Origin of the sequence: Vibrio sp. Vb1026, assembly GCF_033338745.1 — a bacterium.
GTDB classification, from domain to species: domain Bacteria; phylum Pseudomonadota; class Gammaproteobacteria; order Enterobacterales; family Vibrionaceae; genus Vibrio; species Vibrio alginolyticus.
In genome coordinates this window covers 343,406-401,076 of record NZ_JAWOTH010000001.1, presented here as the reverse complement: position 1 = coordinate 401,076, position 57,671 = coordinate 343,406, and the positions used below count along the sequence as shown (strand labels likewise).

53 protein-coding genes (2 of these 53 running past the window's edge) are annotated in these 57,671 nt (G+C 44.9%); 13 read left to right on the top strand and 40 right to left on the bottom strand.

Annotated features, from left to right (window positions below):
• The 3 genes from R7E47_RS01830 to napG form a co-directional block, all read right to left on the bottom strand.
• Positions 1-548, bottom strand: the start of a protein-coding gene (locus R7E47_RS01830) for an MFS transporter (RefSeq protein WP_005375129.1). 634 nt of this gene lie to the left of the window's left edge; the window shows 548 of its 1,182 coding nt (coding positions 1-548); the start codon lies at positions 546-548; its stop codon lies beyond the left edge, outside the window.
• Positions 549-747: 199 nt separating this feature from the next.
• Entirely contained in the window at positions 748-1,602 is an 855-nt protein-coding gene (napH, locus tag R7E47_RS01825; RefSeq protein ID WP_318083637.1) for a quinol dehydrogenase ferredoxin subunit NapH, read from the bottom strand.
• Positions 1,602-2,372, bottom strand: a complete 771-nt coding sequence (gene napG, locus R7E47_RS01820; protein ID WP_064376387.1) for a ferredoxin-type protein NapG — start codon at positions 2,370-2,372, stop codon at positions 1,602-1,604. The genes napH and napG overlap by 1 nt, the downstream gene beginning before the upstream one ends.
• A gap of 395 nt (positions 2,373-2,767) precedes the next feature.
• Between napG and R7E47_RS01815 the strand changes: the two genes are divergently transcribed.
• Complete coding sequence (locus tag R7E47_RS01815; protein WP_017820512.1) at positions 2,768-3,268, top strand: GNAT family N-acetyltransferase; 501 nt, start codon at positions 2,768-2,770, stop codon at positions 3,266-3,268.
• Between the two features lie 46 nt (positions 3,269-3,314).
• On the opposite strand, the gene R7E47_RS01810 is transcribed toward R7E47_RS01815, so the two are convergent.
• The gene (locus R7E47_RS01810; protein WP_318083813.1) at positions 3,315-4,292 is read right to left on the bottom strand and encodes a phosphotransferase; all 978 of its coding nucleotides are present in this window, start codon (positions 4,290-4,292) and stop codon (positions 3,315-3,317) included.
• Complete coding sequence (locus R7E47_RS01805; RefSeq protein WP_054702574.1) at positions 4,289-4,564, bottom strand: GNAT family N-acetyltransferase; 276 nt, start codon at positions 4,562-4,564, stop codon at positions 4,289-4,291. Before R7E47_RS01805 ends, R7E47_RS01810 begins: the two co-directional genes overlap by 4 nt.
• A 127-nt stretch (positions 4,565-4,691) precedes the next feature.
• Here R7E47_RS01805 and R7E47_RS01800 point away from each other — a divergent pair, with 127 nt between their 5' ends.
• Positions 4,692-5,438, top strand: a complete 747-nt coding sequence (locus R7E47_RS01800) for a flagellar brake protein (RefSeq protein ID WP_054702577.1) — start codon at positions 4,692-4,694, stop codon at positions 5,436-5,438.
• A 124-nt stretch (positions 5,439-5,562) separates the two neighbouring features.
• On the opposite strand, the gene R7E47_RS01795 is transcribed toward R7E47_RS01800, so the two are convergent.
• The 3 genes from R7E47_RS01795 to R7E47_RS01785 all read right to left on the bottom strand — a co-directional run bounded on the left by R7E47_RS01795 (position 5,563) and on the right by R7E47_RS01785 (position 11,202).
• Positions 5,563-6,522, bottom strand: a complete 960-nt coding sequence (locus R7E47_RS01795; RefSeq protein WP_151515316.1) for a porin — start codon at positions 6,520-6,522, stop codon at positions 5,563-5,565.
• A gap of 397 nt (positions 6,523-6,919) precedes the next feature.
• A complete protein-coding gene (locus R7E47_RS01790) occupies positions 6,920-8,548 on the bottom strand; it encodes a methyl-accepting chemotaxis protein (RefSeq protein WP_017635484.1) in 1,629 nt (542 codons plus the stop codon).
• A 293-nt stretch (positions 8,549-8,841) separates the two neighbouring features.
• Positions 8,842-11,202, bottom strand: a complete 2,361-nt coding sequence (locus tag R7E47_RS01785; protein ID WP_318083636.1) for an ATP-binding protein — start codon at positions 11,200-11,202, stop codon at positions 8,842-8,844.
• A 187-nt stretch (positions 11,203-11,389) separates the two neighbouring features.
• On the opposite strand from R7E47_RS01785, the gene R7E47_RS01780 reads away from it, so the two are divergent.
• Positions 11,390-11,887 carry a hypothetical protein gene (locus R7E47_RS01780; RefSeq protein ID WP_005375116.1) on the top strand — a complete coding sequence of 166 codons (498 nt, stop codon included), beginning with the start codon at positions 11,390-11,392 and terminating at the stop codon, positions 11,885-11,887.
• A gap of 85 nt (positions 11,888-11,972) precedes the next feature.
• Entirely contained in the window at positions 11,973-13,604 is a 1,632-nt protein-coding gene (locus R7E47_RS01775) for an ABC transporter ATP-binding protein (protein WP_318083635.1), read from the top strand.
• Between the two features lie 242 nt (positions 13,605-13,846).
• Here the strand turns inward: R7E47_RS01775 and R7E47_RS01770 are convergent, their stop codons facing one another.
• Positions 13,847-15,880 (bottom strand): prolyl oligopeptidase family serine peptidase, encoded by a 2,034-nt coding sequence (locus R7E47_RS01770; RefSeq protein ID WP_318083634.1) that lies wholly within the window; start codon positions 15,878-15,880, stop codon positions 13,847-13,849.
• Between the two features lie 120 nt (positions 15,881-16,000).
• A complete protein-coding gene (locus R7E47_RS01765; RefSeq protein ID WP_005375112.1) occupies positions 16,001-16,900 on the bottom strand; it encodes a LysR family transcriptional regulator in 900 nt (299 codons plus the stop codon).
• 162 nt (positions 16,901-17,062) lie between these two features.
• On the opposite strand from R7E47_RS01765, the gene R7E47_RS01760 reads away from it, so the two are divergent.
• Together R7E47_RS01760 and lldD are read left to right on the top strand one after the other, a co-directional pair.
• Positions 17,063-18,754, top strand: coding sequence for an L-lactate permease (locus R7E47_RS01760; RefSeq protein WP_005375111.1), 1,692 nt, complete (start codon positions 17,063-17,065; stop codon positions 18,752-18,754).
• A gap of 315 nt (positions 18,755-19,069) precedes the next feature.
• Complete coding sequence (lldD, locus tag R7E47_RS01755; protein WP_005383962.1) at positions 19,070-20,209, top strand: FMN-dependent L-lactate dehydrogenase LldD; 1,140 nt, start codon at positions 19,070-19,072, stop codon at positions 20,207-20,209.
• Between the two features lie 90 nt (positions 20,210-20,299).
• Here lldD and R7E47_RS01750 read toward each other — a convergent pair whose 3' ends face one another.
• Positions 20,300-20,647, bottom strand: a complete 348-nt coding sequence (locus R7E47_RS01750) for a helix-turn-helix domain-containing protein (RefSeq protein WP_005375109.1) — start codon at positions 20,645-20,647, stop codon at positions 20,300-20,302.
• Between the two features lie 301 nt (positions 20,648-20,948).
• On the opposite strand from R7E47_RS01750, the gene R7E47_RS01745 reads away from it, so the two are divergent.
• Positions 20,949-22,052 carry a mechanosensitive ion channel family protein gene (locus tag R7E47_RS01745; protein WP_318083633.1) on the top strand — a complete coding sequence of 368 codons (1,104 nt, stop codon included), beginning with the start codon at positions 20,949-20,951 and terminating at the stop codon, positions 22,050-22,052.
• 72 nt (positions 22,053-22,124) lie between these two features.
• Here the strand turns inward: R7E47_RS01745 and R7E47_RS01740 are convergent, their stop codons facing one another.
• The 11 genes from R7E47_RS01740 to R7E47_RS01690 all read right to left on the bottom strand — a co-directional run bounded on the left by R7E47_RS01740 (position 22,125) and on the right by R7E47_RS01690 (position 35,838).
• The gene (locus R7E47_RS01740) at positions 22,125-22,844 is read right to left on the bottom strand and encodes a carbonic anhydrase (protein WP_042521660.1); all 720 of its coding nucleotides are present in this window, start codon (positions 22,842-22,844) and stop codon (positions 22,125-22,127) included.
• A gap of 141 nt (positions 22,845-22,985) precedes the next feature.
• Positions 22,986-23,954 carry a spore coat U domain-containing protein gene (locus tag R7E47_RS01735; RefSeq protein WP_205391362.1) on the bottom strand — a complete coding sequence of 323 codons (969 nt, stop codon included), beginning with the start codon at positions 23,952-23,954 and terminating at the stop codon, positions 22,986-22,988.
• Entirely contained in the window at positions 23,951-26,377 is a 2,427-nt protein-coding gene (locus R7E47_RS01730; RefSeq protein ID WP_411913448.1) for a fimbria/pilus outer membrane usher protein, read from the bottom strand. The genes R7E47_RS01735 and R7E47_RS01730 overlap by 4 nt, the downstream gene beginning before the upstream one ends.
• The gene (locus R7E47_RS01725; protein ID WP_025768578.1) at positions 26,377-27,132 is read right to left on the bottom strand and encodes a molecular chaperone; all 756 of its coding nucleotides are present in this window, start codon (positions 27,130-27,132) and stop codon (positions 26,377-26,379) included. Before R7E47_RS01725 ends, R7E47_RS01730 begins: the two co-directional genes overlap by 1 nt.
• A gap of 20 nt (positions 27,133-27,152) precedes the next feature.
• Complete coding sequence (locus tag R7E47_RS01720) at positions 27,153-27,650, bottom strand: spore coat U domain-containing protein (protein ID WP_017635493.1); 498 nt, start codon at positions 27,648-27,650, stop codon at positions 27,153-27,155.
• A 39-nt stretch (positions 27,651-27,689) separates the two neighbouring features.
• Positions 27,690-28,235 (bottom strand): spore coat U domain-containing protein, encoded by a 546-nt coding sequence (locus R7E47_RS01715; RefSeq protein ID WP_005375099.1) that lies wholly within the window; start codon positions 28,233-28,235, stop codon positions 27,690-27,692.
• Between the two features lie 389 nt (positions 28,236-28,624).
• A complete protein-coding gene (gene tdh, locus R7E47_RS01710) occupies positions 28,625-29,656 on the bottom strand; it encodes an L-threonine 3-dehydrogenase (RefSeq protein WP_005383983.1) in 1,032 nt (343 codons plus the stop codon).
• Between the two features lie 44 nt (positions 29,657-29,700).
• Entirely contained in the window at positions 29,701-30,894 is a 1,194-nt protein-coding gene (locus R7E47_RS01705) for a glycine C-acetyltransferase (RefSeq protein ID WP_205391361.1), read from the bottom strand.
• A gap of 212 nt (positions 30,895-31,106) precedes the next feature.
• Entirely contained in the window at positions 31,107-33,437 is a 2,331-nt protein-coding gene (locus tag R7E47_RS01700) for a putative bifunctional diguanylate cyclase/phosphodiesterase (protein ID WP_318083632.1), read from the bottom strand.
• Positions 33,434-34,366 carry a transporter substrate-binding domain-containing protein gene (locus R7E47_RS01695; protein ID WP_005375093.1) on the bottom strand — a complete coding sequence of 311 codons (933 nt, stop codon included), beginning with the start codon at positions 34,364-34,366 and terminating at the stop codon, positions 33,434-33,436. The genes R7E47_RS01700 and R7E47_RS01695 overlap by 4 nt, the downstream gene beginning before the upstream one ends.
• A 62-nt stretch (positions 34,367-34,428) precedes the next feature.
• On the bottom strand, positions 34,429-35,838 hold the full coding sequence (locus R7E47_RS01690) for an aminotransferase class V-fold PLP-dependent enzyme (protein WP_005375092.1): 1,410 nt from the start codon (positions 35,836-35,838) through the stop codon (positions 34,429-34,431).
• Between the two features lie 541 nt (positions 35,839-36,379).
• On the opposite strand from R7E47_RS01690, the gene R7E47_RS01685 reads away from it, so the two are divergent.
• Positions 36,380-36,895 (top strand): superoxide dismutase family protein, encoded by a 516-nt coding sequence (locus tag R7E47_RS01685; protein ID WP_005375091.1) that lies wholly within the window; start codon positions 36,380-36,382, stop codon positions 36,893-36,895.
• A 27-nt stretch (positions 36,896-36,922) separates the two neighbouring features.
• On the opposite strand, the gene R7E47_RS01680 is transcribed toward R7E47_RS01685, so the two are convergent.
• From R7E47_RS01680 to R7E47_RS01665, 4 genes are all read right to left on the bottom strand, one after another.
• Positions 36,923-38,296 carry a sensor histidine kinase gene (locus R7E47_RS01680; protein WP_085569382.1) on the bottom strand — a complete coding sequence of 458 codons (1,374 nt, stop codon included), beginning with the start codon at positions 38,294-38,296 and terminating at the stop codon, positions 36,923-36,925.
• Positions 38,297-38,411: 115 nt separating this feature from the next.
• A complete protein-coding gene (locus R7E47_RS01675; protein ID WP_215810085.1) occupies positions 38,412-39,143 on the bottom strand; it encodes a response regulator transcription factor in 732 nt (243 codons plus the stop codon).
• Positions 39,144-39,289: 146 nt separating this feature from the next.
• A complete protein-coding gene (locus R7E47_RS01670; RefSeq protein WP_215810084.1) occupies positions 39,290-39,985 on the bottom strand; it encodes a spondin domain-containing protein in 696 nt (231 codons plus the stop codon).
• Between the two features lie 9 nt (positions 39,986-39,994).
• Positions 39,995-40,678 (bottom strand): spondin domain-containing protein, encoded by a 684-nt coding sequence (locus tag R7E47_RS01665; RefSeq protein ID WP_005384002.1) that lies wholly within the window; start codon positions 40,676-40,678, stop codon positions 39,995-39,997.
• Between the two features lie 565 nt (positions 40,679-41,243).
• On the opposite strand from R7E47_RS01665, the gene R7E47_RS01660 reads away from it, so the two are divergent.
• From R7E47_RS01660 to R7E47_RS01650, 3 genes are all read left to right on the top strand, one after another.
• The gene (locus tag R7E47_RS01660) at positions 41,244-41,717 is read left to right on the top strand and encodes a hypothetical protein (RefSeq protein WP_064369621.1); all 474 of its coding nucleotides are present in this window, start codon (positions 41,244-41,246) and stop codon (positions 41,715-41,717) included.
• Between the two features lie 77 nt (positions 41,718-41,794).
• Positions 41,795-42,724 (top strand): LysR family transcriptional regulator, encoded by a 930-nt coding sequence (locus R7E47_RS01655; RefSeq protein ID WP_033906703.1) that lies wholly within the window; start codon positions 41,795-41,797, stop codon positions 42,722-42,724.
• Positions 42,725-42,735: 11 nt separating this feature from the next.
• Positions 42,736-43,119, top strand: a complete 384-nt coding sequence (locus R7E47_RS01650; protein ID WP_053303870.1) for a VOC family protein — start codon at positions 42,736-42,738, stop codon at positions 43,117-43,119.
• Between the two features lie 57 nt (positions 43,120-43,176).
• On the opposite strand, the gene R7E47_RS01645 is transcribed toward R7E47_RS01650, so the two are convergent.
• The 6 genes from R7E47_RS01645 to R7E47_RS01620 form a co-directional block, all read right to left on the bottom strand.
• A complete protein-coding gene (locus tag R7E47_RS01645; RefSeq protein WP_318083631.1) occupies positions 43,177-44,616 on the bottom strand; it encodes a PepSY domain-containing protein in 1,440 nt (479 codons plus the stop codon).
• A 415-nt stretch (positions 44,617-45,031) separates the two neighbouring features.
• On the bottom strand, positions 45,032-45,391 hold the full coding sequence (locus R7E47_RS01640; RefSeq protein ID WP_080276971.1) for a hypothetical protein: 360 nt from the start codon (positions 45,389-45,391) through the stop codon (positions 45,032-45,034).
• Positions 45,392-45,609: 218 nt separating this feature from the next.
• On the bottom strand, positions 45,610-45,999 hold the full coding sequence (locus R7E47_RS01635) for a cytochrome b562 (protein WP_021035869.1): 390 nt from the start codon (positions 45,997-45,999) through the stop codon (positions 45,610-45,612).
• A 156-nt stretch (positions 46,000-46,155) separates the two neighbouring features.
• Entirely contained in the window at positions 46,156-46,908 is a 753-nt protein-coding gene (locus R7E47_RS01630) for a phosphatase (protein WP_005375066.1), read from the bottom strand.
• Positions 46,909-46,991: 83 nt separating this feature from the next.
• Entirely contained in the window at positions 46,992-47,438 is a 447-nt protein-coding gene (locus R7E47_RS01625; RefSeq protein WP_005375065.1) for an SRPBCC family protein, read from the bottom strand.
• Positions 47,439-47,537: 99 nt separating this feature from the next.
• Positions 47,538-48,461 carry a DMT family transporter gene (locus R7E47_RS01620; RefSeq protein ID WP_033906700.1) on the bottom strand — a complete coding sequence of 308 codons (924 nt, stop codon included), beginning with the start codon at positions 48,459-48,461 and terminating at the stop codon, positions 47,538-47,540.
• A gap of 128 nt (positions 48,462-48,589) precedes the next feature.
• Between R7E47_RS01620 and R7E47_RS01615 the strand changes: the two genes are divergently transcribed.
• Together R7E47_RS01615 and R7E47_RS01610 are read left to right on the top strand one after the other, a co-directional pair.
• Positions 48,590-49,483 (top strand): LysR substrate-binding domain-containing protein, encoded by an 894-nt coding sequence (locus R7E47_RS01615; RefSeq protein WP_053307935.1) that lies wholly within the window; start codon positions 48,590-48,592, stop codon positions 49,481-49,483.
• 73 nt (positions 49,484-49,556) lie between these two features.
• Entirely contained in the window at positions 49,557-50,615 is a 1,059-nt protein-coding gene (locus tag R7E47_RS01610) for a S1 family peptidase (protein WP_025768593.1), read from the top strand.
• A 16-nt stretch (positions 50,616-50,631) separates the two neighbouring features.
• On the opposite strand, the gene fliJ is transcribed toward R7E47_RS01610, so the two are convergent.
• The 8 genes in view from fliJ to R7E47_RS01570 are tightly spaced (at most 24 nt apart) and all read right to left on the bottom strand, a layout consistent with a single transcriptional unit that may run on beyond the window.
• Complete coding sequence (fliJ, locus tag R7E47_RS01605; RefSeq protein WP_258493956.1) at positions 50,632-51,072, bottom strand: flagellar export protein FliJ; 441 nt, start codon at positions 51,070-51,072, stop codon at positions 50,632-50,634.
• A gap of 24 nt (positions 51,073-51,096) precedes the next feature.
• Positions 51,097-52,443, bottom strand: coding sequence for a flagellar protein export ATPase FliI (fliI, locus tag R7E47_RS01600; RefSeq protein ID WP_005375057.1), 1,347 nt, complete (start codon positions 52,441-52,443; stop codon positions 51,097-51,099).
• Positions 52,436-53,191 carry a flagellar assembly protein FliH gene (gene fliH / locus R7E47_RS01595; RefSeq protein WP_170893961.1) on the bottom strand — a complete coding sequence of 252 codons (756 nt, stop codon included), beginning with the start codon at positions 53,189-53,191 and terminating at the stop codon, positions 52,436-52,438. The genes fliI and fliH overlap by 8 nt, the downstream gene beginning before the upstream one ends.
• A gap of 4 nt (positions 53,192-53,195) precedes the next feature.
• On the bottom strand, positions 53,196-54,209 hold the full coding sequence (locus tag R7E47_RS01590; protein WP_005375048.1) for a flagellar motor switch protein FliG: 1,014 nt from the start codon (positions 54,207-54,209) through the stop codon (positions 53,196-53,198).
• Positions 54,178-55,929 (bottom strand): flagellar basal-body MS-ring/collar protein FliF, encoded by a 1,752-nt coding sequence (gene fliF, locus R7E47_RS01585; protein ID WP_005384024.1) that lies wholly within the window; start codon positions 55,927-55,929, stop codon positions 54,178-54,180. The genes R7E47_RS01590 and fliF overlap by 32 nt, the downstream gene beginning before the upstream one ends.
• A 3-nt stretch (positions 55,930-55,932) precedes the next feature.
• Complete coding sequence (gene fliE, locus R7E47_RS01580; RefSeq protein WP_005375045.1) at positions 55,933-56,289, bottom strand: flagellar hook-basal body complex protein FliE; 357 nt, start codon at positions 56,287-56,289, stop codon at positions 55,933-55,935.
• A 15-nt stretch (positions 56,290-56,304) separates the two neighbouring features.
• Positions 56,305-57,636 (bottom strand): sigma-54 interaction domain-containing protein, encoded by a 1,332-nt coding sequence (locus R7E47_RS01575; RefSeq protein ID WP_047102378.1) that lies wholly within the window; start codon positions 57,634-57,636, stop codon positions 56,305-56,307.
• Positions 57,636-57,671, bottom strand: the 3' end of a protein-coding gene (locus R7E47_RS01570) for an OmpA family protein (protein ID WP_170893960.1). Its footprint extends 984 nt past the window's final position; only the last 36 of its 1,020 coding nucleotides appear in the window; its start codon lies off the right edge, out of view; the stop codon is at positions 57,636-57,638. The genes R7E47_RS01575 and R7E47_RS01570 overlap by 1 nt, the downstream gene beginning before the upstream one ends.

Genomic DNA, 57,671 nt, shown 5'->3' with positions numbered 1-57,671 from the left:
ATCACCAAAATGAGCACAAAACCTAAACCACCAGCCATTAAATAGACCGTTTTAAAATCAAGTTTGAGCTGTTCGAGCGAAACCCAAATGGCGCCGTAGGTAAACAGAGAAGCCAAAGCTCCAACAGAAATAAACTTACCCAGCATTTCTGGCGCTTCTTCTTTAGATAGCCATTGTAAAGACAAAGACTGCTTGAGTGTTTCAAAGTAATGGAAGCCGGTGGACATTAACAAGGTTGTAAAAAGTAGACCGTACAAAGTGGGAAAATAACCTGTTAATGCCGTACCAAGCGTAAGCATCGCCAAAGAGACGAGCATAAAGCGTTGCTCTCGGATAAACAGCAATACAAACACGGCGGTAAAGGCCAAAAAACCCGGAATTTCGCGCACACTTTGCAATAGGCCTATGTCGGCACCATCAAAGTTTGCTTTCTCTATAACAAAGTTGTTCAACAACGCCATCCAGGTAGAAAAAGCAATGGGCACGATAATGGAAATTAACAGGAGGAAATTTTGCGGCGTTCTCCAGCCGTGCGATGAGGTAGTCATGATGTTTCCTTTAAATATGAAGGCATCATCATAGCTTTAAATGTAACAAATTCGCAATATCATTATTATTTTCAACCCAGAGCAAGCTGATATGGCTGAGGAATATTGTTATGAAGATAAACATCGCACTCAATTCCTTGGCTAAGCGCGATGTTCAAGTATCAAGAGAACTAAAGCATGAGTAAATGTGCTCAGTGGCTTAATCAATGACTTTTACTGATAGGCGATTTTTAAATTCAAACACATGTTCTGGACACACATCCAAACAACGGCCACAGCTAATGCAGTTTTGATTCATAACTCGACGATCTCCCTCTTTCAAAGGCTGCCGAAGCACTTCTGGTTCTGGGCAAACGTAAAAGCAATCCATGCATTTGGTGCAATCTTCGCGCCGAACAGCACTAACGCGCAACAGGCTTTTTCGGCCTATCACGCCATAGGTAGCCCCCAGTGGACATAAGTGCCCACACCACCCATGCTCAACCAAGAGTAAATCCAACACAAACACTAGGGCGATTAGCACCCAACCTGCGCCCATACCAAACACCAACCCGCGATGCAGTGCCGCAACTGGATCTAACCATGTCCAAAGAATCGCGCCAGATAGCGCACTGCCCAACATCAAAACAGGGATCAGCCAATAACGAATCACGGGAGACCAACGATAGCTCGCTTTAATGTTGAACTTTCGACGCAACCACGCCGCCAAGTCTGTCACGATGTTCAACGGGCACACCCAAGCACAAAATGCGCGCGGCGCCAAAATCGCGTAAAACACCACGACAATCACTACGCCTAACAACGCATTAAACTCCGGAACATGCCCTGTCGCCAAAGCTTGAAGCACGATTAACGGGTCACTTAACGGCACGGTATCGAGCAACATACTTGATGACAGATTACCAGTTAGAATTCCCAGCGTCGGCCCAGCCATAAATAGCGCAATGATGGTGAACTGACATAGCCGACGTAAAATCAAAAACCGATGCGCGCGCCACCAACCAAGCTTTTCAAGCGCTTCTTTGCCAGCATTTTGAGCTAAATTCTTTGCCATTACTTACCTCCTTTTAGCGATTCAAGCGCACCTTCCGGCACAGGCGTCTCACTAGGGAGGATATTTTCGAGTGGTTTGTCGAGCTCTTTCCAACCAAAATTGTAGTGGCTGCCCACTTTGCCTTTCGCCAAATCCGTCGGGACGACTTTAATAGCAGCGACATCCAACACGCACGCTTGTTCACACTTACCACATCCGGTACACACTTCGGAATTCACTGTAGGGATAAGTTTGGCGTGATAGCCAGTTCGATCGTTGTGAACCATCTCTAACGTGATGGCTTCATCAATCAGCGGACAAACGCGATAACAAACGTCGCATCGTAACCCTTGCCAGTTAAGGCAAGTTTCATGGTCAATAAGAACCGCTGTACCCATTCGAGCATCATCAATATCGGTTAGTTTCGGATCCAGCGCCCCACTCGGACAAGCGACAACACAAGGAATGTCTTCGCACATTTCGCAGGGAATATCGCGTGCAGTAAAGTAAGGTGAGCCAGTCGCGACGGGTGAAAGTAATGTCGCAAGTTTCAAGGTATCGTAAGGACATGCCTGAACACACAAGCCACATCGAATACAAGCTGATTCGAAATCGCCTTCCGGCAGTGCACCAGGCGGACGAATAGGCACACCTTTGGTTTCTCGAGCTTGGCTTTGTAGCGATTGTAAGCCCAATACACACGCAGCTGCGCCAACACCAGCCGCAGTCCGAGCTGTATCACGCAAAAATCGGCGCCGACTTTGCGATATTTTAGACTGAGAGGATTTCATGCTATTTCCTCAACAAAACTCCCTTATCAAGTTAAGCATAAATAGCCCTAAACGTGTCGTTTCCCTATACCTCATAGGAGGTAACTCCATCCTCTATTGATTCAAGTCAACTGACGCACAGTGCCGTCGTCACAGTTTGACTAAATGCGTTTATTTACTGCGACATGAAATTCACCACGATACTCTGCAGTACGCGCCATTCTCAGTACAATAATTCAACACCTTTGCAATCTACTCGTTCAATTCGATGACAAATCACTACTAAAAATTCAAAAAAACACATCATAACAAGCTAATTTAAAAGGCATTTATCCATTAAACATAAAAAAACACTATCCAAATAAGAAAACTGTGGTTAGATTAAAAATTAAAACTAAAAAGCGAAGGAGAGAGGCATGGAAATTATCGTACGTCCAACGACCGTCGAAGACGCAGCGGCACTCGTAGAAATCTATTCACAACCAAAAGCACAACGTGAAACCCTGCAACTCCCAAAGCCTTCGCTCGCGATGTGGGTGGAAAGGTTGTCAAACATACCTGATGGTGTTTATAGCTATGTCGCTGAAATTGATGGTAAAGTCGTCGGAAATATTGGCTTTCACCACTCTCTACGTCCAAGAACGATGCACACTGCATCGTTTGGCATCGGAGTACATGATAGTTTCCATGGACTCGGTATTGGTAGCAAATTGATAGAAACAGTCACTGAACTAGCAGATAACTGGTTAAATGTGAGAAGAATTCAGATAGAGGTCAATGCCGATAACGACGCCGCCATTGGGCTTTATAAAAAGCATGGATTTCAAATTGAAGGTGAAGCGATTGACGGTTCCTTCCGTGATGGTGAATTCATCAATACCTATTACATGGCGCGCATCAGACCAGGCCAAAGATAAAACAAAGCCTCCTACTAATTGGAGGCTTTTCTTTTTAAACTTCGACTCACTTTCGTAAGTAAGCCAACGCTCTGCGAGTCAATGCTTCTGTGTAGGGATTGATCTTCCAGTGGTCGGGACTCCAACCTTTCACAAATCGCTGAAAGTCTGCCCAAGCCACAGCAAACAAAGGACGCCATTCACGCTCGACTTCATTAGGGTCAAGATTCGGTTGATAGACCATTAGCGCGTGTTGCAACTGAGCAAAATACGTATCCAAAACCCAAACTTCCATCTCTGCACAACGTTCTGGCTTAACGGCGCTACTCATAAACAGTGCCACATCTTTCATTGCACACCCACATCCAACGTATTGAAAGTCAACCGCAACAACGCTTGATTCTTCTTCATCAAAACAGAAGTTCGCCAATTTGGCATCACCGTGTACTAGTGTTTTAAACTTAGCTTGCGAAAGCGTTTGATCAATCAATTGAGCCGCATTTTGTAGCTCAGTGTCTTGCAATGCTTCAAGCTCATCGGGTCTGGTTGCTAAGTGCCAGTATGTTCCGGTATGCCACAACTTATCCGAACGAACATCAATGTATCGCGCATGAAAGTTCGCCAACCAAGCGAGGCAGGCTTGTAGATGCTCTAGCTGTGCATCTGTGATGACTTTTGGAAAGCCCACCTCGGCGAGATCTTCCATCACAATGAGCCATTCATTCTCCGATTGGAACGTTTTTAGACCTTGTGGTACTCGGCAGCGAGTATCCACCCCTCCGGAAAAATACTCATACCAATTCACTTCCACCTGATAAGAATGCAACTTTCTTTGATGAGAACGGTCCGTATTCCAGCCTCTAGGATGCTCTGAAGGCTTAGGGAGTTTTACATGCTTAATGATCACCGAACGAGTAGAATAAGTAACTCGGACTAACTCTCCATAGCCTCCCCATAGCGATTGTATGACTTCTACAGAGCGGTAATTACCTAGATTGAGTTCCTGGCCAATAGTTTGGTAGCGTTGGTGGTTGTTACTCATCATGCGAGCAGATGTGACCACGTTTGGTTCTTCTCCATATAGTGAATAACATATGGGCAAACTGGTTTGATTTGATAACCGAGTGACTCAATTTCTGGCAACACCGCTTCCATCATCACTTTTCCGTACCCCTTACCTCGCAGTGCTTCAGGAACAACCGTTGATGTAATGTGCATGACATTACCCTCAAGCTGGTAAATCACCTTGGCTTTATAGCCCTGCTCTAAATCAACCCAGAATGTACTATTCGTGGCTTCATGAGTTACTTCATGCATATCTTGCTCTCTAATTTTTGTTACAGATTGATTGAATCAAACTATATCACTGAATAAAATCGATACCATGCGAGAGTGCTTCTTCGCCTCACGCGATTACCTTCTTACATCAGGTACGACAATTATAATGAGAAATATGAGCCCAATTGCCAGAGACGGCAAGCTACCTCTGCAAAACAAGAAGGCACCAGAACGTCAGGCAAGTACATTAAATAGCACCGATGCAATGGCAATGGTCGAACACGGCAGTGAAGTGAGCTTAAACGTCACCACCCCCGTTGGTACAAAGTTTATTACAACCAGCACATTTGTTGGCTGTCACTCAAATAATACTGCATTGATAGAGGTTCCGAACATCTCCGATGAAGACTTGAAGTTCTATTTTCAAGAAGGCTTTTGGATCAATGTAAAAGCCTACTCTCATCGAGGTGAAGGGGCCGTTATCCCATTTAGGGCCCAATTACAGCATCGACTAGGCGAACCGTACCCAATTTTGGTGCTAGACCTACCCAACACTATGCAGGTCTTTCAGCTTCGCAAAGAAGTACGTTACGAAGTAAATTTGAGAGCGCGTGTTTGTTTAGAAGCCTATCGAACTGAATGCGAAATAAGAGATTTATCTCGTAGTGGCTGTCGTTTTGTAACATCACCAATGAGCCGGCCACTTCAGGTTGGTGACCACGTTTCATTGGATCTAACGATGCCCGGAGAGAGTCGTATGCTAGCGCCATTGCGAGGTCGTATTTGTAATTTACAAAAATCAACGCACTATGCTCGCTACGGAATGGAGTTTGATGAGGTTGGTAAAAACAACGCTAAAAACCTCCTCAGTCACCTCAAATTTGATGGTACTAAGCTCACACTAAAAAGATAGATTTGATAACCCCTATCGCTTATCAAGAAGCTTTGAAGTGCTAGAAAACAAGAAACCCCTTACTTTTCAGTAAGGGGTTTTTATTTACTAAGAATAAGGCAGTATCTTAGATAAGAGTCATGACTTAGAAGTCGTAACGTAGACCTAGCGCTAGCTCATCTTTTTCATCAGCGCCTTCGTTATCCATTAGATCGAAGTTGTATGATGCGTAGCCACGGAAGTTAGGCTTGAAGTAGTAAGTTACATCAACAGCTAGGTTTTCTACAGTATCTGCGTCTTCTAGTTCACCTTTGTTGAACGTAGAAGTGAATACAGTTTGACCCATAGTGTAAGCAGCAGCTAGTTCGTAGCCTTTGTAATCAAGAGTCTTGCCTGCAACATCCATATCCGCGCCAGTGTAGTTACCAGCGAAGTAGAAGTCACCTACAGAGTATGCAGCTACCAGCATGAACTCATCGCTGTCGTTTTGATCTGCGTAACCAGCACCTAGTTCAAAACCAGTGTTAGCAAACGCGTAAACACCAGATAGAGAGAAGCCATCTTCCTCGTTGTCTGTAAAGCCTTGTGCATCTGTTGTGCGATCAGCAAAACGGTAGCTAGCACGTACAGCTAGTTGCTCGAATTGGCCTTTGTAAGACAGCATGTTATCTGTACGGTCAGAAACAGGCAGTTTAAGTGCTGCTGTGTTACCGTGGTAAGCCATAATGTCAGTAAAGTCAGTAAGAACCACTAGTGCGCCGTCGTTTTTACCGTAAGTTACTTCACCGTATTTGCCACCCAGACCCGCATAAGCGTAACGAGTTTCAAGATCACTATTGTTATCTACGGCACCTTCTTCTTTTGTTTTGAACTCACCTTCCCAAAAACCAACGCCGTATAGGTTTTCATTGATTTCCTGTTTGCCTAGGAAGTTAAGACGGATGCGAGTACGGTCTTCTGCCTTACCATCCATCATAGAAAGACGCGCTTCAGCGCGGCCGCCCATCTCAAGAGAAGTGCCATCTTGGTTGTATAGTTCTGAAGCGACAACTTGAGATCCTGATGCCATTAGCGCCACTGCTACAGCTAAAGTTTTTAATTTCATTGTTATTTTCCATATCATTGTTTTATATGTGTTTTCTCACCAGAAAAACAGGACTTTTCTGTACCAACGAGAAAACTGGCGGCATAGTAGCAGCTGTTATTTTTCACGCAACGTGTTGAATAAACAGCACTTATAGAAGAAAACACCACTTAAAATGACGATATGAATACCTCTCAACCATCAAGTTATCGGTTGAGTTAAAAAAAATGTTCGCGTCAAAAAAAAATTGACGAAAAAAATGTAAAAACAATATCACAAAACGTGATATTGCCCGCAAAAAAATCTTGTTAACTGACTGTTTTAGATAGACTTATTGATAATAAATCCGATTATTACAAACAAAAAAATCCCTGAGCATTCACTCAGGGATTTAGAGATTTGATAAGTAGATGATGAATTAAAGCTTAAAGAAACTTAATTGCTCTTTCTGCTTCTCTGCAAGTAATGAAAGCTCAGTACTCGCACTTGCACTCTGGCTGATGCCCGCTACATTTTGGTTTACAAGCTCCGACATGTTAACCACGTTGCGATTGATATCTTGAGTAACTTGAGACTGCTCTTCGGCTGCGGTTGCTACTTGCGTGTTTGAATCGTTGATGTTGGCGACCGACTCGGTAATTCCAACCAACGCTTCATTCGCTTGTTGCGTCAGCTCGTTGTTGCGGCTAAGCATATCAAGGCTGACTTGCATACTGTCATTCGCCAGCCCAGACTGCGCTTGAAGCTCTTCAATGATCGTTTGGATCTCTTGTGTCGAGTCTTGAGTACGCGCTGCTAGCATGCGTACTTCATCAGCTACTACCGCAAAACCACGACCAGATTCACCAGCTCGCGCCGCTTCAATCGCAGCATTCAATGCTAGCAAGTTGGTCTGCTCAGATACGCCGCGAATCACTTCAATAACATCGTTGATCTGTACAGATTGCTCTTTTAGACGCAAAACAACTTGCGCTGCATCGTTCAATGCTTGAGACATTTGCGCACTTGCTTCCGCACTTTCTTGGAAGATAGCCAAACCTGATTGAGCAAGTCCATCAGCTTCACGCGCAGTTGCGTCAGCAGAGGTCGCGTTATCACTCACATTATTCGCAGTGCTTGCAAGCTCGTTAACCGCAGATGCAACTTGCTCGATCTCCGCCAACTCTTGTTGAGCGTTCGCTTCCGCTTGCGTCATTACTGCAGCTAATTCGGTCGATGCAGATGCAACTTCCTCACTAATACGGGTTAACTGGTCCACAGTGTTGTATAACTGCTCTGCGGTTTGGTTTACATCTTTGCTCAGCTTAGAGATCTCATTGTCCCCATCGACATCTGCACGTACTGATAGATTACCCATTGCTAACTGACGCATCACTTCTTGCAGTTTTTGGATTGGTGTAACAATCATGCCAGATAGGAACCAAGCGCCTATCAGTGAGAAAGCAAATACCGCTAAAACCGTCAACATAGCGTTATTTTGCACACGTTCATTTTGCTGATGGCTTCTGATAGTAGATTGTTCAGCTTGCTCGTTTACATGCTTTGATAGCGTGTTAATTTGTTGGACCATTTCTCGGCCAACATTGCGATACTCTTTGACAAATGCACGGTACTCGCTATCCGATTTCAAACCTTGATCGTATTGGTTGAAGAAAGCAACTGAGCGCTCTGAATATCGCACATAGGATTCAATTGCTTGGCGAACTTTAATGGCATCGTCACGGAATAGGTTTCGGGCTTCAATTGCGCTTAAATCGGCATCAACTTGCTTTAAGCCTTCTTTCAATTCGGTTAGAAAATTCTCACGACGAGAAGCATCGTAAATAGCGTAAACCGCGCTTATGCGCAGAGGGTAAATTTGGTCGTCAATACTCGCCAATGTGTCTTTGTGAAAAACCAAAGATTCTTGGTTGGAAGCAATAACATCTTGCTCTGCTTGAAGATTGTTTTTAGTAATCCAAAGAGCAATAAACAAAACAATCGCGGTAAATAATACCGGAACCAAAATTTGCGTTCGTACTGACAAATTTTTCAGTGATAACTGCATGACAGGGCCTCAGTTGTATGCGTGATGTCTATATCCAAACAAACTCGAGCAGTGCCTATAACAACGTTACTTTTCGGCAGTTTGAATATCTATGCTTCCTTGCGACGGGATAAATCCCAGACGAATAAACAAGTGGCGAATATTAGAGGTCGATCACACTTTTGTCTAGTACAAAAACTCTCCATTTTCAATCTGTTATTGACAATATCCCGACAGTGGCGTCGGGATATTGTCGTTATGATAAATTATGATCACTTATGATGAGATACATTCACATTTAGGACGGTTTCAGCCTATTTTCTCAACGAATTGAGCTTAGCTTGAGCAAGGCCAAAAATGGTATCGATTGGATAAGAGCCTTCATCGGTTGGCTCACCAGCAACTTTCCCCGTAAACAATTCGATAGCTTCAGTAACATGGTCAATCGCCCAAATATTAAACTCGCCTTTTTCGACTGCTTTCACGATGTCGGAACGAAGCATTAGATTGTGAACATTAGAGCGCGGAATAATGACCCCCTGCCCGTCATGACGACCTTTAATTACACACACATCATAAAAGCCTTCGATCTTTTCGTTTACGCCACCAATAGGCTGAGCTTGACCAAATTGATTCATCGACCCTGTTATCGCAATGTCTTGTCGGTTTGGTTGCTTTGAAAAAGCAGACACAACCGCACATAACTCAGCCATGCTGGCACTATCACCATCAACACCACCATAAGATTGCTCAAAGGTAATGGTGGTCGTTAATGGCACTCGTGCCGTTTTACCAAATACGGAAGATAAGTAGGCAGACAAAATCATCACGCCCTTAGAGTGAATACTGCCACCCAAATCCACGCTGCGCTCGATATCGATAACATCCCCATCACCGTAACACGTCGTCGCTGTGATGCGATTCGGTGCACCAAACATGTAGTCACTAGTGCTCAATACCGAAAGTGCGTTGACTTGGCCTAAGGCTTCTCCTTCGGTGCGAATCAGCGTTGTGCCGTTAATAAAGGTTTCCATTACGTTATCGCGTAATCGGCTTACTCGCATTTCTTGGTTATTGAGCGCCTCTTCAACATGCCCAATACGAATCATGTTGGAGTTGGCTTGACGAGCTACGTAGTTCGACTCTCGAAGCAAGTTGGCGATATTAGCCGAATGTAGAGATAGCTTGGATTGGTCGCCAGACAAACGTGAGCTGTATTCGATGATTCGAGCAATGGCTTTGCGATCGCAATGCAGCATATTGTTGTCATGCACCACGCTAGAGATAAAGCGCGCGTAATGCAGCTCAGACTCCGGCGTACGTTTCATTTCGTCTTCGAAATCTGCCGTCACGCGGAACAACTCGCTGAACTCTGGATCGTAATGTTGGAGTAATTGGTAAGTTCGGTAATCACCAAATAAGATGATTTTGATATCAAGCGGAATCGGTTCAGGATCGAGTGATACCGCCCCCGTCAATGTGACTTCTTTTTCTAGAGACGTAAAACTCAATTGACGAGCACGCAATGCGCGCTTCAAACCATCCCAAACGTAAGGCTGTTCAAGTACTTTCTGAGCATCCATTAATAGAACGCCGCCATTCGCCTTATGCAAGCTCCCTGCGCGAATCAGCGAGAAGTCGGTAAACACCGTTCCCTTGAAAGTGGCAGTCTCAATCGACCCGAAGAGTGAATGATAGTTGGGGTTTTCTTCAACAACGATAGGAAATTCGCTGCTTTTACGGCTTACCAAGACGTTCACTTTATAACGACGTGGCAATTTTTTATCCAAGGATGCCGTCGCAATTTCGCCTTGCTCGCCACTTTGGTCAAGGAAGATATCTGCGTTTTCAACAATATCTTTTTGCAGCTCAGTTAAGTAGGTTTTGATTTCGGAATATTGCGCGTAATCCACTTTGAGTTTTTTGATGAAGTGAGTAATCACATCAAGTGTCACTTCATCATTGAGCTTTTTGATTTTATCGCTGTATGTCTCTTCCCACTCCGTAAGCTCACGAACCATCGAGCGCAATCTCACTTCGAGTTCATCAATAGCATCGCTGAATTGCTCTTGTTCTTTTTTGCTTAGTACATCAAAAGACTCTTCCGTATGAAGCTCATCACCGTTCATGGCGACAAACTGATAATCCCCCTGCGTAGTCAGTGTTAGGCTGATGCCCTTTTCTTTTGCCTCTCGACTAATACGATCCAGCTCGTTTTGTTGCTTAGCTGCCAATTGATTTTTTAATCGCTCAGCGCGGCTAAAGTACATTTCATTGTCGAATGCTAGGGGTAAAGCATTCAATAATTTGCCCATTAAAGCTTCAATATCAACACGTAGCTTATTTCCGATACCACAAGGCAACTTTAATACCTTTGGTGTACGGGTATCCTCAAAGTTCGCAACGTAACACCAATCAAACAGGGCTGCTGCATCGTGCTGGTGACGATTCAGATAGCGCAAGATCATGGTGCGTTTACCTAGCCCATTCTGACCAATGGCGTAGATGTTATACCCTTTCTCTTTGATGGACATCGCAAACTCGACCGCTTTTTGCGCGCGCTCTTGGCCCACGATTTCATCAATTGGAGGTAACTCCTTGGTCGACTTACATGGCATATTCTCTAGATCTGCTACAGAATATAGCTGCTTAGCTTCCAATCTTAGTATTGCCATATCCACTTCCTTTTTTCTTATTTTCGTTATTTGAGTGTAGAGATTATTTGCTTAATTTTAAGTGATTTACCTTCCACCCTAGATTGATTGGACATTTTATGAACACACAAGTGATATTAACACGCACTTGCAATTGATAATCAATTTCATTTAATATCTAAACAAATCAAATGTTGTGGAGATGGATATGAATATTGAGCAATGCTGGATGCGCTACTTAAAAGCGGAGCAACTGATGGAACAAGGCCATTGGCCAGAAGCTCATCGTTTATATGACGACGTGCTCAACAATCTACCCAACCACATTCATTTAGCGCTAGAAAATGCACAAACTAAACCTTGCCAGTTTGTATGTCTCATTACGGGGCTTAGAGATGCCAGCGTGACGCAATCAGAGATTCTCAACAAACTCGGCTTACAACATGATGCGTTCTCAATACTCAATCAAACTTACGCGCTATTTCAATTTTTGCAGCTAGAGAGCCATGAACTGATTGAGCGCGTGGGTCACCTACTTGGTCAACAGAGCGAAGACTTGTTAGCTCACATGGCGGCATTTTGCTCTGCCCAACGTAATGCTCAATGGATGATAGAACTCGAGCACGTAACGCGCGCGCATGAGCAGTTCTTACATTTGCAAGCAATGAGTTCGGCAAAATCTTCGCCTTCTCACCTGTATAATTAATCTAAAGCTCTAGCATTGAGGCCAGCTAGGTTTATGCTGTCCATTGTTTGAGTATCATTTGCTTTATCAACCACAAGGATCTGTGATGTCTTCTAAAACCATTCTTTCGGTGAACAACCTATCAGTCAGCTTTACGACAAACGATGGGATCGTCGATGCAGTAAAGAATGTTAGCTTCGATTTAAAAGCAGGCGAGACGCTGTCCATCGTTGGCGAATCTGGCTCTGGCAAGTCAGTATCAACCAATGCACTGATGAAACTACTGCCAGACAACGCTATTTTGCATGAAAGCTCATCCATCATGTTTGAGGGTAGCTCCATCTTGGATAAAACAGAGCGTGAAATGCAAAGTATTCGCGGTGATCGCATTGGCATGATTTTTCAAGAGCCGATGACCTCACTAAACCCGTACATGCGGGTGGGTATCCAAGTCGCTGAGGCCATCATGTGTCACCGCCCGGTCGACAGACGAACAACAAAAGCAAAGGTGTTAGAGCTGTTTGAATTGGTTCATATGCCAAACCCAGAAAAAGCGTACAACAAGTACCCACACGAATTTTCTGGTGGTCAATTGCAACGCATCATGATTGCGATGGCACTGATTAACGAGCCCGATATTTTGATCGCCGACGAACCTACAACAGCGTTGGATGTCACGGTTCAAGCAGAAGTGTTGCACCTGATTAAAGAAATTCAGGCTCAGATGGGCATGGCAATCCTATTTATTACTCATGACTTAGGCGTCGTAAAACACTTTGCAGATCGTGTCATTGTGATGTGTAAAGGAGAAGTCGTCGAAGAAGGCGAAACGCAAACACTCTTCGAGGACCCAAAGCACGAATACACACGTATGCTAATCAACTCGATTCCTAAAGGCAGTAAGGAGCCTATTAGCGAAAGTGCTACACAGCTTTTAAAGGCCGACGATATACGAGTCAAATTCTTGGTAAAGTCGCATTTTATTGCGAGCAAGAATGAGTACTTCGAAGCGGTAAAAGGCATTTCTCTTGAGCTTAAACAAGGAGAGACCCTCGGGATCGTTGGGGAGTCCGGTTCAGGTAAGTCTACACTCGGCCGAGCTTTGATAGGTCTACTGCCCTCAACTGGCAAAATAGAATATAAAGGCCAAGATATGGCCTTGCTGACAAACAAAGAACGTTTTGAGCTGAAAAAAGACGTTCAGATGGTATTCCAAGACCCTTATGGTTCGCTTTCTCCTCGTATGACTATCGGCGAGATCATCACAGAAGGATTAACTGTCCACCAACCAATGTTGAGTAAAAAAGAACGTATGCAGAAAGCGCGCGACGTGCTCCGTGAGGTCCGCTTAGATCCCGCGTCCATCAACCGTTATCCGCACGAGTTTTCAGGAGGCCAGCGTCAGCGTATTGCTATCGCGCGAGCACTGATCCTTGAACCTTCGTTTATTCTGCTTGATGAGCCAACCTCTGCATTAGACCGCTCGGTGCAACTGACAGTGATTGACCTTCTGAAAGATTTGCAGAAAAAACACAATATTGGCTACTTGTTTATTAGCCACGATCTATCAGTAGTTAAAGCACTCTCTGATCGTGTTCTAGTCATGCAAAAGGGCGAGGTCATGGAACAAGGTACGGCCGAAAAGATTTTCCAAAACCCTAAAAATGACTACACGAAAAAACTGATAGATGCCTCATTTGATCTTGAAAACAGTGAAAATCAGCACAATGCGGCTTAGGTTCATCACAGTTTCATATTCATAAACTAGGATTAAGAAAAGGTGATAAATTCATCTTGTCTTAAGAATGGCGTAGCTGCCTTTCGGTTTGGCCGCCGAGACTGGTTGGTTCAAGAGTCAGACTTAGTCAACCTGGCTCAAATACTGGCAAACAGTATGAATTGAGTTCCCCCAACCATGAAAAATGCCGCGACACTGTCGCGGCATTTTTTTATTCTCAGAAGCTTCGAACAACTAGGGCATTAAATCGACTCAATACCCATATTATGTAACGTAAATGCATACACGTCTGTGGTGAGGTCAATTTGCTTACTCAGCGGCATTCCTGCACCATGACCTGCATTGACATCAATGCGTATTAATACTGGATTAGCGCCTTGCTGTTTGTCTTGCAGCTCCGCAATAAATTTGTACGAATGTGCTGGCACAACTCGGTCGTCGTGATCAGCAGTTGTCACCAAGGTAGCAGGATATTGCACGCCTTCTTTTACATTGTGAACAGGAGAGTAACCAAGCAAGTATTGGAACATCGCTTCACTTTGCTCCGACGTGCCATAGTCATACTTCCAGCCTTCTCCAGAAGTAAACGTGTGATAACGCAGCATATCAAGCACGCCAACCGCAGGCAGCGCGACTTTGAATAGTTCAGGGCGTTGCGTCATACACGCTCCAACTAACAAACCACCATTAGAACCACCGCGAATCGCTAGGCGATCCGAGCTAGTGTAGTCGTTTTCAATCAGGTATTCCGCCGCCGCAATAAAGTCATCAAACACGTTTTGCTTTTGCTGCTGAGTGCCTGCGTTGTGCCAGGCTTTACCGTATTCACCGCCGCCTCGCATGTTGGCGACAGCGTATATACCACCCAACTCTAGCCAGTTGGCTACATTGCCAGAAAACATTGGAGTAAGGCTGATGTTAAAACCGCCGTAAGCATACAACATGGTTGGTGCTCTACCATCAAGTGCAACGCCCTTCTTGTATGAAATGATCATCGGAACTTGCGTGCCGTCTTTTGAGGTGTAAAACACCTGTTTTGATTCATACTCATTACGATCGAACGGTGCCTTTGATTCCTGAAACAGTGTCGAACCACCAGATTCGACATCAAATGAGAAGATCGTCGGAGGCGTCACGTAGTTAGTGAATGTGTAATAAAGTGTGGTTTCTTCTTTTTTACCCGCCAGACCATAAGCCGTGCCTTCTCCCGGCAATTGTACATCTCGAATCCACTCACCTTGGTAGTTAAACTGCTGCACTTTAGAAAGCACATCTACCATATAAGTCGCAAACAGATAACCGCCACCTTTGCTGATTTCTAACGGCTGTTCTTGTTCAGCAATCACGTCAGCCCATTGTTCTGTCTGAGTGTTGTAGCTGACAACTTTGCCATTCGGCGCGTCTAGGTTGGTGTAAAGCAGCAAGGTTGCGTCTTGGCTATCAATTAAGTAGGTGTCGCCTTGCGTTGTATCGCGCAGCGTCACAATTGCTTGGGAGTCAGACTGTAAATCGATATAAAACAGACGATTACCCGATGTAGATTCTGCGCCAGAAATAATGAGGAAGCGATCATCTGTCGTCGTCGTACCAGACACATAACGATGAACTTGCGTATCCAACTCACCAAAAATCACTTTATCTTCAGATTGAGGGGTACCAAGTTCATGATAATAAAGCTTGTGATGCTCAGTTCGAGCAGACAACTCACTGCCTTGCGGCTTATCGTAGCTTGAGTAATAGAAGCCTTTGCTGCCCAGCCAAGAAATCGACGTAAACTTCGCATCAACAATCTCAGGCTCTAACTGTTCTTTGGTTTCCGTATCAATGACAAAGATCTTACGCCAATCACTGCCCCCTTCCGAGATGGAATACGCGACCAAACGGTAGTCTTTAGAGAAGCTGACTTCGCCAAGAGAGGTCGTGCCCTCTTCGGAGAAAGTATTTGGATCAAGGAAAACCTCGGCTTCTCCCTCGCCTTTACGTCGATACAATACGCTTTGGTTTTGCAAACCGTCGTTTTTGTAGAAGTAGGTGTAGTCACCACGTACAAATGGCTGGGAATATTTTTCGTAGTTTTGACTGTTCGCCACTAAGTCACGGATTTGTTGGCGGTACGGTATCTGACCAAGGAAATCGAAGGTGACCGAATTTTGACCCGAAGCCCATTGAGCGGTTTCTTCACTGCGATCATCTTCTAACCAGCGATAAGGGTCGGCAATGTCGTGACCAAAATAAGTGTCCACGACAGAATCTTTACGTGTTTTTGGGTAATGCATAACGTCCGTGTTACTCCGTTGTTTTTATTAAGTTGTTTATCTTCAATCGTTTTATTGCGGTGATTACCTTAGAGCACCCAATTTTGATTTCAACGACATTGTTTTAAATCTATGAAGAACCTAGAAATAATGAGATATCGTTAAGTATCGGTCACGAATGTGCTCAATAAGCAACTTCACTTTGTTCGGTGGTTGACGAGTAAACGGATACACCGCGTAGATACCCAACTTTTTACCTACTAATTCAGGAAAAATATCCACCAGTTGACCGTTACGAATATCGTGATACACCAAGCAGCGCGGGACGTAAGCAATACCATGGCCGCCCAGAGCGGCTTTACGTAATGCGGTCGCGTTATCAGTAGAAAAGCAGCCCGATACTTTGACGATGTAATTGCCATCTTCTCCTTTAAACTCCCAATCCGTTGCACCTGTGGTTTGGTAAGCGTATTGCAGACAATTGTGCGTGGTGAGATCAATCGGCTCGATCGGTTTCCCATTTTTCGCAATATAAGAAGGTGACGCGCATACCACCCATTGGGAATCGAGAATATGTCGTGCGATCAAACTAGAGTCGGCTAGGTAGCCAGTTCGAATGACTAAATCGTAACCATCAGCCACTAAATCGACAAAGCGATTATCCAATGACATATCCACGGTCAGACCCGGATGAAGGTTACAAAACTCGGCAACAGCATCAGCAAGTATCAAATCTCCAGAGATACACGGCACGGACATTTTTATATGACCGCTCACATTCTCTCCAAAGCCTGCAACAGCATCCATAGCCTCCTGAGTGGCCTGCTTCACATTTTTAGCACTGTGGAGTAACACCTTACCTGCCTCGGTCAAGGTTAATTTGCGCGTTGTTCGATATAATAGCTGAGCCCCTATTTCTTCCTCCAACCTCGCCATTCTTTTGCTAACTACCGAATTTGTAAGGTTATTTGCCTCTGCAACCTTACTAAAGCTGCCAAGTTCGATTACTTGAGAAAATAGGATTAAGTCGTCTGCTCTCATACCATTATGTCACTTTTGGAATTAATTATTTTCATTATTTCCCTATATCAACAAAAAATAAAGGAGTAAATTCACGCCAAATTAACAAAACCATTACAACAAAAAGTCACCTCTACAGCGGATTGACACCGTTCGAGAAGTCAGCGTACGAAGGATGTACAAATGAGTGAAACCCTACTTGCCCTAGTGGCATTTTCGCCAATTGTTGTTGCCGCCATCTTATTGGTTGGTCTCAACTGGCCTGCTAAAAAAGCCATGCCTGTTGCGTTCGGTCTAACCGTCGCTATCGCACTTATGTTTTGGGATATGTCAGCCAATCGCGTACTGGCTTCCGTATTCCAAGGACTGGGCATTACTGTCTCTGTTCTATGGATCGTGTTTGGTGCCATCTTCTTGCTCAACACTTTAAAACACACTGGAGCGATCACCACAATCCGTAATGGATTTACCGATATTTCGGCTGACCGCCGTGTACAAGCCATCATCATTGCTTGGTGCTTTGGCTCGTTCATTGAAGGCGCATCTGGGTTCGGTACCCCGGCAGCAATCGCTGCACCACTGCTGGTTGCAATCGGCTTCCCTGCGCTAGCCGCTGTCCTAATGGGCATGATGATTCAGTCTACGCCTGTTTCATTCGGCGCGGTAGGCACGCCTATCATCGTAGGTGTAAACAAAGGTTTAGACACGCATAACATCAGTGAGTCGTTGGCCGCACAAGGTGCAACGTGGGAAATGTACCTGCAAGATATCACAGCGCACGTTGCTGTCATTCACGCAGTCGTAGGTACGATGATCCCAGTATTAATGGCGATGATGTTAACACGTTTTTTCGGCAAGAACAGAAGCTGGAGTGAAGGCCTGGATATTCTACCATTTGCGCTATTCGCTGGTGTCTCTTTCACCGTTCCATACGCGTTAACCGGCGTATTCTTGGGCGCAGAGTTTCCTTCACTTATCGGTGGTTTGGTTGGTCTGTCTATCGTTGTTACCGCAGCGAAAAAAGGCTTTTTAGTACCAAAGACTAAGTGGGATTTCGAAAGCGAAGACAAATGGCCTGCAGAGTGGTTAGGTTCGCTAAAAGTCGATCTAAACGACAATCCGGGCAAGCCAATGAGCATCGTAAAAGCTTGGGTTCCATATGTAATGCTGGCAGTTATTCTCGTCGCAAGCCGCGTAAGCCCTGAGCTGAAAGGCTTTGTACAAAGCGTAAGTTTGTCGTTCAGCAACATTCTTGGTGAGACTGGCGTTAGCGCTGCGATTCAGCCGTTATACCTTCCTGGTGGCATTCTGGTGTTTGTCGCACTACTTGCTGCAATGTTACAAAGCGGTAGTGTAAAGCCATTGCGTGAAGCGTTTGGCGAGTCAAGCAAAACACTGATTGGGGCGGGTTTTGTCTTGGTGTTTACCATTCCGATGGTTCGTATCTTTATCAACTCAGGCATCAACGGTGCTGACCTAGCAAGTATGCCCGTCACAACCGCAAACTTCGCCTCTGACCTTGTTGGTTCTGCGTTCCCAGCGCTGAGTGCCACCGTTGGTGCACTGGGTGCGTTCATCGCTGGCTCAAACACGGTATCAAATATGATGTTCAGCCAGTTCCAATTCGAAGTGGCACAAACGTTGTCTATTTCGAGTGTGATTGTTGTATCACTCCAAGCCGTCGGTGCTGCCGCAGGTAACATGATTGCGATTCACAACGTTGTTGCCGCATCAGCCACGGTAGGTTTGCTTGGTCGAGAAGGCGCAACATTGCGTAAGACGATTATCCCTACGTTCTACTACATTGTAATGACAGGCATTATTGGATTGGTGCTGATTTATGGCTTCCAAATGACAGATGTCTTAATGAAGTAACGCGAAATGCAGGGTTTACAGCCCTGCCTAATTTGACACAGCTGTCTGCACTACTACCCCGACATGTTGATTTAGCTTGCTACATCAATTCCCCCGACAGCTGTGTCACCCTTTCCAGTTTGCATAGCTGATTGAGTGATTTAATAAAATTTTTCAACCAATTATGTAAATGGGTTACCAACATCACCGATTCAAACGTAAGTGAACCATAGGTAACTATACTCATTTTGATGTCTTCACTGCTTTGCGATGAAGACTCAACGAAAGAGCAAATTGCTCCACAACTTTGCTTAGAATAACCGCTAGGACACCATTATGATTATCTCAGCTTCTACTGACTACCGCGCTGCCGCGAAAGCCAAGCTTCCCCCGTTTCTATTCCATTATATTGATGGCGGCTCTTACGACGAACGCACGCTGAAGCGTAATACTGACGATTTAGGTGATGTCGCTCTTCGCCAACGCGTCCTACGCGATATGACAGATTTGAGCCTCGAAACCGAGATCTTCGGTGAGAAACTGGCAATGCCAATCGCGCTAGCTCCTGTTGGTCTAACTGGTATGTACGCGCGCCGAGGCGAGGTGCAAGCAGCAAAAGCAGCCGAGAAAAAAGGCATCCCATTTACTATGTCGACTGTTTCGGTTTGTCCGATTGAAGAAGTCGCACCTGCAATTGAACGTCCAATGTGGTTCCAGCTTTACGTGCTTAAAGACCGTGGCTTTATGAAAAACGTACTTGAGCGTGCAAAAGCAGCAGGCGTAACAACGCTGGTGTTTACCGTTGATATGCCAGTTCCTGGCGCACGTTACCGTGACATGCACTCAGGTATGAGTGGCCCTAACGCGGCCATGCGTCGTGTATTCCAGGCGATGCGCCACCCAAGCTGGGCGCTGGATGTGGGTCTACTTGGTAAACCGCACGACTTAGGTAACATCTCAACTTATCGTGGCGAACCAACAAAGCTAGAAGATTACATCGGCTGGTTAGGCGCAAACTTCGACCCTTCTATCTCCTGGAAAGATCTTGAGTGGATTCGTGATTTTTGGGATGGCCCAATGGTTATCAAAGGCATTCTAGATGAAGAAGACGCGAAAGATGCGGTACGTTTCGGCGCAGATGGCATTGTGGTATCTAACCATGGTGGCCGTCAGTTAGATGGCGTACTTTCAAGTGCTAAAGCACTGCCAAGCATTGCGGATGCGGTAAAAGGTGATCTTAAGATCTTCGTAGACTCTGGTATTCGTACTGGTCTTGATGTCGTTCGTATGCTCGCACTTGGTGCAGACTGTACGCTTCTTGGCCGTTCATTTGTGTACGCATTGGCAGCACAAGGCGGAGCAGGCGTTGAAAATCTACTGGATCTGTACGATAAAGAAATGCGTGTAGCAATGACGCTGACTGGCGCTAAGTCTATCGCGGATCTTTCACGCGATTCGCTAGTGAAAATCCCATAATCTTTGCAATCGAGCAAAACAGAAACGAAAAAACGAGCCAACAGTGGCTCGTTTTTTATTGCTCTTCAACCCGATAATTTGACGAGCAAGCTAGCTAACTTGGTGAACGTACTCGATCACGACTTGGTTTCCGTCGATAAACACGTTACTGATATCGCCATCCACCGTCACACGATTTTGTAAATAAACGGTACCAGATGCAGATAGGTCACGCTCCGTCAAAGACGGAATCACCTGACCAGGACGTACATGTAGCTGCTCGCATAGCTGTTTTACAAAACCTAGCGTCAGTGGAGAATTACCACGTAACAAGCCAGAAAACTCGTGTAGACTCAAACCAAGGCGCTTCGCCATTTCCATTTGAGTGATGTGCATTTTGGCTTTTTGTGACATCCAGATGTCGTAGAGCGCGTTTCGATCCAGCTCTGTAAATTCCATATCTGCCTCCGCTAATTCAAGAGCCAATACACTCTCACACTTACTTAAGATAAATGTTAGCGATAAGTCAGAGAAGTTATAATTGATCGTCCAAATATCAACCCTCAATCATTGGTATCGTACCTCTGAACATGCATGAGGCGGTCGCTCAACAGAACATTGAGGTGACTCTCTTGTCATCGGAAGGAAAAGTCCATCTCGGACGGTTTAGACATAAGTAAATGATTTAAAGGAAATCACTGGGGTGAAGGAGTAATATCTGCTACCTTTCCTTCCATGGTTCACTAGAAATAAGTTACATATGCCACAGTGGTTTACCGAATTACAAAGCTACATTGAAACGTCTCATCAAAATTGGAGTGGAAGCGTCCTTTTCATTACGCTCGCTAGCTTTATAGCTTGGATAGCTTGGCGGCTGATCCGCTCTCGCCTCGCTGCGCTCGTAGAGAAAACGTCCTTCCACTGGGATGACATGTTGCTTGATGCGCTAAAAGCGCCAGTCAGTACACTCATTTGGTGTTGGCCAGCAACCGTCTCTATCGGCATCATATTAGAGAGCGAGCTCAACGATAAAATAAACTGGTTAAGTACGCTGAAACTGATTTTAATCATCAGCATCTTCGTATGGACCGTTATGCGGCTCATTACCAATGTTGAAGAGCATGTTCTCGAACAAAAGAACCGAGATGAAACAACAGTACAAGCGATAGCTAAGGTTGCGCGCCTGTTCTTTATTACCGTCGGAATTCTAACCGTAATGCAGGCATTTGGTCTGTCACTATCGGGCCTACTTACCTTCGGTGGTGTTGGTGGTTTGATCGTCGGTTTAGCGGCGAAGGATTTGCTGTCTAACTTTTTTGGAGGTCTTATGATCTACTTCGATCGTCCATTTAAAGTTGGCGATTGGATCCGTTCTCCAGACCGACAAATAGAGGGGACGGTAGAACGCATTGGCTGGCGTATGACCATTATCCGAACTTTCGATAAGCGTCCACTGTATGTGCCAAACTCAGTGTTTAGCAGCATTGTCGTAGAAAACCCATCTCGCATGCTGAACCGACGTATCTACGAAAAAATTGGACTTCGTTACGACGATGCTGAAAAAATGCCGCAAATTATCACCGCGGTAAAAGAAATGCTGAAAAATCACAAAGACATTGATGCACGCCAAACACTTATCGTCAACTTCGATACATTCGGTCCATCATCATTGCACTTCTTTATCTATACCTTTACTAAAACCGTGAATTGGGTGAGATACCATGAGGTTAAGCAGGACATACTGCTTAAGGTAATCAACATCATTAAAGAACACGATGCAGATATCGCGTTCCCTACTCAGACGCTTAAGCTTGATCCTATACAAATGGTAAAAGCGGAAGAGCAAGAAGATCACGGCTTCTAGTTCTCACCAATACCCAAATAATCAAGCCCGCTGTGTTTAAGCGGGCTTTTTATTTTTCTTCGCATGAAGTGGTTATTGTTGCGTTAACACCATACGTGCATTCAGCGGTTGGATTGGGCGATTGTTTTTCCCCATTACTTCCGAAAAAGATTTTATCTGCTCAGGAGAAATAGTTTGTGCTTCTTTCATCACGAACCAACGTACACCTTCAGAGCATGGCGGTGTCGTTAGTGAGCCGTTAAAGCGGTAGTAGTCTTTATCACTTGGGATAAGGGCATCAGCATCAAATGGAACCTTGATGGTAACATCTTGATCTTTAGTTGGAATGTTAGCTAGCATCTTAGCTAGATCTGGGTTCGCGTCACCCAGTTTAAAGAACACCGCGACAACAGCTAGATGACCTACTTTGTCGGCATGCACAAAGTGTGCTTCTAGAGGGTATTCTTTACCGTCCACATGGTTTTCAGATGGCGTATGGAAGTGGAACTGTTTCAACGTAAACTCTTTCCCATCAATGGTGAGTGTGTTTTTACCTTCTAAACCAGTCTGTAAAGTGTGACCGTTGTTCAGCAGTGAAATTGCCTTACCTTCGTAGTCGAAATTCAATTTTTCTAGCTTCGCTTCGGTCGCCGATTCAATGTTGATTGGGCTCTGGTTTTGACCTTTTGCGCACTCAGATGCAAACTCACCCCAATGAGCTGGCCCATGGTTTCCCTCGTAGCCCCAGCTTGCTGCATAAGCTGTTCCTGTAAATACCAGCGCCAAACCTAGTGTTGTTAGTGACTTCTTCATCATTTTCCTTATTTCTGAAAGTTAAATTCCGTGAGAATAAAGCCATACTAATCTCACAAAATTAAGCAGTGACAGAGTGAAAACTATGATTACAAAAGATTTTTGGAATAGAAGCCTCTAATGATGTAATTGACATGATGCTCAAAATTGAACGTCAACGATTATTGAATCGGTGTAAGTACCTGCAGGAGGGGTCGTTTGGCTGGTTAGTATCTGCGCGCGATAATTATAATTCTGTGGAGTGACACCATCCGGAATGGAGCCGCCAGTATCGACGTCACCGTGTTCACGACGTTCAGAACTGGTGCCTCCCCAGCGCTCCATCGTTGATGACTTATAGATTTCATACTCCAAATAGTGACCACTAGAAATCATTCGCCGCTGACCGCCGGACGCATTTAGGCCGTCATTCAAGCCAATGGAGAAGGAACTATTCTTGGTACAAGTTAACGATATAACCTGACTGACTGGTTCAAAACCGGCCACTAATGGGGACGAACCAAAATCAATATCTGGCGCTGTGATCATACAATCAGGGGTCACTTCCAACTCAACCGTAATCACGCTTTGAGCGCTGCCATTGGCGCGGCCAATGCATACCCCTAGAACCCCGATACCCTTACAGTAATCCCAAATCCAGGATACGGTGATTTGGTCTTTATAAGTCCCAGCGGAAAGATTACTACCCACTCCCGTCCGAGCATAGAGCGGAAACTCGGCTTGAGTGCCAAACAACCCGAGTAAATCGAGTAACCCGATTTCAAAAAAATTGTAAGTTTGGCCGAATACATACTCTTGTGAAAGACCTGGATCGCCAAAAATCTGATAGCTGAGCTCCGAACTCGGATCATCCTCATTTAATAGCAAACCATTATTTATACTGTTAAACGTTGCTGATACGTAGTCGCCACTTAACAAAGACACAAGTGTAGAAAAGTCACACGTAATCCCCGCATGAGGCTGAGCTGAGCTTTGCTGCTGAGAGCTTGAAACAGTAAACGAAGAAACATTGCCAAACAAGATTAAAGGTGCTGCCGCCGTGAGCTGACAAGCCATTGTCGAGCACGAGAAAAAGAGAAGTAGGCTAGCAAACCAGCTGCGCAAAATCATAGTGCGGTCTCTTCTTCGGCTTTGATACAAACCTGCTCAGGCAATGTTTGTATTTTTTGACTCTCACGCTGATACAACCCCTCAATAAACACTGTACATGGCGGCTGTCCTTGAGGATAAAACTGAATGTAGCGGCCTGGGTCAACGCCTTCAAAGTAGGTAAAACCATCCCAACCAATTTGGCTTGTTAAGCCCGTTTCTGAGCGGCCATATGTACCAATCGGAAGGAACAAATGATTTTCGTCTACCACCGTCATGCTCAGTGCAACTTGTAGCTCTATTGGGAACTCTAACAGGTAGCCGTAGCCCGAATGTATCGAAGCAAACTGCTCTGTTGCAGAAAACGCAGCATTGGCAGGTAAATTAAGTGGATCGATTTCATATTTGGCGGTGTAATACGCCGTAGCCCAAGGAACAAGTAAGTAACCTTCATCGTCTGTCACTCCGACAATTTGATTTTCATATTTAACCGGAATACCTTCAAAACCACTGGTGCTCACCACCGCGAAGCTGTCATACACTTCATTCGCCGGGAATATTTCTCCATCCAACGTAGAGACCGAACCTGCCATTTCCGCAAAATAATCATAGTCGCCACTGGTGCCATTTAACCCCGCTCTGAACTGCGCCCATGACGCACGGTAGGTCAAATCGGCCTGTTTACGGTTTTCTGGGTGTTCGTTAATATCATGCGCTAAATTGACGCCCCACCCACCTCGTATTGGCGCAAGGCGGCTGTAACCCACTCGCCCTCTAACATCGCCATCGTCCTCTCTTTTCAGCGTTAGCCCCGAACTTCCCCCCAAAGAACTGAAAGGTAGAGAGAATTGAGCCAACGTAACACTCTGACCACCAATACTATGGTTGTAAGAAAGGGACATATTGATATTAAAAGGCAGAGCGTAGCTATAAGTAAGATTTAGGGTACGTGAATCTGAGTCGGATTGTTGAATATCAAAGTACCCACCAGAAAGTGAGCCCCAATCTCCCAAACGGACTCCCATATTGATTTGTGATAGATGGCGCGACGCGAGTGAAGCGTCCTTGCCTTCATCGAGCATTTCGTAATTTGGTAAATGAGATAAGGTATAAAAGTCGGCTTGTTCTACTTGAGTTCGAGCAGCGAAGCTAAACAGCCGAGACTGATAACTATAACCTAGCGCATATGAGGTAGATTGATCCTGAAAATTACTCACACGAAACGAGGCATCCACCGTACCCAAGTTGAAAGCATTGGCGACAAAGCCCAGCCCCGCAACGATCAGGTCATCTTTTGCTTCAGCTTGAGCTTCTAATGTTAACCAATCAGTCATGCCATGACGCAGAGCGGTAACCACGCCACCGTCTCCATAGTCGTTAGATGCATTACCGAAATTTTCTCTGATCGCACCAATACTCGCACTGTAAGATGTAAATCCGGTCTTGAGTAGATCGGAAGAGAGAAAAAATGGGCTGGTCATGACCGTTTGCTTACCTTGAGCATCCGTTGCAATTACCGTTGCTTCCCCAGCACCAGAGAGCATTGGAATATCGTTAATAATGAAAGGACCGGGCCCAACATTCATTGAGTCAGTTTTAAAGCCATTGATAAACAAATCTAACGTAGTGGGCGCTGTGACCTCACCGTAAAATGCAGGTAACGGCGTCGTCACGACATCCGGACGCATAGAGAAATCATGCGACAACTGAATACCCGCCAGTCTTACTGGTTGGCTCCAAGATAAAGGGCGAACAATATAGTCCCCTACCTCCATACGAATTCGCTTCTCTTGATTGACGTACTCGTAACTCGTATCAAAACGAGTGTACTGGCTGCTTTGCTGGGACTGAACATCGCGATGAAAGTTAGATTTAAATATCCCGGTAGTAGAAAAAACGCCAAACTCAGAAAAGGCTCTGACTTCATGATTTATAGAAACCTCCTTTTGTCGGCTTTCGTTCTCGTACACACCAAATACGTTGTAGTTAAGCAGGCCACCACGCCCAAACTGAGCCGGGGAAAATCGCCCCATATCCTGCGCTGATAAGCTCTGCATCGGTAACCAATTAGGCGGTACGTCAATTGCAAGTTGCAATGACGATTGCAAGTAACGCACGTTAACACCTGGGATAGACGTAACCTCAAGTCTCTCTTCGGTTCCAGGCAACGACGTGGCGGCAACCCCAACTGAAATGAGGTCCTCCCGGAGCAAAAAGAACTGATCGCCAACTCGCTCAACTTTCGCAACAAGCCCTGTTGCTCTTTGATTGATCACCAACTCCAGATTGAGGCTAATATTCTCAAACTTTTCTAATGAGAAATTTTCAGGACTCGGTAGCTCAGAGAAGTGGTTTGCTGAATTTGCACAAAGACCAATACTGCTCCACGTTACGCTAAGTAATACCAACCAAAAGAAAGCATTCATTGTATTAAATCTATTCATTATTGCTTCAATGGTATTTGGTAACGTTTACCTCCAATATTCGCGCTCAAACTCAAGGGTCTGACATTACTATGGGGAATAGACCAAACCTTATACTGTTCAGGAAGAATATAGCCAGCTAGTCCATCGGAAATAACGACAGGATCTTTATTTGGTAGATTCAACTGTAAATTCACTAAGCGAACATGGTGTTTTCCTGAATTTTTAATGTGAACAAAACGCTGATTATTTTTCTTAATAAACTGTGCCTGTAAATCACCCCATAATTCACTGTCACGGTTTGGTTTTTGAGTATCAGTCAGCCCTTTCCCGTAAATAAACAAAGGTATCGAGTAACGCATTCGGACTTTGACAGCGAGTTCATTTTCCGTCAATTCTGTTTGAGGGTTTTGAGTTGGCGGTAATTCATCTATGATCACTCGGTATGCATACTCCTTACCCGCAGAGGCCTCATCTTGGTTGATGATGCGGATTAACTGCTTTTCACCTGGTTCAATTTTGACAAACGGAGGAGTTGCAATTAACTGGCTTTGACTTGAATAACTATCTTCTCCTTCGTTTTGTTCCCACTTAAAAATTCTCACCTGTAAATAAGAATCAACACTGCCTTTATTTACCATCCAAAGTGATGTTGCATTACTCTCCTCTGATATTTTGGGGTAAATCGGCCAAATTAATAATGAGTTAGCGTTGGCATTTGAGAAAAAAACAAAAAGGAAGGTTATTAATAATAGTTTTTTGAGTATGAATTCCATTTCACCCCTCCAAAGTTCACTTACCACTCTAATGTCAGCGTAAGCGTATCCATATAAATTCCAGCCATTTCATTCCCATTTATTGTCGCCTTTGCCCAGATAGGAAACTGAATATTATCTGGGTCTTGGTCGGTATCGACGGAGTATTGCGTGTCAATATCAAGCACCTGCGTATAATTTAGATCTTGAAACAAAAAGTAATCTACCGTTGTCGCTTCTTCACTGTGCTTTAGCTTACGTACACCGTCCAATGCATTCATCCCGCCATTTACGGAAACATTCATCGTAATACCCGGAGTACAACTTAATGTGAGTGATGAACTGTAAGTGATGCTGCCTTGTACTTCCGTCGCGTAAACTGAAGAATGCTCACCAAAATCTAACGTGCCTATTTGCCCGGCTTGGGTTGCGCTTTCTTCTTGTACTGCGCCGTTAATCAAACAACCTGTATCTACGGTGGCAGACACCTGAAAAGTTTGTGTCGCATCAGCCAGCACAGTTAAAGAACACAAACTCATCGCGACAAGTGAAAAGCTCCTAACAACCAGCGTCACGTTTTACCAGCTTAGCGTCACACTGATGGTATCGGAGTATGTACCGGCAATGCTGCTCGTACCGTAAGCTTTCGCAAAAAGCTCAATAGTTTGCGATGTTGCACTAGTAAATTCAGACAGAGCTACCGTCCCGCCTTGTATAATTTGTGTGCTTCGGTCTGAGTCGGTAAACAACGTATAATCAATAAATTGCGCGCCATTTGACATCGCGTAGGTACCAACGGTCGCACTTGCATCATACAATCCGGTGCCCAATGTAAACGTCGGTGTCACACCGTTACTACAAAGCACTTCAATACCCGTCGCACTACCACCATTTACCACACCATCTTGTTCACTGAAGATTGCAGGCACGTCTCCAAAGGCGAGTGAGCCAAAGCCAACGCCAGAAGCTGCATCTACCGCATTATTTCCATTAATCACGCAACCTTGTACAAGGTTAATTGAAACATCAATCGTACCGCTCACTGACGCTCCACTCGCTTGCCAACTAAATGAGGTTAAGAGCAGAGGCATCATCAGATAAAATCTTTTCATATAAAGCTCCATTTTTACATTCCACTGTATATCGGTAACCTTTTTATTAGTTATAGCTCAATTATGACAAACCAAATGCATATAAAATGTAAAACAATAAAAAGAAGCAGGATAAGGATAAAGACGAACAGCAAATAAAAACATTAAACTTAAAAATGACGCTTTTTAAGCATATGATGCTAAAAAATAACCACTAAAAACAAATGGTTATTATCTTATTCCAAATACAGAATCGACAATGAGTTAGAAGGTAGGGTGAAGTTGAGTGGAAAAAATCTAAAAAAAGTAGCAGAACGATACGAGAAGTTTAGAAAAGATTGGCGACCATTTCTTCCCGAAACAAGAATCTTCATGAAACAAAAATGCGCCCCAAAAAGGAGCGCATTTCTTACTTGAATAAGTTATTCCCAATCAAGAATAACCTTGCCTGACATGCCAGAGCGCATGACGTCAAAGCCTTCTTGGAAATCATCAATCTTGTAGTGGTGCGTGATGATTGGCGATAGATCCAAACCAGATTGGATCAGTGAAGCCATCTTGTACCACGTTTCGAACATTTCACGGCCGTAAATGCCTTTGATCACCAAGCCTTTGAAGATAACTTGGTTCCAGTCGATACCCATGTCTGATGGCGGAATACCGAGTAGTGCAATGCGACCACCGTGGTTCATTGTGGTTAGCATTGAGTTGAATGCTGCTGGGTTACCAGACATTTCTAGACCAACGTCGAAGCCTTCTGTCATGCCTAGCTCAGCCATTACGTCTTCTAGCTTCTCTTCAGCCACGTTTACTGCGCGTGTTACACCCATCTTACGAGCAAGTTCTAGACGGTATTCGTTCACGTCTGTGATCACTACGTGGCGAGCACCAACGTGCTTTGCTACTGCCGCTGCCATGATACCGATTGGGCCAGCACCTGTGATAAGCACGTCTTCGCCTACTAGGTCGAAAGAAAGTGCTGTGTGTACTGCGTTACCAAACGGGTCAAAGATAGACGCTAGATCGTCAGAGATGCCTTCAGGGATCTTGAACGCGTTGAACGCTGGGATCACTAGGTATTCTGCGAATGCACCTTCGCGGTTAACGCCCACACCAATCGTGTTACGACATAGGTGAGTACGGCCGCCACGACAGTTACGACAATGACCACACGTGATGTGACCTTCGCCAGATACGCGGTCACCGATTTCAAAGCCACGAACTTCCTGACCAATCGCAACCACTTCACCCACGTATTCGTGACCGACAACCATAGGCACTGGAATTGTCTTTTGTGACCATTCGTCCCAATTGTAGATGTGTACGTCTGTACCACAGATAGCGGTTTTCTTAATTTTGATCAGAATGTCGTTATGGCCAACTTCAGGTTTATCAACCTCAGTCATCCAGATGCCTTCTTCAGGCTTTAGCTTTGATAATGCTTTAATTTTCATAATGTAACCTTAATTAAAGGCCCTATTGTCTAAGGCCTAGAATCTTAAATAAGACCCATGTCCTTACCAACTTGGATGAACGCGTCGATTGCACGGTCTAGTTGCTCGCGAGAGTGCGCCGCAGACATTTGAGTACGGATACGTGCTTGACCTTTTGGTACAACAGGGAATGAGAAGCCGATTACGTAGATGCCTTTCTCCAGCGCACGCTCTGCGAATTCTGCTGCTACTTTTGCGTCACCAAGCATGATCGGAATGATTGCGTGGTCAGCACCACCCATTGTGAAACCAGCCTCTTCCATACGAGTACGGAAGTGTGCTGCGTTTTCCCATAGACGATCACGTAGGTCACCGCTCTCTTCTAGTAGATCTAGAACGCGGATAGAAGCGCTTACGATTGCTGGTGCAACAGAGTTAGAGAATAGGTATGGACGAGAACGCTGACGTAGCCAGTCAATCACTTCCGCTTTACCAGATGTGTAACCGCCTGAAGCGCCGCCCATTGCTTTGCCTAGCGTACCAGTGATGATGTCGATACGGTCAACCACGTTGTGGTGCTCGTGTGTACCTGCACCAGTTTTACCCATGAAGCCAACAGCGTGCGAGTCATCAACCATCGTCAATGCGCCGTACTTCTCTGCAAGGTCACAGATAGCAGGAAGGTTTGCTACTACGCCGTCCATTGAGAACACGCCGTCCGTTACGATAAGAATGTGGCGAGCGCCCGCTTCTTTTGCAGCAATCAGTTGTTGCTCTAGCTCTTCCATGTTGTTGTTTGAGTAGCGGAAACGCATCGCTTTACATAGACGAACACCGTCGATGATTGACGCGTGGTTTAAAGCGTCAGAGATGATTGCGTCTTCTTTGCCTAGAATAGTTTCAAATAGGCCCGCGTTTGCGTCGAAACATGATGTGTAAAGAATCGTATCTTCTTTACCTAGGAACTTAGAAAGCTTCTGCTCAAGCTCTTTGTGGATGTCTTGCGTACCACAGATAAAACGTACTGAAGCCATACCAAAGCCGTGCTCGTCCATGCCTGCTTTACCCGCTTCGATAAGTGCCGGGTGGTTAGCAAGACCAAGGTAGTTGTTCGCACAGAAGTTTAGTACTTCTTCACCAGTAGAGATTTTAACAGCCGCTTGCTGTTGAGACGTAATGACACGCTCTGATTTGTAAAGGCCTTCCGCCTTTACTTCTTCGATTTGCTGCTGAATCTGTTGGTAGAATGCAGAAGACATTTGAAATTCCTTCCTAGTTATTTTGGCGAGTATTTACTCGTTTAGAATTAGGTTGAGCCTTTATGTGACGGGCGTCACGGGCTATCTCTCATCAATTAATTGTAGTGTAATTCAAGGAAGGAGGAAGGATTATACCTTAAGGTGGAAAAGCATTAATGAATCCTAGGCACAAATTCGATTAATGCTTTTCTATGAGGTTGTTATAAAAGGAATTATAGCCAGGTAGGCTTAGCCAAAAGTGCTTCAAAGTCCTTAGCAGGTAATGGTCGGCTATAGTGGAAACCTTGTCCGAACTCACAGTTTAGGTTTTTCAGGTAATCCACATGACGCTGTTCTTCGATGCCTTCTGCGACGATCTTAAGATCCAGCGCTTTCGCCATTGCTATGATTACGTTCACAAGCTCGCGATCGGAGTCGTTCTCGAACATATTTTGCATAAAGCTACGATCAATCTTTAAGCGGTCGAACGGAAACTTCTGCAAGTAACTCAGCGCAGAATAACCAGTACCAAAATCATCAATAGTAAGTTTGGTGCCTAACGCTCGTAAGTTATTAAGCATGTCTAATAGCTCAGAATCGTGATTGAAGAGGAGACTTTCTGTCACTTCAATATCGAACTTATCTGACGGAAGACCAGACTCCTCAAGGCTGTGTTTAATAAACGTAAGTAAGCGCTCGCAGTACCTAAATTGAACACTAGAAAAGTTTACAGAAACAAACAACGGAGTCAGACTTTGCCATTGTGCCGCTTGTCGACACGCTTGTTGAATAGCAAACTCACCAATTTGATGAATTAAACCATTTTTCTCTGCAATAGAGATAAACTCTTCAGGGTTTACAAATCCGTACTTGTCATCATTCCAACGCATTAGCGCTTCTGCACCTACGATTTTACCACTACTCAGCTCAATAATTGGCTGATAATACAGCTCTAACAACTGATTGGAGATCGCACTTCTCAGACGATTTTCCAGATCCAAATAGCGTTGCAAATCTTGGTTCATATTATGGTTATAAAAACAAAAGCCATCACGCCCATCTTGTTTCGCCCGATACATTGCCATATCTGCACATGCAAGAAGCTGCTCAGCGTTGTCTCCGTCATCCGGGAACACAGACATTCCGACGCTGCTACTCAAGAAGAATTCATGGTTGTTCCAAACAAACGGATCGTTAAACGCCGAAAGTACACTTGAAGCAACTCGCTTTGCAGTATCATTATCAGGCAAGTCTGGGATGACGAGTAAAAACTCATCCCCACCAATTCTCGCCAATAAGTCTGTTTTTCTTGCGACTTGATACAGTCGCTGAGCACTGAGTTTAAGGATTTCATCCCCAACAAAGTGTCCCATTGAATCGTTAATCTGCTTAAAGTGGTCTAAGTCGATGAACATCACCAAAACTTTAGACCCACTACGCGATGCCCTAATTAACTCCAAAGCCAATCGCTCGGAACCATAACTACGATTAGGTAAATTGGTTAATGTGTCATATTTAGCTTGGAAGGCGAGTTCTTTTTCAGACGCTTTTCGACGTTCAATTTCGTTCGTTAATTTTTTATTCTGTTTAGAAAGAATATCTTTACGCTTTTTTTCTTCCTCAAGCTTAATTTTCAATTCAATCCTATTATTGTTCGTGATGAATGCATAACATAAAGCAATGACGATCATAACGGCGAGAATACTCAAACCAATAATAAAGAGCCGTGATGTAAATATATCTCGTTCACTCAAAGGCTCGAACCACGCCATCAATTTGAAGTGATGTTTATCCACAGGCACTTCAAAGTAAATTTTTCCGTCTATAGCCTCAGAAACGAAATAGTTCTCATCCTTATTGTGAGAAGGTGTTTTATTTATGGTATCCCATACAACCATTTCCACGTCTTTTATTTTTAGCACCATTCGGCTATAACTATCTTCGTGTTCTTGGTTAGTAAGTTGGTCAATAACAATATTCTTATTAAGATCGGCAATTAAAAAGGCAACAGGCTTTCCGGAGAACTTAACTTGCTTAATGACTTGAATGCGAACGTCATTATTGTATCGCGTCGCACAAACCTCTTCGGGATGCCCGTGTTGAGTCATTAAGGTTTGTATGTCCATCTTATGCTCGGCAAGGTTTTCGGAGCCTGTGGTGACAATGGTGACTCCATCACTGCCGACCAGCGTGAGCTTTTTATAGATTTGGCTGCTATTAATTAGCTTACTGTCTATCTTCTCATCGAAGCGACGCTTTAAATTAATTAAACTGGCACCTAACCCATACTCCATTGACATTCCAGAAGCTAAATTACCAAAGAATGTTTGTATTGTTTTATCTGTAGCTAGATTATCAACATCTTCACTCGCTATGGTAAATAAATTATCGAGTGTGCTTGCATAACTTTTAACTTTTAAATCTAGTTCTCTGTATTGAGATTCTTTTAATTTATTTTGACCTACGCTAGTCACAGTAATAAGCATAGCTAGGTAAATTGAAACTAATATTGCGCTTATTGTAATAAATCTTTTACTGGAAAATTTTTTAACGGCCTTATTCATCGGACTTTCTTTTTATCTTCTATAAAGTAATCGTTATAAAAGTAGTAAATAGATGGATAGTATTTTTTTACTAATTTTTCGTATGAACCGTCTTTTTTTATCGAGTCTAAATAACGATCAAATGCTTTGCGTAATTCAGGGGAATTTTTACGGAATGCAACAGCCATTTTTTGATTTTCAGATATAGGGCCAATGACTTTTATTTCGCCCGGCCATTTTTCGAGGGCAATTAGCGTATCCGCAACATCTAATAATGTGCTTTCCGCATCATTTTTCATTATCGCTGGAACCATCTCATTAAGGAGACGCGCCCCATCAGGTAATATAACTTTTGCACCTGTGTCATATAAGTCATAAAGGTTAGGATCCAAGCAAGAATGTTCTAAAGCTAACACTTCGCGACCATCGATCAGCTGCTTGACGTTTTTAACATCTTCATCGACCGACCCACTTGGTTTAATCGGGCTCAGACTAGAGTCGGATCTGGAAACCAACCATACACCTGAAGGAAAATAATCTTGTGAAAAATCGACAACCTCAGAGCGCCAATCAAGAATAGTAACGCCATTTGCGATCAAGTCGCCTTCAATTGGAACACTTTCTCCGACAACAGCCTGCTTGTTGTGATATTGCACATTTTGCCCTGTCAACTTACCAACCACGTCGCTCCACTGTGCTGGAACATACTGGTACTGAACACCTAACGACTTGGCAAAACCTTTTATTATCTCTACATCCAAGCCAGTCAAAGTTTCCACTTCACCTTGTTCAATATAGGAGACAAAGTTAGCGTACGGGACACCAATGTGACGCAGTACACCGCGTTCACGGATTTGTTGTAAATCGTCTGACCAAGCGGCAGACGACGCAACAGAGGTAACCATGAGCGCCACCGTCGCTAAAGTTCTTTTGAATGTTATGACTGACATAATAATATCCTTACCTTTCACAAAGCGCCCAATAATGGGCGCTTGAGTGATAAACAACGATGTTAGAACGACGAGTAATACAAATTCGTCATCGCCACTACGAGCCCTTCCACATCTTGTTCGTCATGGAACAAATGCGTAGAGATACGCAGCGCGTAAGTATCAAAGTCATCATCCTTATGCAGCTTAAAGCTAGTCGTACGGATGATGTAACCATACTCTTCACGTAAACGATCTCGGAATTCCGTCAGTATCTCTTCATTAGTTACATCGGAGAACGGGTTAACCGTCGTTAAGCCACTGGTTAAGCCTTCCACGTTTGGTGAATACATTTTGGCTTGTGGTAAGTACTCTTGAAGCAAGGTTTTACATAAACTACCAAGGCTTACAACTCGCTCTTCGATACGGTCTCGACCAATCTCATCCCACATTTTGCAACTATCAACTAGTGCTTGTTTCGCAGGATAGTTATCGTTACCAATGTATTGCATTTGCAGCTGTTTACCTAGGTAATCAGCATGAGAAAGTGAGGAGTTGATCAACCATAACGGGTTCTCTCGGTCACTCCAATACTCATTCAAACGGTTACCGTTATCACGAACATACAGAATACCTGTCGCGCCCGGACCACACTGCCACTTATGACCAGATCCTGCATAGAAATCACAATCCATATCGTGGAAATCAAGGTCAAACATACCGACCGTATGCGCGCCATCAACAAGAGTAGGTACACCATACTCTTTTGCTAAAGCACAAATGGCTTTTGCTGGTAGCGCGGTTCCTGTTTTGTATGTGATATGAGAGAAAACAATTAGGCGAACGTTTTGATTCGCATCAAGCGCGTCTCGGAACGCTTGAATGTAATCTTGCTCAGAAACGTTTTCGGTACCAGTAAATACTGGTAGTTGAATTTCTACCACATCCACACCAAAACGATGTTTCGCTACGTTCATAGGTGATGTTGCAGCAATATGTTCATGGTGTGTCGTTAGAATCACATCACCTGGTTCAAAGTGTAAGCCATTAATGATCGAGCATAAGCCATCAGTAGTGTTGCGGCTGAGAATGATCTCTTCTGGGTTAGCACCAAAACCTGGTGCGACGTCTTTAACCATCTCAGAAACATACGGCCAAGAGCCAAATTTGCCTTTCATATCCCAAGGATATTTAGCCACTAGCTTGTTGTTATGCTCGTAATCTTCAAGAACATGTTTTGGCATTGAACCTGTTGTACCAATGTTCATGTAAGTGGTTCGTTTGTCCAAAACGAACTGTCTTCGCACTTTACGCCAGAAGCGCTTATCATGTTTTCTACCTAGCCCGCGGCTGCTCCAATCAATTTTCTGTTCTCGTGCTTGAGCTACGCCTGAGAAAGCGGAAGCACTCACACCAGCAACAACAGCTCCTGTTGCGCCTTTCAGAAAATTACGGCGGCTGCTATTAGTCTGAATAGATTCCTTGTCTTTCATCTTTTTCAATCCTTGTCGGAAATTAGCCATATTATTAATTTTAAGTGCGTAACTATCTGTTACTAAAACATTATTACCCATTACAATCAGAGTTTAATTTTTTCCTCTGCCATTAAGTGACTTTAGTTCCAATTTTTTATCTTATTTGATGATATAAGCAACAGTTTGACCACAAATCTATAAACAACAATGTTCACATTAATATATTCGTTAATTTGATTATTCTTTATTGCGGACAATTCCACCAAATTCTTTATAAAACAATTATGAGCTTTGTTATAAAGTCATTAAAAATTTAACTTTGCGTTAATTTAAAAATATTCAGGCTATTTTAAGATTGGCGTCTATTCTTTTTATATCTTAACGATCTCAACATGTTAAGACTAAATAAAAGAAAGCTGATTTCGGATCGAGATATCAGTTTAAGACCATAAAGTGATACACATCACTCTATGACATAAACTCACCGCTCAACAGACATAAGTAAAACAGGTTTTCACTAATATGTGCTTGAGCGTACACCCTAAAAGAAGGAGGTCCCATGTTAAAAGGATTGCTATGCATTTCAGTTGCATCCGCTCTTGTCGCCGCCCCTAACGCGCTAGCAAAAACGGTAGAAATGACTGCTCTCAACACCAATGAGAGCGCTGGTACCATTGAGATTTCACAAAGTGATTATGGCGTTGTTTTTACGCCTCAATTATCAGGTTTGTCAGCAGGTGTGCACGGTTTCCATGTTCACACTAATCCATCTTGCGATAGCATAGAAAAGGATGACAAAACCGTATTAGGCGGCGCAGCAGGTGGCCATTATGATCCTAACAACACAGGGAAGCATGGCTATCCTTGGACCGATGACAATCATTTAGGCGACTTGCCTCCACTCTATGTGGACATGGACGGCAATGCCAATCAGCCAGTTGTCGCGCCTCGCCTAAAATTATCGGATTTAAAAGGTCGAGCGTTAATGATCCATGCAGGTGGTGACAATCACTCCGATCACCCAAGTAAGCTAGGTGGTGGCGGCGCTCGCGTCGTATGTGGTGTTATTGAATAAACATTAACTTATGTCTCACACTTCTCTTTAGATTGCGAGAAGTGTGAACTTCTGTTGATATTGAGAGGATGTTGCATTGGTCTCAAGGTAGCTGTGGTGAAGCATTAAGATCGATTGGACAATCTTCGTCCCGATCCCCAAAGAACCGCCCTCCGCTTCTTCCTCGATGTGATTGACGAAGGTAAAGTGGATGCGCGACTTATCCTCACTCAAATGCGCTTGGCAATGCACTTCCGAGCCGATTGGGCTGTGGCGCAATGCATTTTCAAGCAGGTTCAACACCAACCGCTCTAAGAGTCCTTTATCACCCACGGTTTGGATTTCGTTATCGATATCCACTTTCAACACCACTTCTTTACGAGAAAACTGGCTCTGCATCGTTTCGGCACATTCTGCCATCAACGCGCCAAGATCTACGGGGCGGTACTCGTAATTTGGCATTGGAGCTTCTTTGCGCGCGGCGTCTAACAAAGAATGCAATTGAGTTGAGAGCTTCTCACAATTTCGGAAAGCGACGTCAATCAAAGGATCAGATTCCGGATGTTGCAAACGCCACGTTTCCAAATAGCCAAGCACGCTCGATAACGGCGTTTTTAAATCATGGCTAAGCTGCAACAAGCTTTGACGACGATGAGACGATTGATACTCCAACTGTAAAAACTGCTGCTGAATGTGCTTCGCCATCATCTGATAAGAGTGCGCAATCGGCACGAGCTCCGGTACTTGGTGAGTAAAATCAGGTTGCAGGCGGAAATCATGTTCAGCTTGTTGTTGAAGTTGCTTGGTCACACGTTCAATCGGATTCAATAGGCTACGTTTGACCAGCACATAAGCCCCAAGAGCAAAGCCTAAAATGGACACTAAGACCAATCCTGCTAGCGCGATGTAAGGGGTATCAACTTGAGCATTGGCAATGGCGTCATGTCGGGTACTGCCAATCACCACGTAGAGATAACCGACCGTAGAGCCTAATTCCTCTATCGCCGCGACAGAAAAGACTTTGTGCTCACCACGATTACGTGGGTCTTCACCCAAAATAGGAAAAGGTTGGTCATTTAAGAATTGCTTAATGGGATTGAGATCCACCTTCCCCATGATCTCCGCCCCTTCCGGCGCTGCATGAGTGGTGATGTTACCTTGGCTATCGAGGAAGTAGATTTCAAAATCAGGGCCGATCAGCATGAGCGTATGAAAGATCGACTTAAGCGCTTTAGGGTTGTAATCCGTACCAATCATCAGTGGATTATCATCACGCATGTGGCTAGCTAGCTCTTTATGCAGGCTTTGCTTAGTGCGTAACTCAATGGTTTCTTTTTGCCAATTGTAAGTCAGTGCAATCACCACCGCCGCGAGGCAGAACCACAAGCTAGTAAATACTACCAAGCGAGATTTGAAGCTCATCCTATCGCCTCCTTAAACAGCGGTGTTTTTGCAACACCCGTGATGATTGAAAAATGACGGTGAAAACAACTGCCGACTTACTGTCTGGCTTGATGTTTTGACTTACTTTCTTGCATTAGTGTCTTGGCTGAAACTTATATCCAACACCCCAAACAGTTTGAATGAAGTGATGATCAGAATCAGACAACGACAACTTGCTGCGTAAACGGTTAATGGTGCTACACACAGTGTGGTGATAACCAGAATGACTGGTGTTCCAAACGTGATCGAGCAATTCATCTTTACTGTAGACTCTGCCCGGACGAGTCGCGAGAAACTGCAGCAAAGTAAACTCTGTCGCGGTAAGAGTGACGTCTTTGTCGTTTAGGGATACTTGGTGCAACTCCGGAATGATTCTCAGCGGACCAAAATCCATCGCATCGTCGAGGACTTCATTTACCACCTTTGCTTCTGCGGTTTGGCTGACTCTGCGTAGCACGTTTCGCACTCGTGCTTGGAATTCTAATACGCTAAATGGCTTAGTGATGTAGTCATCAACGCCCGCTTCTAAACCGTCAACCTTGTCCATTTCACCGTCTCTGGCTGTCAGCATGAGCACTGGGCTCCAATCTTGTTGCTGACGCAAATAATGGCAAATGTCTAGACCATCACCATCTGGTAAACCTCGGTCAAGGATCAATAAATCAAAGGGTTGTTGCTGATATTGCGCTTTAGCATCGGCGACATTTGTGGCTCGCGATACTTGGTGTCCTTGAAACTTGAGATGCATCTGAACCAGTTCTGCCAAATCATCGTCATCTTCCACCAACAAGATGTTCGCGACTAAATTGATTGCCTGTTGTTCCATGGTCCTTTCCTTGCCTTCGAGTATCCTCACTTTGCACATGACCGGAACAAATTAGAAATTCTTTCAAAAAAGGTTCCGATGACGCCATGAGGGATAAAGCGCTCGGCTAAAAGCGCTTTGGAAAGGAGACGTCATCGGAGCCTGTGTTACTCGACTCGAGTGATGGTGACTTTCGCACCTGGGTTCAAGAAACGATGGTTCGCAGAAAGCGCTGAGTTTGCTAATCCATCATCTTGGCTAACTACCCCTGCATGGAATGCAACAACGTCATTACTGTCATTACGAGCGGCATTGAAGCCCTCACCGCCACCTGCTGGGCCCGGAATGGTTGCGGCAAGCTCATCGTTTAGCTCTGTACCGGAATCCCAAACGTTCATGCTCATTTCATAGCTTTCACCCACTGCGAGCGATTTGAGCGATAGCCCCGTTTCGCCAACAAAGGCATCGTTGGTATTCACAAACATAGACGCCACAGACAAGTAACCGTAACGACTAGGGTCAACCGTGATGGTGACTTCGTCCGATGCCCCCGGCAACACCAATCCATTACCCGAAATACCTTCGTAAACACTGTCATTGCTGTTCATCAACTCAATCAGTTCGGCGTTACTACCGCCCTCGGCAAGATGCTCAAGTTCAACAGATGCAGCTTGGCCAATTTCAAACAGTTGGTAGTCACCATTGTGAGTGAGTACCGCAAGCGGAGACATAGGTTGATTCGCAGTCAAGTTCGCAACGTTGACGGTGTAGCGGTACGATTTCACTACATCGTTATCATCATCGCTTGGACAACCGGCGAGCAAGCCGACTGAAGCTGCTACTAGTAAGATTCTGTATTTCATACATCCCCCTTACTTCACAACGATTGTGATGGTTGCGACTGGGTTTAACCAACGATGGCTGCTGCTGTCTAGGTCACTGATGCCACCAGTTGGGTCGCTATCACCAAGGTTACCCGGATGCACGTGAACTTTGTCGTTAGTTACCGTTGCTTCAACGCCTGTGCCGCCAGTACCAAAGGTAATGAAAGGTGGGTTTGGCATGCTAGACGCAAGCTCATCGTTCGCTTCTGTACCGGCATCGTAACTTCTTAGCGTTGCTCGGTATGTACCCGCTTCCGTTGGAATCTTCCAGCTATCCAGACCGACAAAACCGTCATTAGTTGGCAGCAACATCGCGCTCAGAGAAAGATAACCGTGGTCGCCACTGTCCAAAGTGAAGGTGGTTGCAACACCCGGATTCAAAATGCCACCAGCAGGGTTCTCAACTACCGCACCACCAGCGTTACCAATCACACTAGCAAGACCAGAGATATCACCGCCTTCTGCCATGGCTTCTAGTTCTGGCGTTGCTGCTTGACCCGTTCTAAACATTTGAAGGTCAGAGCCATGTGCAGCAACAATAAGTGGCGTAAAGTAGATGCCTTTGGTTGCGTTTGTCACGGTGATTTCCAATTCCGCCGCATTCACTGATGCAGAGCCTAGTGCCATAGCGACTGAAGTCATGACGAGTCCGAGTTGGGTACGTTTTTTCATTGTGATTCCATCCTTTAATGAGGGTTGAACTACCCAAGCCCATCTGTACGGCTTTACTTCTTTGTTCGTGACTTGAGTAGGTTAAGCATTACGTTTCGAACGTTTTGCGTTCTTGCCTCTAAGAATGACGAGCAAATCTATCAGCAACTTCATCGAATTCTCATAAAATTCTCACAAGTTCTGTTCGAATTCTGTCAGCAGCACTTTTTTATTTATACTCAAGTAACCTCGAGATGCTTGGTTCAGCGAGGATGACTTGGTTTGAAGGCGAGGCAACAATTTGAAAATCTAGTGGTTCTAAATCGAAAATTGTTAACGAAGCATGCGAACCAAGGCAACTCGCCCTTCGGGAGCGTGCCACTGAAGCAATTTCTTCGTCAAACAACTTGGAAAGAGCTAGCTATTCCGCTTCGTTGTTTTCCTTGCTTGCTTTCGATAAATAGGGAATCAGTGACAACGCTCTGAACCATGTATCTTGAAGTCACTTGAGTATATTCAGGTATTTACACGTCGCGCTTTCCCCTCCTACAATGCGGTATTCCCTGCTTAAATCACGATTCTCACCATGATTCATAACGTTCTGTCTGCCTACTATGGCGAAATCTACGGCATCGCTTTTTTCAACCACTACTTGAGCCATTACACCCAAAGTGAACAACAAACGCTGTGGAAAACCTTGATTGAAGTGGAAGAACTCACCGCAGAAAAGCTCAAACCGGTACTGCTGACAAATGGCATGGATATCGAAAGTCGACACCAAGAGATGCTAGATAAAGGCTTGGCAGACGCAACCAAGTGGATTGGTTTACCATGGCAAGAGTTGGTAGCGACTCTTTTGAAGTGGGTAGAACCTTATGAGGTTAAGTATCGAGAGTGGCATGAAGAAGTGAAAGCTTCACAGCAATATTCAATCGCTGAGCGAGAAGCTATCGAGTTAATTGCAGACCACGAAACGGCCATTTATCACTGTTGGCAGCAATACCATACTGGTGAATCTGGCTTGCCTGCACTCAATGCATTTTTGGCAAAATATCGTTAAAGCGAGACGGTGACACTTGAACCTCGTGAAACCGTACCAGACAATGTCGTTATTCCGCTGCGCAGAACTGAACAATTATGGTTAATCCAAAACTCATTGCCCTACTTCCTGATCTTGCTTCGTTTATCTTGGTGGTAAACGAAGGCAGTTTTACCGCTGCAGCCAAACAACTCGGCGTGACGCCATCGGCTTTAAGTAAGTTGATCACACGATTAGAGCAAGCCCTCTCGGTCAAATTGTTTGAGCGCACGACTCGTAAGTTGATCATCACTCAAGCAGGGCAAAAGGTTTACGACCAAAGCATCGCAATGGTGAATGCCGCACAGCAAGCCGTTGAGCTATCTGCGGAAGATCATGCCGAGCCAACAGGCGCACTCACAGTAGCTGCCCCTGAAGCATTTCTTAATTCGGTGCTTCAACCGTTTGTGTTGCCATTCCTAGAACGTTATCCAAATATTCAGCTTAAGCTGCGTGCAGCAGATGGTGAGATCGATCTGTTCCGCCAAGGAATTGATGTCGCATTTAAGCTCACCGACAAACCCGATGAGAATCTGGTCCTCAAAGAGATCAGCAAGACCAACCTTGTTTTGTGTGCCTCTCCAGATTACCTAGCCAAACACGGTATGCCTGAGCACCCAACCGAGCTTGAGCAACACGACTGCATTTATCTTGCCGAGAACGACAAAGACAACATCTGGTCATTCTTTAAAGAAGAAGCGTTCCACTCCATTGCCGTGAGTGGACGCTACGCCGTCAACCATTCTCAAATGCGCTTGAACGGGGTTAAGTCTGGCTTGGGAATTGGGATCTTCCATGACTTCGTGATCAAAGACGCTTTAGAGCAAGGAGAAGTGGTGGAGGTTCTGCCGGATTGGATGATCAAGAGTAACTATCATGGCGCTATCGCGATGCAGTATGCGCAAACCAAATACATGCCCGCTCGTCTGCGTGTGTTTATCGACTTCGTTAAGGAGCATTTAGTCTCCGAGGATACTAACCATGCTTGAAGAGGCTAACCATGTTTAATGCCATTCATCACGTCGCGATCATTTGCAGCGATTACCCAAAGTCAAAACGCTTTTACACTGAAGTGTTAGGACTGAAAGTCATTGCCGAAAACTATCGTGAAGCCAGAGACTCCTACAAGCTTGACCTCGCTTTACCTGACGGCAGTCAAGTTGAACTGTTTAGCTTTCCGGGCGCCCCTGAGAGACCGAGCTTTCCCGAAGCGCAAGGCCTGCGACATCTCGCTTTTTTGGTTGATGATGTTGAGCAAGTCAAAGCCTACCTAGAATCGAATGACGTTGAAGTTGAGCCAATTCGTATTGACGAATTTACAGGCAAAGCCTTTACCTTCTTCCAAGACCCAGATGGCTTGCCACTGGAGATTTACCAGAAATAAAAAGAGCCAGCACTTCGACTTCGCAGGCTCTTTTATTATTCCATTCTTTGTCTGTTACTAATTCAACGCCGTTTTCAGTTTCTCAACGCGGTTGAACAACAGCCAATCCAGTGCGAGAACCTTAACAATTGCCAAACCGCCCATCGGAAACGCCAGACACAATATCACCAACGTTACTAAGCCAAGCTTCCAAATACCGTCTTGCTGAAACTTAGGTGGCGCGCCCAATGTGGCACTGCGACTTGGTCTACGAATCCACCACATCACCACACCTGTGATTGAGATTAAGATGAACGCCAAACAGAACACTACGTTGAGCACTTTGTTCAATATACTCACATCACCTTGATGCAATGACACACCTGCCGCCATGAACTTGGCAAATACGCTGTAATCTTGCCACGTTACATCCACCAACAAGCGACCGGAATATTGGTCAAAGTGGCTGGTGCGATCTTGTCTTGGGTCGGAGATATCGCCACCCATGGAGTTAGCTGCAACGGTGTAAACGCCCTTCTCAGAGCGTGGCAAAAACAGCTTATAACCAGTGAAGCCCATCATTTCAGCCTTGAGGATGATATCATCAATGAAGAGCGCATCATGGCTGCCTGCGTATGCCATATCTTCCTTCATATTGGCATGATCATGAGCGGGTTTGTCTTTCGATTCAGGCACAGCAGCAAGCTCTAAGTTCCATGGCATCTCTTCTGAAGCGCCATGGTTGAGATCTTTGTGTGTCAGTGTGGATTCCGGTTTCTCACCCCATGTGTAATAGGTTGGGAAGGTATTCCAAGCTTGCACCATTTTCGCCCCCCAGATCCCTGCCCACGACAAACCTGAAATCAAAAAGAACAACAGAACAATCGACAGCACACCACCTAAATTCGCATGCAGGTCACGCATCAAAATCCGAGGACCGTTGTTAAGGCGAATTTTCAAAAAGCCGGCGCGACTGGCGTTGTCTCTAGGTAACCAAAGGTACAAACCAGATACCAACAGCAAAATCCCCAGACTTGCGGCGATTTCAATTAAACGGTCGCCTAGGTCGCCAATGAGCAGCGTACCGTGAATACTATTCATCAGTTCATAGATGCTATCACCACGATTAATGGTGCCTTGTACGTCTCCTGTGTAAGGATTTACTGCAACAATCAGCGAGCTGCCTTCTTGGTTTTGAATCGAGAATCGGTTGGCGATATCGGCCGTTTTAGCAGGTATAAATTGAGTGACATTAAAATCGGGATACGCCTGCTTTACGGTTTCCAATTGTGCAGAGACAGGAATCATGTGCTCTTGTGGTGAAACTTGTAATGTCGCTTCGTATCGAGCCAGTTCGATTTCATCATCAAACAACATCACCAACCCCGTGAGGGAAAGCATGAGCATAAATGGAATGACGAACAAACCTGCGTAAAAGTGCCATCGCCACGTCATAAAGTAGATGGATTTTGCGCGTGAGGCTTCCTTGAGTTGAGGCTTTGCCGAGTTTCTCAACATGTGTATTTTCCTTTTTTCATTGTTGAACACCCAAATTCAGTCAAACGCATCCTGCACATACACATTTGTATGCGGCGCTAATTGACTTAGATTTGGGAGTACCACTGCTCGAAGTGGCAGTGTTGCTGACTATATACCCAAGTGACTTCAAGATGCTGGATTCAGAGCGTTGTCATTGATTCGAGTGCAAAGAAAACAACGCTGTGTAATAGACCACTCTTTCCAAGTTGTTTGAAGCAGCAATCGGAGCAATAACACGCTCCCGAAGGGCGAGTTGCCTTGGCTTGTATACTTTGTTGTCGATATCTTGATTTAGACCCACTAGACCTTTAAATCGCCGCCGCGTCTACAAACCAAGTCATTCTCGCTGAACCAAGCATCTCGAGGTTACTTGGGTATCGTGTAATTGTTTTTGTTATGAGAAAAGGGAAACTGGCGGCGCTCGAGGAACTGGTGTTTCAAATCGCACACTTAGAGCCAAATAAGCGTAGCTGTCAGAAGTCACCAAGCTCTGTCTTGAAAGTATCGGTGTCGTTGGAAGTGTATCGTGATGAAAAGTCGAGAAGTGGCTAAACGGACAAGGCTTGCCTTTGTGGCTGACCGAATTGTCGCCCTCTTCTATTTGGACCAACTCAAATCCGTTAAGCGTACATAGCGTCGCCCACACGCCCATGCTGTTACCATGAGCATTGATAACAGGCATCAGTGTCACTAGCACCCAACTGAGAGCACTAGCAAATAACATCGAGCGGTAAAAAGGAATTAATCTACGCATAACGGTGACTTAACAAATTTCACACAGCGTAACCAATTTTGAGTGATAGCTCAAAAACAGGATCAATAAGTGCTTGCTACCTCACAGGTTTTCTTGAATGCATCGATTGACAGTCGCAAAAAAGCCCGCCGAAATGGCAGGCTGATAATGTGTTCATTCATTACTTAGAGATAACGCGTAATCCACTGCCACGAGCAAATGCTCCGCTCAGTAGATAATTAGCCAAACAACTTGCTCCAAATGCTTGGATTGCGCTTGTCGTGGTACTCTTCACGAAGACTATCGATTTCACGCAGTTGAGCTTTTGCTTCTTGTAGCTTGCCCGCATCAAGATCCGCTTCAATCTTATCTAGCGTTACCGTCAGCTTGTTAAAGCCTTCTAAGTAAGTATCAAACTTCTCTGGTGGGTAATTACCACGCTTAGATTGTTCAACAATCGCTTGCAAGCTATCAATCGCAGATTTCATGGTTTCAACATCAGACGCTTCCGCCGCCTGTTTGAATTCCATCTTCATCTGTTTCATGTTTTGTTTTAAATCAACCGCTTCTGCCATTGCGTATGTTGAGCCAAACGCAATCGCACACCCTAGGACTAAAGGACGTAACATTTTTCACTTCTCCATTTATAGTGCCGAATTCTGTGTCGGCTTTATTCACCCAAATAACCTACGCCATAAGAGGCGAAAAACTAGCTTAGTTGAGTATTTCCGGGTCGCAGTGTAAAGCAATCTGGCGTCGGGTGCATACCTTAAATGTAATCAAGTTTATGCGTTGAGAATGCTGTCATATTCTGCAATTGGTTTACGGCCTCTCAAAGCTAAGAAAGACAAAAACTGCTGAGCGGTGTGAGTAATCACTTTCTTGCTATCAATACCCACTTTGTCCATTAACTCTCCAACCAAATCCAGATTACCAACATCGTGACAGAAGTGCGCATCACTGCCCGTGGTGAAGAAAACACCGAGATCTTTCCCGATTTGTGCAATCTCGTGGCAACGGTCTACGCTGCCTACTCGGCTGTTGCCTTTCAGCGTGGTGTTATTAATTTCAATCGCGACATTGTGCTCTTTCGCGCACGCTAAAACGGTCTGAAAATCAAAGTCGAAATTTGGATTACCAAGATGACCGAGCGCATCAATACGACCACTCTGAATGACATTAACAAGTGCTTCCGTGTGAGTTTGCTTGTTTGCAGGACGAAAAACGGGTTCATGAAAACTCGCGATCACCCAATCTAAGTTGCGGTCCACACTCAGTGGAATATCAATGTCGCCTTCGGTATTCATAATGTTAGATTCAACGCCACGAATAATCGCAACGCCTTCAAGAAAGCGAGGCAGAATTTTCTGGTTCGAGAAGAACCAGTAATGAGGCGCACCCGGCATTGATTCTGCGTGATCGGTCGTGCAGAACATATCCAGCCCGTTCTCTTTTGCCAACTTTGCATTTTCAATCAAGGTACTGTACGCGTGACCACTGGCGTACGTATGTGTATGGGTATCAACTTTAAATTCCATCATCCACTCTCTTAGGTGCGCTATCTTGCGTGCTATTGTATACCTTCAGGCAACGCATCGTCAGCCCAAGATAAGCAAGAACCCTAAGCTTGCTCTTCACTAATGGCTTTTATCAAGGGTAAGGCTTTTTCCCATCCGTGATTAAACATGGAAACAAAGTCATTGTGAGTATGAATGGTAACATTGAGTAGTAAACGATCGTTGTTGGTATCGATCTGGTAGATCTCTCGCGATCCGATCCACCTAGATGCTAGGTCAGCATCGAGTTGTTGACGATTATCCGGATTAAAAATGGCAACATGATGAAATTCAAGTTTTTGAAGGGGTAGCACCGTATCTATGATCGCCCTTGTCCCGCCCATATCTGGATCAAAAAAAGTGATGCCACCTCCTTCTTCCCAAGCTCCTTCAAATTGAGACTGCGGTGAAAAGGCTTGCGCCCAACGTTTATACAACTCAACATCGGTTAGCACTTCCCATACTCGTTGCGGTGTCGCCGAAATTTCGACGTAATAATTTAGCGTAAGCATGATTTCTCTCCCTGAACCTTTCTTGACGCTAGCCCATACTCAGGAAAAATCAAACCACACGACCAATTTATCTACCTGCCCCCTTCATTTTCCGACAGACTAAGAAGTTCTCGCTTGTAAACCGCCACTGCGATGCGCCTTAAAGCGAACCCAACATGTGTTCAGTATGATTGCGAGCACTATTAAACTCATCCCAACAATTTGACTTTGACTCATTCGGTCTTCAAAAAACAGGCTCTGCCAAACCGCAGTGAACAATAAGTTAGTAAAAATGAGTGGTGCAAGTTGAGAGCCACTGCTTGCCAGTTTATATGCTTTGGAGCGAAAAACTTGGGTGTTAATGATCATCAGAGACATCATACCGATCCACAGCGTATTTGAAGAAATCTCAGGCGCCATAACACTCATATTAAGTAACACGTCGAAGTCGTTAAACAAAGTTAGCGGCAACAGAAATACGGCAGCAAAACCAAACGCCCAAAAGTTGATTTCTAGCGGCGACATATTTGTTTTACTCACTTTATATAACGTAAGCTGAGAACCAGAATTGAAGAGTCCACCAGCCAAGCCGAGCAATAAATCCGCTCGCCATGTGATCTCACTTCCGCCGCCCGCCAACATAACCACACCAGTGAACGCCATTGCTAAAGCCGCCAATGTTGAAACACGAATGCGCCCCCTCATGAACAGCTTTTCAACCAAGGGAATAAATAATGGGCCAGTAGCAAACAAAACGACCCCCTCAACGAGCGTTAACGTTTGTAATGACGCGATAAAGCAAAGTTGTGACAAACCGATACAAAGAGCACGCAATAAAATAGGCTTTAGCGTGCCCGCTTTAGGAAAGGTAAGGTTTTTCACACGAAGTAAGATAAGCAAGATAAGCGCAGGCACCAAAAAACGTAAGAAGCTAAATAGTGTGACGGAAAGTTCGCCTGACAACTGCTTTGCTAACAGTCCAGTAACAGATAAGCTTAACGTAGACATTAACATGAAAAGGATAGATTTATTTACAGCATTCATTCAATACTCCTTAATATATGGAGCATTTTAAAAGACATCACTTATAGTAAATAGCGAGTAATATTAACCATTGATGTAAGAAAAACTTACAGTTTAACTTATCTATCACCAGCTACGGTTTTTAAATTATGCGGAAACTAGTCCCCTTAAAGTCCATCTACGCATTTGTTGCAGTAGCTGAGTCTGGCAGCATGACAGAAGCAGCACAGATATTAAGTGTGAGCCACTCAGCCGTAAGTCAGGCAATTAAATCGCTGGAGAGTCAAGTAAACAAGCCTCTGTTTGATCGCATAGGCAGACAAGTTCAACTCAATGCGGACGGTAAGAAGTATTACCGAAAGGTGGCACCCGCTTTAGAGCAAATTGTCGATGCAACGGAAGCACTCATCCAAGATCAGAACTTGCAGCGTGTTACGCTCAATATGGTGAATTCATTGGCTCTTCACTGGTGGATTCCTCGAATGTCAGATTTACAAGGGTTTGCTCCTCAATTAGACGTTCGTTTATCAAACCTGTCTGGCAGATTCAATTTAGAACAAGAAGGTATCGACGCGGCCTTGGTGCATGGAAATCCCGAAGAATGGCAGGATTACTACTGCGAAAAGCTCAGTGAAGATGAACTGGTTTTGGTGTGCAGTCCTGAATTGATAGCGAAGACAAAAGACTCAAACATCACTCAACTCTTAAAGCAGTATCCCATCATTGAAGTTACTAACGAGCGAAGAAAAAATGACTGGAACGTATGGCAGGACGCGACGGGTATCCAGCGACCTAAAAATAAAAAACCAATCACTTTTAACATGTCGATACAAGCCGTCCAGGCCACAACTCGTCGTTTGGGGTTATTGGTCACTCATCGCTTGTTTGTGAAGGATGACATCAAATATGGTCAGCTAATCGAGCTGGGTGAACCCGTCATTAATCCTCATCAACAGCTTTACTTTGTATGCCCGCCACACAAGCTAAAGCTTGAATCGTTTCATCTGTTGCGATCTTGGCTACAACAATCATTCAACTATTAGAAACTTTTGTTAAGCACATTCACTGAAAAACTAGTATAAAGTTAGAAGAGCACTTTTCATCCAAGGATGGTTTATGAAGCAGTATCAAATATGGCTAAGCGCACTCTGTTTTGCAGTATCTTTGAGTACGACCGCTGAAGTAGAAAATGATAACCGCCTTTCAGAACAAGGGATCTCCACGGCAATTATTGGGGGTCAGCAGGCTACCCAAAACCAACTTCCTTTTTTTGCACGTCTTATTCTACATAAAACTGGCGCTAATCAGTTTGCCAATATTTGTGGGGGAACCATTGTAAACGACCGCTTCATTTTAACTGCGGCTCACTGCGTAGAACCAAGCGTTTTTACTGACGGCTGGACAATCAACGACCTACGAGTGTTAGTCAAAAACCCTACGATGAATGACGTGTTTGTTGAAGAATTCAAAGATGTTCGCTCTATCACGATTCATCCTGATTATGTGCCTAGCGATTTATGGATTAATGACATCGCTGTCCTTGAATTGACTAGACCTATCACCGATAACGTCCAATCCATCACTTTACCGCAAGACTTTGGAGACTACAGCAGCAAGTCAGTTTATCAGATATTCGGTTTAGGTCAGACCTCAACCAATGATGAAAGCCCCCCTAACTATTTACGCTGGGCAGAAGTAAAACCCCTTACCGACACCCAATGCGCTTCGTTGGTAACAGGGTTTAACGCTCAGGAAAGTTTATGTGCGAATGGATTTCCTGAACGAAGCTACACTGGTATCTGTCGTGGTGACTCAGGCGGTCCTCTCACCTATCAAGACAATAATGGCATGTATCAGCAAATTGGCATTGTGAGCTACGGTTCTTCAGTTTGCGAATCCGCTGCGATTCCAAGTGTGTTTACCGAGATTTTGAACTATGCAACATGGATTGAGACCCAAACCAGCTCAGGTGTAAAAACCAGTTATAACGCCCTCTTAGCAAGTTCGGAAGATTATCATAGCGAAGGGGACTCTGGCTTTGAGCCTGTCGATACCAACACATCTGGCTTTGGTAACAACGGCAGCAGTGGCGGCGGTGCTCTCGGATCAGGGTTGATCATGCTTGGAGGCTGGTTTGGTTGGCTAAGACACCGCAGAAATTATTCGCGCTCCTAGTAGCGTCAACAAGACATCATAATATCTTACGCTTAACGCGAGAGTTAATGATGTCTTCAATCGTCTTTTGCTCTTTTTTCGCTTTTTCATAGTTCTGCTTAGTACGCCAACGATCAAGCACTTTTTCTAACCCTTGAACGCGTGCGTGCTTGTGTTCTAGCGTTTTCTGTACAGATGCACATTCCGCTTGCATAACGGCTTGCTCTTGCTCGTGGTGACGAAGCATTCTTTGTAGCATTTGGTCAACACGATTAAAGTTCATCAAAGCCGCGCTCGTCAGCGTCGGGCCGGTTCGGGTTGATTGTCCAGCGTGGCCTTTCAACGCCGACAACTGTTCCAATTGCATTGAAAGATGGGAGTGACGCTGACGCATGGCATCAAGTTGTTGACCCACACGGTCACGCTGTTTTTCTTCCATTTGCTGTAACTTGCCTACGGCTTTTAACTTGGATTTCATTTCAGCCTTGTCACTCCCATTTGATTAAGCACTTTGAAAAAGCTGCGCGAGCTCGGTCAAACTGGTTGGGTAATCTACAGACTCGTTGGCAGCTTGTTGTAGATATGCACGCAAATTTGGATACATAGCAACAGATTGATCTAACTCAGGATCTTGTCCTGGTTGATAACCCCCTAATGGCAGTAACTCTTTAACCTGAAGGTAGTTGGAGTACATTTGACGGAAGTTATTCGCAATCGTGCTGTGTGCGTCCTGCGTACAAGTATTCATACAACGGCTAATAGACGCGTTGATATCTATCGCGGGATAATGCCCTTGCTCAGCCAGTTGACGCGATAAAACGACATGCCCATCTAAGATGGCGCGCGCGGAATCCACGACAGGATCTTGTTGGTCGTCCCCTTCTGCCAATACGGTGTAAATTGCCGTTAAGCTACCATGTTGATTTTCACTGTTACCCGCTCGCTCTAAGAGTTGAGGTAACACGCTGAAGACTGAGGGCGGATAACCACGAGAAGCTGGAGGCTCACCGAGCGAAAGAGCGATTTCGCGCTGTGCCATGGCGTATCGGGTTAGAGAGTCCATCAGAAGTAGAACGTCTTTGCCTTGGTCTCGGAAATACTCTGAAACGCGATGACAAAGTAATGTCGCTCTTAACCTCATTAGCGGGGATTCATCAGCAGGAGCCGCGATAATGATCGCTTTCTTGCGCGCTTCTGGGGTTAAGTTTCTCTCGATGAACTCACGTACTTCTCTGCCTCGCTCACCGATAAGCCCGACCACAATTACATCGGCCTCCGTGTTTTTGGTGATCATCCCCATTAACACACTTTTACCGACGCCACTGCCAGCCATCAAACCAATACGTTGGCCTTTGCCTACCGTCAATAGTCCATTAATCGCTCGCACGCCTACGTTGAGTGGTGTATCAACTGGGCGTCGCTTCAGTGGGTTAATCGGTTTTGGTTCAAGTGAAACTCGATCTCCCCCCTTAAGCGGTGCCCCATCATCTAACGGCTCACCTAAACCATTCAGTACGCGTCCTAACCACTGAGAGCTTAGCTGCACGGTACTGTCACCATCAAGAGGGATGACTTTTGCACCTGCAAACAAACCGCCTAAACGGCGGATAGGCATGAGGTAAGCAATGGTGTGTTCAAAGCCCACAACTTGCGCTTCGATCATATCGCCTTCCGCGGTTTCTACGAGACAACGCTGCTCAAGCTTAAACCGACACCCTACGGCTTGTAACATTAAGCCGTTTACTTTTATCAATCGCCCTGTTACGCGAGCAACAGGGATTGAATCGAGCGAAGCCAAGGCTTCGCTCAAACGCTCACTTAATAGTTCATGGCTTAGGGTATTACTCATGCTCAGACTCTACCTGTGGAATACTGACTTCATCCAAAAGGTGTTGCTTTACATTGTCCATACAGGCTTCCAAGCGAGAGTCGCAGCTCGCATCCGCTTCTGCGTCATCAGTCACTAACTGACAGCCACCAATAGGAAGCTCCGTATTAGGGACCAGTTTCCAAGATTGCGGCAAATCAGCATTGATGTGAGTAATGCGCTCTAAATCTTGCGGATTTAAATGCACAGTTACTGTTTCCGCTTTACCAGGCATGGCAGACAATGTCTCGTCCACCAAAGCTAGGATCTGCTGAGGCATTAAAGTGAGCTCGGCACGAATCACTTGCTGAGCTACCTTTTGTACCAGTTCACAAATCATATGGCGTTGTTGCTGTTCTTTTTCATCTTGCCAACGAGAAAGGGCGTGAAAAAGTTCATTGACAGGCTTCGCCGCCTCCAAAAAGCCTTGCTTTCCAGACTGCTCACCGGAAACAAAGCCTTTTTGGAAACCTTCTTTTTGGCCTTCCAACAGACCTTGTTGCTTGCCCTGTTCGATACCTTGGCGTAAGCCTTCCTCATGTCCTTGTTGCAAACCTTGTTGAAAACCTTCTTCAAGTTGCTGTTGGATATCTATTTGAGGTTCTTGCCAGCCTTGGTTATCTAGCCCGAATTCGTCTTCGATAATCTTAGGTTGCGCTAAAGGAGGAAAACGGTGTAAACGATACCCGCTCGGAGGCAATCGCATAGTACTTGATTTTGTCTCTAGCATGACCTTACTCCACCGTTGGCTCTTCATAGAGAAGCAGCTGAACTTCACCAGATTCATCCAGCTCACGTACCATTTGCATGATGTCTTGACGTGCTTTTTGAACTCGACTTAACGCAACAGCGCCGCGTGCGTCCATGTCATCTTCTAGCGCTTTCACCATACGTTGCGGCATTGAACGCTTAATAGCTTGTTGTAAGGTAATATCGGAACCTTTTAGCGCGACTGCCCACAACTCTAGCGGAATCTGCTGCACCAACATGTCCATGGTTTCTTCGCGTTGTCGGCCAAGAACCATAAAGTCGAACATGTTTTCTTCGATTGCATTAACAACATCTTCATCATGCAACTTCAGCATTTCCATCAATGAACCACGGTCACCTTCAAAGCGGTTAATGATATCTGCTGCTTGCTTAACACCTGATAACGGCGTGCTTTGACTCGCGGATACTTTTTCGATGCAACGCTCAACGAGTTCATGCAAATCAACGGCAACTTGATGATCGATATCTTGCAATTGAGCAATACGGAACAAAATTTCGTCATGGTAATCTTGTGGCAAGTGCTTCAATACCGCTGAAGAGCTGTCCGCTGGCAAATACGCTAGAAAAATTGCTTGCATTTGTGGGTGCTCGTTCACAATGAAACGAGCGAGAGTTTCTGCTTCCACCCACTGTAAGCGCTGCATATTGTTGCGAATTTCATCGCCATATAACGTATTCAATAACCCTTTTGCCAAATCGTTACCCAACGCTTTACGCAATGTATTAGATAGGTATTCCTTAGAGGCTCCTCGAATACCGCTGTGCTCACGGAAATCTTCAAAGAAAGTTTGAATAACACCACGAGCAGAATCGCTCTTAATGCCATTTAACTTCGCCATTGCACGAGTCACACGCTGGGTTTCATCACGGCTAAAGTGTTGCAAAACCTTCGCTGCGGCATCCTCGCCCATGCCTAATAGCACGAGCGCGGTTTGTTCAACATAACTAAGCGTCTGCTTTGATAGAACTGTGTTCATTGATGTTTACCCATTGTTTCAGTATTTCGGCTACGCGCTCTGGCTCTTCATTAGCAATAAGCTGTAGGTGTTTCAATTGAATTTCTAATGGCGAACCTGCTGGTGGTAGCATGTCGCTGTTTACATCTAAACCTGAAGAGGCTGAGATGCCTTTTTCAGATAGGCGGCGATCAAGTACTTCTTCATGCTCGCGCTCTTCACGCGTTTGCAAGTTTTCGTAGTCAGGCTCTTCCTGAGGCTCAGCAAAATTTAGCTCAGGCACAGGTTTATCAACGCCAGTTAGGTGCATGATTAATGGACGCAGTACGAAGAAGATCATCGCCAAGCCTAACAAGCCACCAATAACGTAGCGTATTGGCTGCTGTACTGTAGGGTCTTGCCACCACGGCAGTGCAGGAGGAGCATCAATTTCGATTGGGGTGAAGTTGAAACTCATTAAACTTAAGCTGTCACCTCGTGTGGCAGAGATACCAACAGCATCCATGATCATGTTTGAGATTTGCTCTTTATCGGCTTCACTCCACGCCACACCATCTGGCGAAGCTTTGGAGTTCAACAGAACCGAGACACTAAGCTTTTCTATTTGGCCTTGTTGGTATTGAGTACGACGAACACTACTACCTACAGCATATTGACGATTCACTTCAGATCGCGCATTCGTGTTTTGGCTATCGTTCGTTTCCACTTCACCAGATCCTGTCACTGGCGGTTGGTTACTTAGAGAGCCAGGAACACCCAATGCAATTTGATCAACCGAGTTGTTATGAATGGTGTGCTCATTACGCACAACCGGCGCGTTATCCAAAATTTCTTGTGTTTCTTCAACTTGGCTAAAGTCCAGATCGGCAGCGACTTGTACGCGGAAGTTACTCGGCCCCACAATCGGCGTAAGCATATCTGCTGCGCGTTGGATGATCTGTTTTTCAACACTCTTCTGGTATTCAAGATATTTCGCGTTTACTTTGCCGGCTTCCGCAGAAGCGACATCCGCACTAAGAAGACGGCCATACTGGTCAATGACAGAAACAAATTCTGGCTTCATTGCCGTGACACTACCGACCACTAGGTTAATGATCGCTTCAACTTGTTCAGGCTTTAAGTCTTCACCAGGTTTGAGCTCAAGCATGACAGATGCTGAAGGATTCTCACTGTTTTGGCGGACGAATAGAGTTTGACGAGGTATTGCTAAATGAACACGCGCGTTCGCTACTGAGTTCAAAGACATGATAGTACGTACTAACTCACCTTCTAAACCATGACGATAACGCGCTGTTTCCATAAATTGGCTCGTACCAAGAGAGCTATCTTCCTTGAGCGAATCCAAACCTGTCGGCAGCTTAGCTTTAACACCTTTTGATGCAAGCAACATGCGTACCTTCGCAACCTCACCTTCTGGTACAAGAACTTGTCCATTTTGCTCTTGCATGCGGTAGCTTACGCCTTCGCTTTCTAATACCGACACAATTTCGCCGATATCAAAACGCTCTTGTTGGCTATATAGCGGACGAAAGCTCTGCGAGGAACTCCATAGTGCAACCACAATAATCGCTGCAACAATCGCAGCTAACACCGCAGATAGCACTAAGTTTCTCTGACTGCTAGACCAGATTTGCTTCAGCTTCGTTGTCACATCGTCCATGCCGTTGGCAGTAGAAAATGTCTGTGCTGTGCCGGTAGCCATAGCTGTGTTTCCGGCGACTTGGGGGGTTAGTTCTGACATGAATTACACCGGCATCTTCATAATATCTTCAAATGAGGTCACGACTTTGTTGCGCACTTGCATCAAAGCATTAAAGGACAAGCTGGCTTTTTGGCTCGCGACCATTGCACCAACTAGGTCATCACTTTTTCCTGTTTCTACGGCCGTCATTTTTTGACTAGCCACTGATTGATGTTGATTCACTGTATCCAACACATTTGTCATCGCTTGTGAGAACGATAAAGGTGCGTTTAGTGATTGTTGATCTAAAGGATTTGCACTCACGATAAACTCTGGCGGCTGCACTTGTGCCTGCATCGCCTGCATTTTTGACAACATAAGTTGCTCTGCCGAGACCGCATGAGTAGGTTGACTTGCCATCTATTTTTTCTCCTATTAGGCAGCCGAGCCTAGTGCCGACTGTAAATCAATACCATGTTCTCGCATTGCTGCGAGCTTGTAGCGTAGCGCTCGAGTAGAGACTCCAAGCGCGTTTGCGGTTTTCGTTCGGTTTCCACCAAACTGACGTAACTTTTCCAAAATAAACTGATATTCAGCTTGCTTCTTCGCTTCTACATGACCAAAGTTTGAAGTTGGCTCTGCTGTAGGAACTGACGCGACAAGCTCAATAGGCAGCATCAGGTCATGGGCTGTAATGTAATCACCATGACGCATGACCAAAGCGCGTTGAATGACATTTTCCAACTCACGAATATTACCCGGCCAGTGATACTGACTCAGCGCACTAATCGCATCTTGGGATAGGTGGCAGCGGCTGCTATCTTGATACTTTTCAATAAAGAATTGGCTAATCGGTAGAATGTCCTCTTTTCTTTCACGCAAAGGCGGCCAGTGCAGAGGCAGCACATCTAATCGATAATAAAGATCTTCACGGAACGTGCCTTTTTGAACTTCCTCACGCAAGTCTTTGTTGGTTGCCGCAATAACACGAATATCGAGCTGAACAGCTTTATGGCTACCAACACGTTCTACTTCACGCTCTTGAAGGACGCGTAACAATTTCGCTTGAACCGCAGGTGACATTTCACCAATCTCGTCAAGCAGAATCGTCCCGCCATTTGCTTCTTCAAACTTACCGCTTTGAGAATTTGTCGCTCCGGTGAACGCGCCTTTTACATGACCGAATAGCACAGCCTCTAACATTGACTCTGGAATGGCGGCACAGTTAACCGCCACAAATGGACCATTGATACGCGGAGAGTGCTCATGCACATATCGCGCCAGCACTTCTTTACCCGTTCCCGATTCACCTGTAATAAGCACACTCGCGTTAGTACATGCTGCACGATGCGCCAATTGCAGAACTTGTTTGCTTCTCCAAGACTCCGCAACAATGTTGGCCATTGGCTTACCTAACGCTTCAACACGTTTAAGCAGATTAACCAACTGATTAGATTCAAATGGGCGTAATAGATAATCAGTAGCGCCCGCTTTCATCGTCTCAGCAGCCAAGATGCCTTGCTCTTGGTCGACAATCGCAATAACAACACCCGAATTTCGCTGCTTTTGGTGACACGCGACAAACTCACGAACACACATATCCGGCAGCGTAGAGCTCACTAAAGTGATTTCTGCTCGCTCTTCAAGCAAAGCGCCTCGACCAGTACGAGTGTGTTTCGCGGTGTAACCTGCATTTTGCAACACATCCAATACTGGTTGAGCAAGAGCTTCATTTGGCTCAACCAACAAAATTTTCGTTTTCGTCATCATTGAACCTTAACTTTCGTTTGTTGATTTTGTGA

What these genes read in the sequence shown, in the direction of transcription:
- tdh (WP_005383983.1), bottom strand. Translation starts at nt 29,656, where the DNA reads ATGAAAATTAAAGCATTATCAAAGCTAAAGCCTGAAGAAGGCATCTGG.
- R7E47_RS01715 (WP_005375099.1), bottom strand. Translation starts at nt 28,235, where the DNA reads ATGGAGCTTTATATGAAAAGATTTTATCTGATGATGCCTCTGCTCTTA.
- R7E47_RS01610 (WP_025768593.1), top strand. Translation starts at nt 49,557, where the DNA reads ATGAAGCAGTATCAAATATGGCTAAGCGCACTCTGTTTTGCAGTATCT.
- lldD (WP_005383962.1), top strand. Translation starts at nt 19,070, where the DNA reads ATGATTATCTCAGCTTCTACTGACTACCGCGCTGCCGCGAAAGCCAAG.
- R7E47_RS01730 (WP_411913448.1), bottom strand. Translation starts at nt 26,377, where the DNA reads ATGAATAGATTTAATACAATGAATGCTTTCTTTTGGTTGGTATTACTT.
- fliF (WP_005384024.1), bottom strand. Translation starts at nt 55,929, where the DNA reads ATGTCAGAACTAACCCCCCAAGTCGCCGGAAACACAGCTATGGCTACC.
- R7E47_RS01655 (WP_033906703.1), top strand. Translation starts at nt 41,795, where the DNA reads ATGGTTAATCCAAAACTCATTGCCCTACTTCCTGATCTTGCTTCGTTT.
- napG (WP_064376387.1), bottom strand. Translation starts at nt 2,372, where the DNA reads ATGAAATCCTCTCAGTCTAAAATATCGCAAAGTCGGCGCCGATTTTTG.
- R7E47_RS01620 (WP_033906700.1), bottom strand. Translation starts at nt 48,461, where the DNA reads ATGAATGCTGTAAATAAATCTATCCTTTTCATGTTAATGTCTACGTTA.
- R7E47_RS01645 (WP_318083631.1), bottom strand. Translation starts at nt 44,616, where the DNA reads ATGTTGAGAAACTCGGCAAAGCCTCAACTCAAGGAAGCCTCACGCGCA.
- R7E47_RS01795 (WP_151515316.1), bottom strand. Translation starts at nt 6,522, where the DNA reads ATGAAATTAAAAACTTTAGCTGTAGCAGTGGCGCTAATGGCATCAGGA.
- R7E47_RS01810 (WP_318083813.1), bottom strand. Translation starts at nt 4,292, where the DNA reads ATGATGAGTAACAACCACCAACGCTACCAAACTATTGGCCAGGAACTC.
- R7E47_RS01775 (WP_318083635.1), top strand. Translation starts at nt 11,973, where the DNA reads ATGTCTTCTAAAACCATTCTTTCGGTGAACAACCTATCAGTCAGCTTT.
- napH (WP_318083637.1), bottom strand. Translation starts at nt 1,602, where the DNA reads ATGGCAAAGAATTTAGCTCAAAATGCTGGCAAAGAAGCGCTTGAAAAG.
- R7E47_RS01805 (WP_054702574.1), bottom strand. Translation starts at nt 4,564, where the DNA reads ATGCATGAAGTAACTCATGAAGCCACGAATAGTACATTCTGGGTTGAT.
- R7E47_RS01765 (WP_005375112.1), bottom strand. Translation starts at nt 16,900, where the DNA reads ATGAGAGCAGACGACTTAATCCTATTTTCTCAAGTAATCGAACTTGGC.
- R7E47_RS01650 (WP_053303870.1), top strand. Translation starts at nt 42,736, where the DNA reads ATGTTTAATGCCATTCATCACGTCGCGATCATTTGCAGCGATTACCCA.
- R7E47_RS01635 (WP_021035869.1), bottom strand. Translation starts at nt 45,999, where the DNA reads ATGTTACGTCCTTTAGTCCTAGGGTGTGCGATTGCGTTTGGCTCAACA.
- R7E47_RS01670 (WP_215810084.1), bottom strand. Translation starts at nt 39,985, where the DNA reads ATGAAATACAGAATCTTACTAGTAGCAGCTTCAGTCGGCTTGCTCGCC.
- R7E47_RS01640 (WP_080276971.1), bottom strand. Translation starts at nt 45,391, where the DNA reads ATGCGTAGATTAATTCCTTTTTACCGCTCGATGTTATTTGCTAGTGCT.
- R7E47_RS01685 (WP_005375091.1), top strand. Translation starts at nt 36,380, where the DNA reads ATGTTAAAAGGATTGCTATGCATTTCAGTTGCATCCGCTCTTGTCGCC.
- fliJ (WP_258493956.1), bottom strand. Translation starts at nt 51,072, where the DNA reads ATGAAATCCAAGTTAAAAGCCGTAGGCAAGTTACAGCAAATGGAAGAA.
- R7E47_RS01735 (WP_205391362.1), bottom strand. Translation starts at nt 23,954, where the DNA reads ATGATTTTGCGCAGCTGGTTTGCTAGCCTACTTCTCTTTTTCTCGTGC.
- R7E47_RS01720 (WP_017635493.1), bottom strand. Translation starts at nt 27,650, where the DNA reads ATGAGTTTGTGTTCTTTAACTGTGCTGGCTGATGCGACACAAACTTTT.
- R7E47_RS01800 (WP_054702577.1), top strand. Translation starts at nt 4,692, where the DNA reads ATGAGAAATATGAGCCCAATTGCCAGAGACGGCAAGCTACCTCTGCAA.
- R7E47_RS01660 (WP_064369621.1), top strand. Translation starts at nt 41,244, where the DNA reads ATGATTCATAACGTTCTGTCTGCCTACTATGGCGAAATCTACGGCATC.
- R7E47_RS01705 (WP_205391361.1), bottom strand. Translation starts at nt 30,894, where the DNA reads ATGTCTTCTGCATTCTACCAACAGATTCAGCAGCAAATCGAAGAAGTA.
- fliE (WP_005375045.1), bottom strand. Translation starts at nt 56,289, where the DNA reads ATGGCAAGTCAACCTACTCATGCGGTCTCGGCAGAGCAACTTATGTTG.
- R7E47_RS01780 (WP_005375116.1), top strand. Translation starts at nt 11,390, where the DNA reads ATGAATATTGAGCAATGCTGGATGCGCTACTTAAAAGCGGAGCAACTG.
- R7E47_RS01770 (WP_318083634.1), bottom strand. Translation starts at nt 15,880, where the DNA reads ATGCATTACCCAAAAACACGTAAAGATTCTGTCGTGGACACTTATTTT.
- R7E47_RS01785 (WP_318083636.1), bottom strand. Translation starts at nt 11,202, where the DNA reads ATGGCAATACTAAGATTGGAAGCTAAGCAGCTATATTCTGTAGCAGAT.
- R7E47_RS01675 (WP_215810085.1), bottom strand. Translation starts at nt 39,143, where the DNA reads ATGGAACAACAGGCAATCAATTTAGTCGCGAACATCTTGTTGGTGGAA.
- R7E47_RS01695 (WP_005375093.1), bottom strand. Translation starts at nt 34,366, where the DNA reads ATGTCAGTCATAACATTCAAAAGAACTTTAGCGACGGTGGCGCTCATG.
- R7E47_RS01790 (WP_017635484.1), bottom strand. Translation starts at nt 8,548, where the DNA reads ATGCAGTTATCACTGAAAAATTTGTCAGTACGAACGCAAATTTTGGTT.
- R7E47_RS01700 (WP_318083632.1), bottom strand. Translation starts at nt 33,437, where the DNA reads ATGAATAAGGCCGTTAAAAAATTTTCCAGTAAAAGATTTATTACAATA.
- fliI (WP_005375057.1), bottom strand. Translation starts at nt 52,443, where the DNA reads ATGAGTAATACCCTAAGCCATGAACTATTAAGTGAGCGTTTGAGCGAA.
- R7E47_RS01590 (WP_005375048.1), bottom strand. Translation starts at nt 54,209, where the DNA reads ATGAACACAGTTCTATCAAAGCAGACGCTTAGTTATGTTGAACAAACC.
- R7E47_RS01745 (WP_318083633.1), top strand. Translation starts at nt 20,949, where the DNA reads ATGCCACAGTGGTTTACCGAATTACAAAGCTACATTGAAACGTCTCAT.
- R7E47_RS01690 (WP_005375092.1), bottom strand. Translation starts at nt 35,838, where the DNA reads ATGAAAGACAAGGAATCTATTCAGACTAATAGCAGCCGCCGTAATTTT.
- R7E47_RS01630 (WP_005375066.1), bottom strand. Translation starts at nt 46,908, where the DNA reads ATGGAATTTAAAGTTGATACCCATACACATACGTACGCCAGTGGTCAC.
- R7E47_RS01760 (WP_005375111.1), top strand. Translation starts at nt 17,063, where the DNA reads ATGAGTGAAACCCTACTTGCCCTAGTGGCATTTTCGCCAATTGTTGTT.
- R7E47_RS01665 (WP_005384002.1), bottom strand. Translation starts at nt 40,678, where the DNA reads ATGAAAAAACGTACCCAACTCGGACTCGTCATGACTTCAGTCGCTATG.
- R7E47_RS01625 (WP_005375065.1), bottom strand. Translation starts at nt 47,438, where the DNA reads ATGCTTACGCTAAATTATTACGTCGAAATTTCGGCGACACCGCAACGA.
- R7E47_RS01615 (WP_053307935.1), top strand. Translation starts at nt 48,590, where the DNA reads ATGCGGAAACTAGTCCCCTTAAAGTCCATCTACGCATTTGTTGCAGTA.
- R7E47_RS01725 (WP_025768578.1), bottom strand. Translation starts at nt 27,132, where the DNA reads ATGGAATTCATACTCAAAAAACTATTATTAATAACCTTCCTTTTTGTT.
- R7E47_RS01740 (WP_042521660.1), bottom strand. Translation starts at nt 22,844, where the DNA reads ATGAAGAAGTCACTAACAACACTAGGTTTGGCGCTGGTATTTACAGGA.
- fliH (WP_170893961.1), bottom strand. Translation starts at nt 53,191, where the DNA reads ATGCTAGAGACAAAATCAAGTACTATGCGATTGCCTCCGAGCGGGTAT.
- R7E47_RS01575 (WP_047102378.1), bottom strand. Translation starts at nt 57,636, where the DNA reads ATGACGAAAACGAAAATTTTGTTGGTTGAGCCAAATGAAGCTCTTGCT.
- R7E47_RS01750 (WP_005375109.1), bottom strand. Translation starts at nt 20,647, where the DNA reads ATGGAATTTACAGAGCTGGATCGAAACGCGCTCTACGACATCTGGATG.
- R7E47_RS01815 (WP_017820512.1), top strand. Translation starts at nt 2,768, where the DNA reads ATGGAAATTATCGTACGTCCAACGACCGTCGAAGACGCAGCGGCACTC.
- R7E47_RS01680 (WP_085569382.1), bottom strand. Translation starts at nt 38,296, where the DNA reads ATGAGCTTCAAATCTCGCTTGGTAGTATTTACTAGCTTGTGGTTCTGC.